Below are 57,671 nucleotides of genomic sequence, written 5' to 3' on the forward strand. Positions count from 1 at the left end.
ATCCGGCCCCTGACGACCTATTACACCCTGCAATTTCTGCCGTACGTATTGGGAGAGTATAAAAACGCCTTCGACTGGGTGCCGTTCTGGTGGGGATTTGCCATCATCGCCGTGGCCGACGACCTGACGCAGTACTGGTACCACCGGCTGCACCACGAAGTGCCGTTTTTGTGGCGGTTTCACCGGACGCACCACTCGGCCCCGTACATGGGCATGGCCATGGCCAGCCGCCAAAATGTGATTTACACCATGTTCTTCTCGCAGACCTACCTGACGGCGGTTTTAGTGTATCTGGGTCTGGGCTACCCAGCTTTGTTCGTACGCGGTATTAAGTCGCTGATTACCACGCTGGCGCATTCGAGCATTCCCTGGGACAAACCGTTCTATGACAACAAATGGCTGCATCCGGTGGCCTGGGTTTTGGAGCGGTTCATCTCGACCCCGGCGACGCACCACGCCCACCACGCCGATTCGACCGATGACGGCGTCGGGCACTACAAAGGCAATTTCGGTAATATGTTTTTCCTGTGGGACGTCATTTTCGGTACCGGTTTGATTACCCGGCAGTACCCGAAATCGTATGGAATTGCGCATTATCAGCAGGAAGAATGGTACGCCCAGTTTATGTGGCCAATTCTGAAATCGAAAAAAGAAGGCAGCGAACTGGCCCGGGGCGGCCCGATGGTGAAAGAAGACGAGAAAGCATCGCTACCGGTTTCCGCACCGGTGATTACTTCGGGTCCGCTCTATGGTGAGCCACCTGGCCGACAACCCGGCTTTTCGCCTGAAAAAGCAGCAGTTGGAAACCCGGCTGGTCAGCGAGATGAAAACGTACCACGATTTTCTGGATTTTGGTAAACCCAACTGGGGCAAGCAGCCCTGACGGAACGATCATGAAAAAAACAGTCCTTACGGTTACGCTTGCGCTGCTCGGCCTGACGCGGTCGACCCAAGCGCAGCATACGCCCGCCCAACCGTATAAAGGCACGCTCGGCAAAACCGTCGAGCAGACCAAACAATGGTGGCCCGAACCCAAAAAAGCCGCTCCGGGTGCGCCGAACATTGTCTGGATTCTGCTGGATGATATCGGTTTTGGCACCATCAGTTCCTTCGGCGGCATGGTGCAAACGCCCAATCTGGACGCGCTGGCCTTCAACGGGTTGCGATACACCAACTTTCATACCACGGCCATCTGCGCCCCGACGCGGGCGGCTCTGCTGACGGGCCGCAACCAGCATTCGGCGCACATGGGCCTTTTCCCCGAAACCGCCATCGGTACACCGGGCTACGACGCCCAGATTCCGTTTGAAAAAGGCACCATTGCCGAAATCCTGAAGGAAAACGGCTACAACACGTTTGCGCTGGGCAAATGGCACATCACCCCGCTGACCGACCTGACCCCCGCCGGACCGTTCAACCGCTGGCCGACGGGCCGGGGTTTCGAGCAGTTCTACGGTTTTCCGTCGCGGGGCAGCACCGACCAGTGGCACCCCGAACTGTGGGAAGGCATTTACCGGGTCAAGGACCAGCAGGACGGCAAACACCTGAACGAACTGCTGGCGAACCGCGCCATCCAGTACATCGCCGGGCAGAAATCATCGGCCCCCGACAAACCGTTTTTCCTCTACCTCGCCACCGGGGCCGGTCACGCTCCGCATCAGGTCGCTAAAGAATGGTCGGATCAGTACAAGGGGAAATTTGACGGTGGCTGGGATCAGTACCGCGAACAGGTGCTGGCGAACCAGATCAAGCTGGGCGTGGTGCCGAAAAATACCGTCCTGCCCCCACGCAACCCCGGAATCAAGGCGTGGGAGAGTTTGTCGGCGGATGAAAAGAAACTGTTTACCCGCTTCATGGAGGTGTATGCCGGTTTTATCTCTTACACCGACTACGAAATCGGCCGGGTGATCAAGTACCTGAAGGAGATCAATCAACTGGATAACACCCTGATTTTCGTGTCGGTGGGCGACAACGGCGCCAGCAAGGAAGGCTCTTTCGTGGGGACGATTCACAACAACGGCACGGAATTTCCGGACGAGCTGCGACTGAAGAAAAATCTGGAAAACATCGACCTGATCGGGACGGAATTTGCGAAAGCCAATTATCCGCTAGGCTGGGCTGCCGCCACCAACACGCCCTTCCGGCAGTGGAAACAGGATGCAAATGCAGAGGGCGGCACACGCAATCCGCTGATTGTTCACTACCCGAAAGGTATCCAGGAAAAAGGCGGCATCCGGACCCAGTACGGCCACGTCATCGACATCCTGCCGACCACGCTGGAGCTGGTCAAAGCCCGGATTCCGGAAAGCATCAACGGGTATAAACAGGCCGCCGTGGAAGGCTCCAGCCTGGCGTACAGTCTCAACGATGCCTCGGCCAAAAGCCGCCATACGGTTCAGTACTACGAGATCAAAGGAAGCCGGTCCATTTACAAGGACGGCTGGAAAGCCGGCACGCTCCACGTTAAAGGTCAGCCGTTTGAGCAGGACGTCTGGGAGTTGTACAACCTCAACGAGGACTTCAACGAACGGACCAACCTGGCCGCCCAGCATCCGGCCAAACTGAAAGAACTGCAAGCCCTGTTCGATAGCGAAGCGGCTAAATACAACATCTATCCGCTCAAAGACGAAACGACGCCGTTTGAGTTGCCCAACGCTTACAAAGGACAGCGCAAGGTGGTGCTGTACCCCGGCCAGTCGACGATTCCGGATATTGCCAGTCCGTTTGCGATTAAAAAATCATTCGGTCTGACGGCAGACGTGGTGATTCAGGCCGAGGGAGCCGAAGGCGTTTTGCTCTCGCGGGGTGGCCGCGCGGGCGGGCTCAGCTTTTTCCTGAAAAACAAGAAACTGCACCTGGCCTATACGGTGAACGACGGCACGACGTACACGGTCAGTTCGGATAACACCGCCCTGCCGACGGGTACCGTGCAGCTCCGGGCCGATGTGACGTACCGGGAAAACGGCACGGGCCAGTTGACCTTATACGCCAATAACGCCAAAATCGGCGATCGAACGATCGGGCGGACGCTGGGCAATCTGTATTCGCACGAAGGCGTCAACGTGGGCTTCGATGACCTAACGCCGGTGAGTAACGAGTACAAAGTTCCCTTTGCGTTTACCGGCACGATCCACAAGGTTACCATTGATTTTGAATCGCGCCAGCAATCGTACCTGCAAACCGACAAATAACGTGCGTACCCACGGGCTTTAGCCCATGGGTACATGATACTAAAATGAAAAAAAACGGATTGCTATTCCTGCTGCTGGGCCTTGGGCAACTCGCCAGGGCCCAGGCCGACGGTTCGTACAAACTGAGTGCGGGCGAAAAGGCCACCATCAACCAGGTGCTCGATGACTACCTGGGAACGTTCAACGCCAAAGACCTGAAAGGCTGGGAAAACACGTACCACTTTCCGCATTACCGGCTCGCCAGCGGCAAAATGTCGGTGCTGGAACGGGCCGGGCTGCGGGATTCCGCCAGTGTGTTTGGCCCCCTGCAAAAAGCAGGCTGGGATTACAGCAAGTGGGACCACCGGAACATCGTTCAGGCCTCTCCCGAAAAAGTCCACATCGACACCCGGTTTACGCGCTACCGAAAAGATGGCCGCAAGGTGGCCTCGTACGAATCGCTGTACGTGCTGACCAAAGAAAACGGTAAATGGGGCATCAAACTGCGGTCCAGCTTTGCCGAGTAAAAAACCGATTAGCAACGAAACGTGCATAAAATGATGAATCCGTTTAGAAAAACCGTCGTTGCGCTGCTCGGCGGGATCCTTCTCTACGCCCAGGCTGACGCCCAGAACATTACCCAGCAACAGCAACCCTTTAAAGGCGTTGTTGGCAAAACCCTGGCCGAATCGAAGGAAGCCTGGACGAACCCGATCAAAGCCCCGGCCGGTGCCCCCAACGTTGTCTGGATCTTGCTGGACGACGTCGGCTTCGGTGCTACCAGCACCTTCGGCGGGGTAATTCGTACGCCGACGTTCGATAGCCTGGCCAACAACGGACTGCGCTATACCAACTTCCACACGGCGGCCATTTGCGCCCCAACCCGGGCCGCGCTCCTCACAGGGCGTAATTCCCACTCGGTCCATGAAGGCGGTTTTTCGCATGTATGGTCTTCGTTCGGATTTCCGGGCTGGGATGGGCGGATTCCGTCAGACAAAGGAACCATTGCCGAGATTCTGCGGGAAACGGGCTACAACACCTTTGCCGTGGGGAAATACGGCCTGACGCCGGATCAGGATGCGACCGATGCCGGGCCGTTCGACCGCTGGCCTTCCGGCAAGGGATTCGATCATTTCTTTGGCTTTCTGGGATCACAAACCGACCAGTATAAACCGGATCTGGTGGAAGATAACGCCCACGTAGAGCCCGACGGCCGGCACCTGAACGACCAGATTACGGACAAAGCCATTAGCTTCATTGGGCGTCAGAAAAAAGCCGCGCCCGGCAAACCGTTCTTCCTGTATTATTCGCCGGGTGCTACCCACGCGCCCCATCAGGTGGCCAAAAAATGGAGCGATGCGTACAAAGGCAAATTCGATGCGGGCTGGGATGCTTTCCGGGAGCAGGTTTTCGCCAACCAGAAGAAACAGGGAATCATTCCGGCCACTGCCGTTCTGCCCGAGCGCAACCCGAACATCAAAGCCTGGAACAGTCTGCCAGCGGACGAGAAAAAGCTCTACGCCCGTTTCATGGAAGTCTACGCGGGGTACCTGACCTATACCGATCACGAAGTGGGTCGGCTGGTTACGTACCTGAAGCAAATCAATCAGTTGGACAACACCCTGATTTTTGTGGTGATTGGGGATAACGGTGCCAGCAAAGAGGGCGACCTCAGTGGCGTCATTGCCCGCTCGTCGGCCGCAGCCCTTATTCAGCCGCTTTCGGAGGCCGAAAAACTCAGGAACAACCTGGTCGAGATCGACAAGATCGGCGAGCCGGAGGGCACCAACGCCAACTACCCGCTGGGCTGGGCGCAGGCGGCCAACACGCCGTTTAAATACTGGAAACAGGATGCCCATTCGGAAGGCGGCACGCGCAATCCGTTGATCGTTTTTTATCCGAAAGGGATCAAAGAGAAAGGGGGTATTCGCCACCAGTACGGGCACGTGATCGATCTGTTGCCCACCACGCTGGAGTTTTTGGGGATTCCGGCACCGGAGCAGATTCGGGGCATCAAACAGGACGCCATTCAGGGCACGTCGCTGGCGTATTCGTTTGATAACGCCAAGGCTCCTTCCCGGCATACTGTGCAGCACTACTACATTTTTGGCTCCCGCTCGATTTACAAGGATGGCTGGAAAGCGGCTTTTGCCTTTAAACCGTCGGCGGCCCCGACGAGCAGTTTTGCCAGTACGATCAGCGTGGCCAACCCGGAGCAAAATGACTGGCAGTTGTACAACCTGAACGACGATTTCAACGAACGCATCGACCTGGCGAAGAAGCATCCGCAAAAACTGGAAGAACTCAAAGCGTTGTTCGAAGAGCAGGCCCAAAAATACAACCTCTACCCCTATATCACCTGGGACGATGTGCTGAAACGACGGGTTCTGCCCCTGATTAAACAGGACCCCGCGAAGGCCGAAAGCAAAGGCGAAAAATAGCGGATGAGGAAATTGTTAAACTAGTATAATCCGCAACCCGATGATAATCAGAGTATTTGTTGTGATCCTGTGGCTGATAGCGTGGAGTTTTCCAACCCGGCTTTTTGCGCAATCGAAAAGCAGGCAGCCCACCAACATCATCTTCATTTTGTCCGATGACCACAGCGCGCCGTTCCTGAGCAGTTACGGGTATCCGAGCATCAAAACGCCGAACATTGACCGGCTGGCGCAGGAAGGCATTCGCTATACGCGGGCGTACACGACCGCTCCGCAGTGCGTGCTTTCCCGCGCGGCCCTGATGACCGGCCGGTCTACCCTCGACATCGGGATGACCCGGTTTTCGGCGCCCTTGCCCGCTGATATTGTGACGTATCCCGAACTGCTTCGCAAGGCGGGCTACTATACCGGGATTTGCGGCCGAAATTTTCACCTCAACGGCAATCGCGCCATCCCGGAATCGGCGGAGGTGTATGACAAATACGGCCTGGAAACCTTCAAAAACCGGGTGGATTACCTGAAAGTGTCGGCCAACAGCGACACCATTTTCCGGCAGTACGCGGAGTTTCTGGACAAGACGCCCAAAGGCAAACCGTTCTTCCTGCAAGTGGGCTACAGCGACCCGCACCGGGTTTTTACGGCCAAAACGTCCGAACCCGACCCGGCTACTTTGAAACTCCCGGAAGGCTGGCCGGACACCAGGCTGGTGCGCGAAGATTTTGTGGCTTACCTGGGCGAAATTCAACGGCTCGACGGCGACGTGGGCCGCTTGCTGGACGAGATCAAAAAACGCGGATTGGAACAAAACACGCTCGTGGTGTTCATGGGCGACAACGGGGGCGCTTTACTGCGGGGCAAAGGAACGCTCTACAACCTCGGCATTAACGTCCCGCTCATTGCCCGGCATCCCGGTTTGATCAAAGCCGGTCAGGTCAGCAACGCGATCATTTCGGGCGAAGACCTGGCACCGACGTTTTTGCAGGTTGCGGGCGTGGCCATTCCCCCAATCCTAACCGGCAAAAGCCTGGTGCCGTCTTTTCAGCAGGCGGCCTACGAACCCCACGATTACGTCTTTTCGGTGCGGGGTGCCCACGGCCACGGCTTGCCCACCAGCACCGTGCATTTCGATCTGGGCCGAACGGTGATCAGCAACAAGTACAAGCTGATTTACAACGCCTTGTGGCAATTGCCGTACACGCCCGTCGATTTTGCGGCCCAACCGTTCTGGCTTGACCTGACGCAGTTGCATGCCGAAGGAAAACTGGACAAAAAGATCGACCAGCGGTTTTTTGCGGCCCGCCGGGAGCTATTCGAACTGTTCGACCTGGAAAAAGATCCGAATGAATTCAACAACCTGATCGGTGACGAGCAGTACAAAGACATTGAACACCAGCTCAAGGCCCGCTTGCAGGAATGGATGATTCTGAACCGGGATTATCTGCCGTTACCCATTCCGCCCGCCAACCGGTATTGAACGTAAGAAATGCCTATGATTCGACTTAAAAACCATCTTCTTAGCCTGCTGCTGCTGGGCTTTTTTCAGGGAAAGGCACAAACCCCCGCCGACCGGCCCAATATTCTCTGGATCGTCAGCGAGGACAACAACACGTCGCTGATCGGCTGTTACGGCAATTCGTATGCCACCACGCCGAACATCGACCGGTTTGCGACCGCAAGCATTCTGTACAAAAATGCGTTTTCGACCGCGCCGGTTTGTGCGCCTTCGCGCAACACGCTGATTACGGGAATGTATCCGCCTTCGCTGGGTACCGAGCACATGCGGAGCACGAATCCGGTGCCCTCGTTCGTCAAATTCTTCCCGAAGTATTTGCGGGAAGCGGGCTATTACACAACGAATAATGCCAAAAAAGATTACAATACCGTCGATCAGCCAGATGCATGGGACGAGTCGAGCGATTCGGCGACGTATAAAAAACGCAAACCAGGCCAGCCGTTCTTTGCGGTCTTCAACCTGTTTGTGTCGCACGAAAGCTCCCTGCATCAGCCGCTTCCGGCCCTGCACCACGATCCGGAAAAAGCACCGATTCCGCCGTATCACCCGGAAACCGCCGAGTTTAAACACGACTGGGCGCAGTATTACGACAAAGTGGAAACGATGGACCAGCAGTTTGGCAAGCTCCTCAACGACTTGAAAGCCGCCGGTCTGGCCGAGAACACCATCGTTTTTTATTACGCCGACAACGGGGGCGTGTTGGGACGCAGCAAGCGGTTTATGTACGAATCCGGGCTGCACGTGCCGCTGATCGTTCATTTGCCGAAGAAATACGCGCATCTGGCCACGGCCAAAGCCGGTGCGAAAACTGACCAGTTGGTCACGTTTCTGGATTTTGCGCCCACAGTTTTGAGTCTGGTTGGCATTAAAGTCCCGGATTACATGCAGGGTCAGGCGTTTCTGGGAACGCAACAAAAACCAGAACGCCAGTACGCCTACAATTTTCGGGGGCGGATGGACGAAGCCATCGACCTGTCGCGGTCGGTGCGGGACAAAAAATACCGCTATATCCGGAATTACCTGCCGCACCGGATTTACGGTCAGCACCTCGATTATTTGTGGAGAACACCGTCGATTCCGGCCTGGGAAGCCGAGTTCAAAGCCGGACGACTGAACGAGACACAGGCCCGGTTCTGGCAACCCAAACCCGCCGAAGAGTTGTACGACGTGGACGCTGACCCCAACAATGTTCACAACCTGGCCACCGATCCGCGCTACGCAAAAGAACTGATCCGGCTGCGAAAAGCCAATGAGCAGTGGCTCCAGCAGAGCCGGGATGTGGGTTTCATTCCCGAAGCACTGCTGGCCCGGATCGCCGAAAAAACACCGTTGTACGACTACGCCCGAAAAAGCAACTACCCCCTGAACCGGGTGATCGAAACCGCCACGCTGGCCTCATCACGCAACCCGGCCGACGGCCAGGAACTGATCCAACGCCTGACCGATCCCGATCCCACTGTCCGGTATTGGGCGGCTACTGGCGGCACAGTGTTGAAACTGGCGTTGGCGAAACCGGCCCTACAGAAGCTCCTTCAGGATTCGGAAGAAACCGTGCAGGTAGCGGCTGCGGAAGCCTTGTACCAACTCGGTGAAACGAACGAAGCCGTTACGGCTCTTAAAAAAGCCTTGGCCAGTCCCAGCCGTCCGGTGCGGCTTCAGGCACTGAATGCGTTGCTAACGTTGGGTCCGGCTGCGGCCCCAGCGCAGGAAGCGGCCCTGGCCTTAATTCCCACTAATCCGTCACCCAATGCCGTCAATGAGGCCTATGACGTTCGGGCGGCCCAAAATCTTCTGGAATCTTTAAAAAAGTAAAACTCAATAAATCATGAAAAAATCGCTGCTGTTTCTGTTCACGTTTTTTTTAACCCTTTCCGCTTTTGCCCAGGAATCACAAGACAAACTGAGCGACACCCACAAATCACCGGAAACCATTCTGGCCGAAATCAAAACCGGGAAAGCTTATCTGGTGGATGTCCGCACCCCCGAAGAATACGGGGAAGGCCATTTAGCTCATTCGAAAAACATTGATTTCCGGGCGGCCAATTTCAAGGACCAAATTAGTAAACTGGATAAAAACAAACCGGTTTACCTCTATTGCCGGTCGGGCAACCGCAGCGGAAGAGCCGCCGATACCTTGCAGACCTTAGGTTTTAAGTCGCCTTTCAACATCGGTGGATTCGTGGACCTGACAACCGCCGGTTTGCCTGCCGAACCCAAACCATGATTCGGAAACGGGTTTTGTGGGCCTGGATCGCAATAGGGATCGTGTGTCTGAAAACCGCCGTCGTCCTGGCCCAGAGCACGACGGTCTGGCCCGCACACGCCGTTGACAACTCGCTGCTGGGCGCCGACGGGGTGCGGTTTGCGGATGCCAACGGCGATAACCGGCCCGACATTGCCACCGGCTGGGAACAGAGCGGGCTGGTTCGGATTTATTTTAATCCGGGGTACGAACACGTGCGGGAAAGGTGGAAATACGTAACGGTGGGTTCGGCACCCAATGTCGAAGATGCCGTTCTGGTCGATCTAGACGGCGATGGGGCCAAAGACGTCATCAGCAGTTCGGAGGGAAAAACCATGCGCGTGCAGGTCCACTGGGCACCCGGTCCCGGGAAAGACTATGCCGACTCGACCTTGTGGAAAACCGAGGTTTTTCCGGCTACGAAAGGCCTTTTTCAGTGGATGTTTGCCGAACCGTTTCAGGTCGATGGTCGCCATGGCGTCGATCTGGTGCTGGGGGGCAAAAAAGACAACGACACGTACCCCCAACCGTATATCGGCTGGCTCAAAGCACCCGCCAATCCGCGGAATCTGGCGGCCTGGGAATGGATTCCGCTGGCCAAAGTAAGCTGGGTGATGTCCATCCTGATGTCGGATGTGAACGGCGACCAGCTGCCGGACATCGTCTATTCCGATCGCAAGGTAATTCCGCGGGGGTGCCGCTGGCTCGAAAATCCGGGACGGGATAAAACGACGGGTTCCTGGACGAATCATAGCATTGGCGACACGACGCAGGAGGTGGTTTTCATGGACATCGCGGATCTGGACGGCGACGGCCGGCAGGATGTGATGGTGGCCACGAAAGAAGACCAGATCCATTTTATCCAAAAACTGTCGGCGGATGGGTTACAGTGGAAAACCCATAAAATCAACTATCCCAAAGACATTGGTCGCGGCAAAGCCGTAACTGTTGCCGACGTAGACGGCGACAACCGGAAAGATCTCGTGATTTCGTGCGAGGGCGCGGGCGAAACCCGGTCTGGCGTGGTGTATCTACGCTACCGGAATTCCGTGTTCGACCCGGATTGGCAGCGCAACGAAATCAGTGGAACCGTGGGCCGGAAATACGACCTCATTCCGGCAATCGACCTGGACGGCGACGGTGATCTGGATGTCATTTCCACCGAAGAAAACAATAATTCGCAGGGCGGAAAGCCGGGTCTGGGCATTGTATGGTATGAAAACCCGGTCAGAAGCCCTCTGAAACCCGGGCGAAAGAACCCTTAAACCGATAACAAAGGTGTATGGATTTACTTAACCCGGATTTCAGGAAATCATAAAGCTGTATGAAAGCAATCGCATTTTTGGCATTTTTAGTAAGTCCATTTATTCTACGGGCCCAGCAGGTGCCTGATTTCGATTACGACCCCAAAATCGATCATCCGGTCTATGCGGCTGGCAAGGGACCGCTGGTTTTCATTGACGAAGCTCACCACAACTTTCATACCATCGCGGGCCGCTACAACGCCTTTGCCAAGGTGCTCCAACGTGACGGGTATGTGGTCAGGCCCAATACGCAGCCGTTCACGAAAACTGGTTTACAGCATGTGGCCATTCTGGTGGTCGCCAACGCGTTGAACGAACGCAATGTCACCGACTGGGCCAAACCCAATCCGTCGGCCTTCGCGCCGGACGAAATCCAAGTGCTGAATGAATGGGTTAAAAACGGCGGTTCATTGTTTCTGATCGCCGACCACATGCCCATTGCTGGGGCCAACGAAGACCTCGCCAAATCCTTCGGGTTTACGTTCTACAACGGCTTTGCTACCGACACGACGGCCGGTCTTTTTCCGGGGGCAAAAAAAGAACTGGATCTTTTCCGGAAAGCCGCCGGAACCCTGGCTGAGCATCCGGTCACGAAAGGCATCACCTCCATTGCCACTTTCACCGGGCAAGCCTTTACGATGCCACCCAAAGCCGTTTCTTTGCTGACGTTCGACGAAAAATACCAGGTGTTATTACCCGATACCGCCTGGAAGTTCCACCAGACAACGCCACGAATCCCGATTAAAGGATTTTCGCAGGGAGCCGTATCCGGGTACGGCAAGGGGCGACTGGCGATCTTCGGCGAAGCGGCCATGTTTTCCTCCCAACTCAAAGGCAGGGACAAAATACCGTTTGGCCTGAAATCGCCGGATGCCGGTCAGAATCAGGCTTTTCTGCTCAATCTTATTCACTGGCTCGACCAGCGACAACCGCGTTTATAACCAACTTCTATGAAACAAATTCTGCTGAGTTTCACCTTCGTAACGCTGAGTCTGAGCCTGTCGCTGGGCCAGTCCAAAAACCGTCAGCCAGCTGGTAAACCAAACATTATCCTGGTGATGGTCGATGATCTGGGGTACTCGGATTTCGGCGCGTACGGGTCGGAAATCCAAACGCCGACCATCGACAAACTAGCCGCCGAGGGCCTGCGGTTGAGGGAATTTTACAACAATTCCATCTGTGCGCCCACGCGGGCGTCGCTCATCACCGGCCAATACCACCACAAGGCCGGGGTCGGCTATTTCAACGTCAATCTGGGCGTGCCGGCTTACCAGGGCTGGCTCAACAAAGAATCGCTGACGTTTGGCGAAGTGCTGAAACAGGCGGGTTACAACACGTATCTGTCCGGCAAATGGCACGTCGGAAACGACAGTCTGTACTGGCCCAACCAGCGCGGTTTCGACCGGTTTTACGGGTTCATCGGCGGAGCCAGCAACTTCTACGACATCAGCCCGTACAAGGACAAGGTGCCACCCGTCGAACTGGTCGAAAACAACCGGCGCATCAACCTGGAACCCGGCAAATACCTGACCGACGAGATCACCAGCCACGCCATTTCATACATCAACGAGTCGAAAAACAAACCGTTTTTTCTGTATCTGGCCTACAACGCTCCCCACTGGCCGTTGCAGGCCCCCGCTGAAGACATTGCCAAATACAAAAACCGGTACGCCATCGGCTGGGATTCGCTGCGGAAAGAACGGCTGGCGAAGCAAGTTAAACTCGGCATTGCCAATCCGAAACAGACCATTGCTGCCCATGACCCCGAAGTGGTTGAGTGGCAGAGTTTAACCTACGACGAACAGCAACTCTGGCAGCGCAAAATGGAAGTCTATGCCGCGATGGTAGACCGCGTTGATCAGAATCTGGCGCGGTTGCTGGCCGAGTTGAAACGGCTCAAAAAAGACGATAACACGTTCATCGTGCTGATTTCGGACAACGGCGCGCAGGGCGGTTTGATCCCAACCGGTCGGAAACGCCCCCGCAGTTCGGGGCCCATCGGCTCGGCGGGCTCATACGACTACCAGGAACAGAACTGGGCCTATGTTTCCAACACACCGTTCCGCAACTACAAAGCCACGCCCTACGAAGGCGGCATCAGTTCGCCGTTTGTTGCCTGGTTTCCGAAGAAAATCAAGGCCGGAACCCTGGCCAAAGGAACCGGTCACCTCATCGATCTGGCTCCGACTTTTTATGAGCTGGCGGGTGCTGCGTATCCGGCCACCTTCAACGGCCTGAAAACCAATCCGCTGCCCGGCCTTAGTCTGGTCAACCTGCTCTTTCAGGGAACCGAATTACCAGCCGACCGGGCTCTTTTCTGGGAGCGGGCGGGCAACCGGGCGGTGCGGAAAGGCCCCTGGAAACTGGTGTCGATTTACCCGCAGAATCGCTGGCAGCTCTACAACCTCGAAACCGACCGAGGGGAAACCACTGATCTGGCGGCTCAGCACCCCGACGTGGTCAAAGCGCTGAACGCCGACTATGAAGCCTGGGCCAAACGCACGGACGTCGAACCGTACGAAAAACTGCGGCCCTTGGTGCAGGGCCGCAACCCGATTAACAACCCGAACGCGCCAACGCAAAACCGCCCGGCTTCCCGGATCGAGTAATCCCCGAAATTCCATGAAAACGAATCTGTTACAAAAAATAGCCGTCCTTGCGCTAGCCGCCAGTATGCTTGCGCCCTCCGGACAAGCCCAAAGCCCCCAGCCCGCTGCTCCCAGCCGTCCCAACATCATCCTGATCATGGTCGATGACATGGGCTATTCCGATCTGGGTTCGTACGGGTCCGAAATCCAGACGCCGAACCTCGACCGACTGGCCAGCGAAGGCCTGCGGCTGCGCGAGTTTTACAACAACGCCATCTGCGCCCCAACCCGCGCGTCGCTCATTACCGGGCAGTATCCGCACAAAGCCGGGATCGGTTATTTCAACGTCAATCTGGGCATACCGGCGTATCAGGGCTTCCTGAACAAACCCTCGCTGACGTTCGGTGAAGTGCTGAAACAGGCAGGCTACAGCACCTTGCTGTCGGGCAAATGGCACGTTGGGAATGACAGTCTGGTATGGCCAAAGCAACGCGGGTTCGACCGGTTTTACGGCATTCTAGGGGGCGGATCGAACTACTTCGACGCGGGGCCGATGCCGACGGGCCGCAATTCGCCGGTGGTGATTCTGGAAGACAACCAGCGCCAATACCCGAAACCTAACTCCTATTACTTCACCGACGAAATTACGAACCACGCCCTGACGTATCTGGACGAGCAGAATCGGGAAACCAAACCGTTCTTTTTGTACCTGGCCTACACGGCTCCGCACTGGCCGCTGCAAGCCTTGCCGGAAGACATTGCCAAATACCGGGGCAAATACGACGCCGGTTGGGATGAAATTCGGAAAGAACGGCTGGCCCGGCAGGTGAAATTGGGCATCATCACCCAGAAACAGGCCGAAATCGCAGCCGTCCGTGATGCCGAGATTCCGGATTGGGACGCCCTGACCTACGAGGAAAAGCAAGTCTGGAAGGCCAAAATGGAGGTCTATGCCGCCATGCTCGACCGGGCCGATCAGGGTGTCGGGAAGCTATTGGCAAAGCTGAAGGAACTCAAAAAAGACGATAACACGCTGATTCTCTTCATTTCCGACAACGGTGCACCCGCCGAGGACGTGGCCCACTGGGGCCCGAAAGCCGGGCGGAACAGCGGGCCGGTCGGCACGGCGGGTTCGTTCGAGTCGCAGGGCAAACCCTGGTCGTACGTGTCCAACACGCCCTTCCGCTCGTTCAAGGCGTTTTCCTACGAAGGCGGTATCAGTTCGCCCTTCATCGCCTGGTTTCCGGGAAAAATCAAACCCGGTCGGCTCGAAAAAGGAACGGGCCACCTGATCGACATTGCGCCCACGCTGTACGACGTGGCCCAGGCGAATTACCCAACTTCTTACAACGGAACCGCGACCAACCCGCTGCCCGGGGTGAGTCTGGCGAATCTGCTATTCAATGAAAAACCGCTTGACCCGCAGCGCCCGCGCCCGATTTTCTGGGAATGGGCCGGCAACCGGGCGGTTCGGCAAGGGAAGTGGAAACTGGTTTCCATCTATCCGAGCTACCAGTGGGAACTCTACGACCTCGAAGCCGACCGGGGCGAAACCCAGAATGTGGCCGCCCGGAATCCGAATCGGGTCGATGCGCTTTCCGTGCTGTATTTCGACTGGGCCAAACGCAATGATGTCGTCGATTTCGACACGATCAAACCGCTGCAACCGTTGTTGCCCACGCCCAGAAAACCGTCGGTGGGAAACCGGAATTTTTAACGCTTTATCTCGCTATGAAACGCTTTTGGCCACTTGGGCTGATTTTGATGATTTTGTTCAAAACGCCCCTCCTGTACGCTCAGGACCTTACACTCGAACGGTTTGCCACCAATCCGATCGTTCACGCCGACCTATTGCCGGGTCAGGACGGCGACGACATCAACGGGCCGTCGCTCATTCGCGTGCCCGACTGGCTGCCGAATAAACTCGGTAAGTATTACCTGTATTTCGCCCATCACAAGGGCAAGTACATTCGGCTGGCCTACGCCGATGACCTGAAAGGCCCGTGGAAAATCTACCAGCCCGGCACGCTCCAGATCACCGACTGCATCTGCAACGACGCGCCGTTCCCGGCTACCGAAACCGCCCGGCACGAAGGCGCCGAAACGGCCGACGACGGCATTACGCACGTGGCTTCGCCGGACGTCCACATTGACGAGAAGAACAAAGAACTGATCCTGTATTTCCACTGTCCGCTGGAACACGAGCGGAAAAAGGGCCAGTATACGCTCCGGGCGACCTCGAAAGACGGCATTCATTTCAAAGCCGAAACCAACGTCCTGGGCGAGTCGTATTTCCGGGTTTTTCAGTGGAAAGGACGGTTTTACGCCATTGGCCGGTCGAGTTCGGTTTACCGCTCGAAAGACGGCAAGGCCAATTTTGAAAAAGGCCCGAACCCGTTTGCCAAAATCCAGAAACCCAATTCACTGCGGCATTCGGCGGTAAAAGTCGTGGGCGATACGCTCTGGGTGTTCTACTCCCGGGTCGGCGATACGCCCGAACGGATTCTGCTGACCAAAATCCGGCTTTCCGACGACTGGCACACCTGGACGCCGACGCCCCCGCAGGAAGTGGCCGAACCCCAAACCGAGTATGAGGGCGGCAACCTGCCGCTCACGACCTCGAAAATCGGCCTGTATTACGGCAAAGTGCGCGAACTGCGCGATCCGTTTGTCTTCGAGGAAAATAACCGGTGGTACCTGCTTTACTCGGCCGCCGGTGAAAATTCCATTGCCATCGGCGAATTGAAGAAAAAGTGAGACCTCTTTCGTCAGAGGCTAATCGGATGTGCTCCAATTGCTGATTTTTTTATTGAATTCATTTTTTATCCCATTCAACTTTAACAATAAACAACTATGAAAACCGTTCGCATTGTGTTCCTGTTTGGTTTGTTCCTGCTGGTGCAAACCCGTTTACACGCTCAAACCGCCGAATCGTCTCTGCTGTCATTCGATGCCTTCGAAGCCAAACTGGCGCAGGCCGGTCAACGCGCCCAGATTCTGGATGCCCGTTCGGAAGAAGAATTCCAGCAAAACCACCTGAAAGGGGCCTCCAGCTTTAACGTAGCCGACGAAGCCGATTTTCAGAAGAAGATAAAAAATCTGAACCGGGAGAACCCGGTTTTTATCTACTCGATTGCCAACGGACGCAGCGGGCAGCTCGCCAGACGGTTGCGCGAAGTCGGTTTTAAAGATGTGACCGAACTGCCCGGTGGTTTGAGCAAGTGGATCGGCTCGGGCCGGGCGGTCGAATCCACCGTCGGGCAGGGACTGACGCTGGCAGCTTATCAGGCACAACTTAAGTCCGACAAACTGGTGCTAGTCGATTTTGGTTCTCGGTATTGCGGCTCGTGCAAAAAACTGGCCCCGACGGTCGATGAAATTGAAAAAGAACAGGCCGCCAATGTGAAAGTAATCCGGATTGAAGCCTACGAAAACAAAGGGCTGGTGAAAGAATTGGGCATTACGTCGCTCCCGACTTTGGTGCTGTACAAAAGTGATCAAGCGGTTTGGAAAAAGGCCGGGGTGACGCCGAAAGGTGAAATTCAAGCCAGTATTTCTGAATCCCTCTAGGTATTCCGCTGTCGCGTGTCATAAGGGCTATGGAGCCTTGTGACACGCGGTAGATCCGTATAGACTGTATTCTCCCACACTACTGCCCCTTTGGCAGCACTTCCTGTAATTTCAGGGCAAGCTTTTCGGGCTGTTCGCGCATGGAGTAATGCCCGCCTTCAAATTCATAAATCTTCCAGCGTCGCTCCCGTGCTTTGTTTAAGCCCATTTGGTCGTTCAGGCGGTTGCTTTTTCCGTTCTTTGTCATCACGATAAACGCGGTTGGGATTTTTTTGACCAGGGGATTACTAATTTTCAGCGGCTCGGTGTACGTTTTTAGCGACTGGGGAACGTCACCGGGTGGTGTCGCCGAAGTGGGGCCAAATGGGTAAAAAACCAGACTATCCTTTACATAAGGTGCTATCAATCCATTCCATAGTTCACCGCACACGTCACGCGCACTTTCACCGTCGTTTGGCACCATCGCATCCAGGTAAATAAGTTGACTAATTCTTTCAGGCACTTGTTCGGCCACCCCCGAAATCACCATTCCGCCGAAACTATGACCCACCAAAATGACATTGTGCAGGTTTTCATACTTGATAACATTTACAATATCGGTAATGAACGTGCTCAGATTTATACTTGCATTGGACAAATGAACCCTTTCTCCAAGTCCGGTCAGTGTGGGACGATATACAATGTCACCTTTCGACCGCAGCTTAGCATCTACCCGGGCAAAGTCCCACCCGCCCGACCAGGCTCCGTGTACCAACAGGAACGTGCGGGATTTGTGTGTTTGCCCCAAGCTGGTCATACTAACCAGCATCGTTAAAATAAGGAAGAATTTATTCATGATGTACTCAATCTATGTTGATAATGAGGCAAATTTATCGATATTCACTTACCAAAATATAGTTGTTACCTATTGGTAAGTAGTTACCACTGGGTAACCAGCATTGAACTTGATTCTTATGAAGAGCACAGAACCGGCCTGCCAATACGAACTCAAAGCAGCCAGAGACGCAATGGAAGTGATTCAGGGCAAGTGGCGTATCCCCATTTTGATATCGCTTACCTACGGGAAGAAACGCTTTGGAGAGATCCATAGAGACATTCCGGACGTATCGCCCAAAATGTTATCACAGGAATTGAAGGCCCTAGAAGAGAACAAACTGATCACCCGCACGCTTTATGACAGCATGCCCGTTACCGTAGAATATGCTTTGACTCCCCTTGGCATGTCCTTGCGCGAGTTGTTGAACGAACTGCGAAACTGGGGCAAGTATTTCAGAAGCGAGATTATTGGACACTTGTAAAAGCGCGGTTGACCTTCGCAATATGACTCCAACAACTCCGCAAGATTAATCTATTTAATATATAGACATTGTAAATTAGTTTTTTGTAGTTTGAGGGTTAAACCATTGATAACGCAACTTTTTCCGTGTCTAGGCTGACCTTGCTAAACTCAAAAATGCTTTATGGGATAGTCTTTCTCATTCTGATCATTAGAACTGGTGACCTCTTAGCGCAATCGTCAGATACCGTGCGCCGGGAGTTGACCATCGACTTTGAAGTAAGACCCCAAGCCGAATACCGGAATAATTTTAAGTGGACTGCCGCAGATTCGGTTATGCCTGAGCTCTTTGCCACGCAGCGAAACCGGTTCAGCATTACATATCGATCCACTAAACTGCGCTTGCATGCATCCCCTCAGGAAATCCATGTCTGGGGAAAATCGGGGCAGTTTTCCCACGTAGGTAATGTGAATTTTTTTGAACTGTATGCCGAGCCTACTATCGGCAATTACCTTTCTGTCAGAATTGGCAGACAAGCGTTGTCGCTCGACAATGGCAGGATATTCTCGGCTGCACCGTGGGGCCAGCAAAGCCGCGCGCACGAGGGTATTCGACTCTTTTACAGGAAAAAACTGGAAACGGATCTAACCCTTTTTTTCACCAGACCCTATGGCAAACATTTTGATCCCGCCTATTCGCCAGTGGCTGCCCATACCTACAAATTTCTTGTCGTCCATCATCTCAAATACAAACTCAGTAATCTGATTATGTTGACGACTATCAATGCGCTGGACGTGTTCCGGAGAACGACCGGAAGCAGGCCATACTACCAGCGAATAACCAATGGCGGACGGCTGGAATTTACCCGGAACTGGCTTTACGGCACGGTGAATGCCTATTATCAGTACGGGCAAAATGCTGCTTCGAAGGCAATTCGTGCGTATTATATTCAACCTGAAATCAGTGCCAATACCGGCAGAACACTGTTTCGGCTGGGTGCCGAAATCCTGAGTGGTGACAAGAATGCGGTCTCAAAAAATGTATCCAATTCCTTCGTACCGCTCTATGGCGTAGCCTGGAAGTTTATGGGCAACATGAATTTATTCACTCGGTTCCCGGCGGATGTGAATGACAAAGGGCTGGTTAATCCGTATCTGTTCATGATTTACCAGGCTGGTAAAAAGCTTTTTCTGCGAAGCGATGCCCACCTTTTTTATTCAAAATATCCCTTGTTGAGTGAAGGCCGTGAAATCAGAGGCAAATACCTGGGCTTTGAAAGTGACTTGTCTTTGAACTATAAACCTGTTAAAGTCCTGGAAATCATCTACGGATTTTCGTTCACTTTTGCTAACAAACGTATGGAGTTACTCAACAAGGTCAAAGATTCAGGAGAAATACCCGTATGGAGCTATTTGATGGTTTCCTATGCCCCCCGTTTAATGAGTCGGAAGTGGTTGAAGGTTTAATTAGTGAAGTTGTTTAGACTAATGTAAAAGATTCCCAACAGAGTTTGAATTTTGTGGTGTCGAATCATAAAATAGCAAACCAGTGGGAATCTTAAGTAAACATACCATCCAGACGTGGATTTTACCGCATCTGAGTGTGGGGAAACGTGGTTTTGAAAGTAAAGTACCTCTTGGGGAAGCGGTTGAAGCCATTCTTCATCGATTGAAAACAGGATGTCAATGGCGAGAGTTACCCGTTAAACAATTCTTTTCCGGTCAGTTATTGACTTGGCAGGGCGTGTTCTACTATTTTAATAAATGGACCAAGCAGGGCTGCTGGCAACGGATGTGGATCGAACTGTTAAAAGCGAACCGACGGTATTTAGACCTTTCCTGCATGCAATAGGATGGCAGTCATACGCCCGCTAAAAATGGCGGACAATCGATTGGTTATCAGGCCAGAAAGTCAGCCAATACTACGAATTGCTTATTTTTGTCTGATAACCAAGGTGTTATGATGGCTATATCGTCACCCCAGGAGGGTAATCACCACGACCTGTTTGAAATACAAAGCTTGTTTGATGAACTGTGCCAAGTCTTAACAGCCGCTGGCATTCCTTTGAAAGGGCTTTTTCTCAATGCAGACCCTGGATTTGATTCGCAAGATTTGCGTCAAAAATGCGCTGACTACGAGATAGAAACTAACATTAAACCCAATACTCGGAATGCAAAAAAGCAGCCGCAGCAAGATCCCTACTTTGATGAAATGCTATATCGACATAGAACGGTTATTGAACGGGCGAATGCTTGGTTAGATAGTTTTAAGGCACTTTTGGTTCGATTTGAATGCAAAGCGGCCAATTGAGCAGCCTTCCATTGGATCGCCTTTGCGGTCTCATTTTTACGCAAAATCAACAAAAAAGAAAAAGTCTAAACAGCTTCTCTAATTTCCTCCGCTCAATAACGCTTTTCAACACTGCCCAAGCAATAAAAAACCTCCGGCGTAAAATCCGGAGGTCGTATTTCTATTTCTTAAAAGTCTATACCCGTTATTTTTTGGCATAAATCAATTGAACCGTGTAATTGACCGTCACCGTATCTTTTTTCGCATTCAGAAACCGGCCGCTCCGGGCAAGCACTTCACCCAGTAACTGATTGGGAGTCGTCGTGTTGTCATATGTATACTTGAATTCATCCCCGGCTTCTTCCTTCAAAACCAAGTCATTGTTGGTTAACGTCCAGGTTCCTTTGTAGTCAAAAACACTTCCATTCGACCTTTCTGTTCCGGAAAACGTATTATCACTTTTAATATCAATATCGTCACGATAACCGGTCACGGTTGGGTTCGACAAATCTTCGTCACCATTGAGCGATGCAAAATCACCAGTAAAGCCCGCATAGCGCGCCCGGTCAACAGACCACTGCCCTACGACTGGTGCCGGTGCCGGATCATCATCTTTGTTACACGAACTCAGGCCAGCCGCAAACACCACCACGCAGATCAAATAAAGTAATCGCTTCATAATTTTCAGGTTTTTGTGAAATAATAGTTTAGTGTGACTGGATGAGATGACCGTTGGAAACGAAATCTACAAAAAAAAATGTCAGGTTGTAAATTTCCGGATAAAAAGCCCGTGTTTTCTCTTTCCTCTACGCAAAAACCGGTCAAAGCGTTGCGTCAGGGCGTAAAAGTTCAGAATTAATTATCGCAAACCCGGGCGGGGAATCACCGGTAAACTCTCGTTTCCATCCTCACTAACGGCCTGAACGGCAAAGAAATAATTGTCTTTAGAATAGGGCAACGTCAGCCCGACTTTTTCCGTATAAAACTTCTTTTGCCAGAATGGCCAGTGGGTTTCGCGCATCAGCACATAATACCCTTTTATTTTCCGATTGGCCGAATTCCCGGCTTTGGGTGCCTGCCAGAACAGGCTCGTGGAGTTGGTCAGGCTGCGGGCCTCCACCGTAACATTCTGCGGCATCGACGGCGCTTTGGCCAGATTGGCCAGCACCGCCAGGTTCATGGCGGTATTTTTCCGCAGGTAATCAAAATCCATAAACTTTACGTAATCGCCGTATTCCACACCGTCCTGCGTGCGCAGATCCTGGTGCTGGTGGGCAAAATTCTCGTTCATTTCCGTAATGCGAACCGCCGGAAAACCGCGCGTGACAAACGGCGTGTGGTCGCCCCCGCGCAAAAACCGGTCGTTGCGGTACACCATCACCACCTCCAGTTGATCGACATACCGCTCACCCACTTCTTTGGTATAACGGGCCAGTTGCCGCGATTTTCCGTCGTTTTCCAGGCCATACTGCCGGATGTTGGCCGCCAGCGAATCCGTCTGATAACCGGGCAAGCCCTCGCTGAATACCCGGACACGCGTGTTGTCGGTGATGTGCGTATCGGGGCTGTGGTTCGACCCCATAATGTCGTTGTTCAGCAACGCTTCGAGGTTCCATTTTTCGTCTTTCGCCCGTTGCGCCAGGTGGTTGGCGCCCAGCAGTCCCTGCTCCTCCCCACAAACCGCCACAAAAATGATGGTGGCCGGAAACGGCACTTTGCTCATCACGCGGCAGAGTTCGATCACGGCGGCCGTTCCCGAACCGTCGTCGTTGGCCCCCGGCGCATCGGCAGTGCGGTTCATGACGTCACTAACGCGGCTGTCGATGTGACCGCTCACCAGAAAAATCCGGTCGTCGTTCGGGTCGGTGCCTTTGAGCGTCGCCATCACGTTGCCCATTTGCGTCACGGCATCGATCCGCCGTCCGTCCGGTTGCAGGGTCCAGCTATCGATCTGGGCCGTCAGCCGTCCGCCCGACTGTTTGGCGTAGTGTTGAAACTTGCCCAATGTCCACTGCCGGGCCGCGCTCAACCCGCGTTTAGGCGTCGCGCTGCTCATCGTGTGCCGCGTTCCGAAACTGACCAGATTGGTAACGTGTGACCGCAAACTATCCGCCGACACGTCGGCCACGAGTTGGGCAATGGCAGGATCGCGGTTGACGGTGGTCTGGGCTTGTAAACCAAGCGAAAAAAGAAGGAGAATACCCGAAAGTGTACAGTTTTTCATTCAGTAAGTCGATGAGTTTAGTAAACGGGAATACAAACGAAGATACACCACCGCGTCGATTTTACGGCGTTTTACGGGATCTAAAAATGATTTTTTGCCGGAACGTGGAACCGCCTTTTGACGCAGAACCGGGCGACTGCGTTCGTTCAGCGAAGAAAACACCAACGCCCCCGCCAGCAAAAAAGACAAGCCCAGCGACCAGAACGCAATTTGGCGCGTCGGCAATTGCCGCACCGGCTGATAGAATTCCCGGGTTTCGTCTTCCGAAAACAATTCCCGAAAGGAAAAACCGGTGTCCTCGTCGTCTGAAGGCCTGTTTTTCATAATCGTCGGGCCAGGCTCACGCCAAAGGCGGTTTGGGTGGTGCCGGGGAGGGGTTGCGCCGAAAACCCGAAGCGGGCAGCGGCCAACGCCCGGTTGTATTGCGTCACCGCCTTGCGAGCCTGGGAATTGCCAATGATGCTTAACCCCAGCGTGGCACCGATCGAGCCAAAATACACAGCCCAGTAGTCGCCCGAACGTGTGTAGGTGCCCCGGTTACGCGTCAAAACGTAGACCAGCGGAACCAGCGCAACGACCTGACCGGCCAGCACAAACGTCCGGTAGGTTCGGAAATGGCGGTTGACGATGGGATCATTCAATTCGTTAAAGGGAATCTCCAGCGAATTCGGCGACCGCAACCGCTTGCCCCCGTAAAAATACGATCCATACGACCGCTCGATGGGTTTCAGATGGGCCGGAACCGCAGCAGCGGTCCGGTAAAAGGTGGAATCGGCAGGGCGTTGCGCACAGGCAACCCCTACTACAAGCGTGCAGAACAGGAGTACGTAAAAGAATCGCATAGTGAATTAACGCACAAATTCGGGATACAACTCAATTTTTAGGCCAACGACAGAAAATTTTTCAACCGCGCCTTGATTTCGCATTGAAATACCATTACTTTTGTACTGTAATAAAATTTATTACAGAATGAACAACAGCCGGTTTTCGATCGCCATCCACATCATGACCCTTCTGACGAGGGCCAATGGGGAGCTGCTATCGTCTGACTTTATGGCTGGCAGCGTCAATATCAACCCGGTATTGGTTCGGAAAGAGATCAGCAATTTACGAAAGAAGGGGCTCATTATCAGCAAGGAAGGCAAAAACGGTGGCAGCAGTTTAGCCAAACCCGCGGAGAAAATCCTGCTGTCGGCAATTTACGAGGCTGTTCGACAAACGCCACTACTGGGGCAAAACCGAAACAGCCCGAACCCCGATTGCGCGGTGGGTCGTCAGATCAATACCCACCTGGACACCCTTTTTCTGGATGCGGAGAAGGCCCTGATTGCGCGGCTTAACCAAACGACCCTGGCTGATTTTACCAACCAGTTTGACTAAATTTTTCTGAACCAAACTGTAATAATATTAATTACAGTTAAAATCTACCAATTAACTAATTCTAAAAATCATGAAAATTGCCTTGATTGGAGCCACGGGCTTCGTAGGTTCAGCCCTGTTAAAAGAAGCACTGCACCGCGGATATGCCGTAACGGCGATTGTCCGCCATCCGGAGAAAATGACGGTAGAAAACCCACAGCTAACGGCCGTAAAAGGCGACGTGCTGAATGAAGTGGAGGTAGCCGGGCTCGTGGCCGGCCATGATGCGGTCGTGAGTGCCTACAATGCGGGCTGGCAAAACCCTAACCTCTACAACGAGTACCTGGCCGGTTCGCAGGCCATTCAGAACGGCACGAAAAAAGCCGGTGTGAAACGGTTGCTGGTGGTGGGTGGAGCCGGTAGTCTGGAAATTGCGCCGGGCGTTCAACTGATCGACACGCCACAGTTTCCGGCCGAATGGAAACCGGGGGCGCTGGCCGCCCGTGACTACCTGAACACGTTGAAAAAGGAAGAAGACCTGGACTGGACATTTATCAGCCCGGCCATTTTGCTCGAACCCGGCGAGCGCACCGGGCAATTCCGCCGGGGAACCAACCAGCCGGTGTTTGACGAAAACGGGGTGAGTAAAATTTCCGTCGAAGACCTGGCCGTTGCGATACACGACGAACTGGACAAGCCCGCACACGTTCGTCAGCGGTTTACCGTGGGGTACTGAGTCTGATAATCACCCGAAACCGTGTTGATTAAGCCGCTTTGCCAATCAGCACGGTTTCGGGTAAACCTACCAAAGGCAAAGACAGGTAAAACGTGGTTCCCATCCCCGGTTCGCTTTCAAACCAAAGCTTTCCCTGCTGAACTTCCGCGTATTCTTTACAGAGAAAAAGACCCAGTCCTACGCCTTTTTCATTGTTGGTGCCAAAGGTTGCCCGGGACTTAAGCGAAAATAAATTTGCTTTATCTTCCGGTTTTATACCTCCCCCATTGTCTTTCACAACAATCAAACAATTCGATTGCGATTCCAGGACTTCAACCACAATCGAACCTCCAGAGGGCGTGAATTTTATCGCGTTTCCCACTAAATTCCGAACAATAAGTTGCAACATATTGCTGTCGGCAACGACCTCGAAAGGCGTGTGAATTGAATACGTTAACTGGATTTCTTTTTTTAAAGCCAGCGGTCTATAAATTTCAATGATGGGTTTTAAAACGGTCGAAATGTTGACGTGCGTAAGCTCCACTTTGGTTCCGTTCATCTGCGTAGTCGACCACGACAGGAGGTTGAAAAGCATCTCCTGGGTGTGGTTGATCACATCCAGCAAATCCGATTCGATCCGTTTCTTTTGCGCATCGTCCAGATCGGTTTCTCTCAGTATTTCGATGTATTGCTGAACAGAAGCCAACGGCGAACGCAAATCATGCGAAATGATGGAGAAAAGCTTGCTTTTTTCGGCGTTGAGACGTTCCAGCACCACGGATTTTTCTTCGACCAGCCGCTGTTCGGCCCGGTAGGCTTTCTTGAAAAAATAGGTCGCCAGGTAAATCAGCACCGCCCCGACCAAATACGTCGACCCCACGTCCAGGATATGATTCATCCGACTCGAATAGCCGGCAACCACACTGGCAGGATAAACATATTCGACCGCCAGAAGACCAAATACCACAACGACATTAAAACAAAACCAGAAGACGTGTTGCCGGGACGGCGCAACAATCGCTAATAAGAAATAAACATACATGAACAGGAGAATGGAAGGCCCAATAACACCTGCATTAAAAAAATAATTTCCCGCCAGAAGCAGCGTAATAAACACACCACCCAGTGACACGCTGATGTAGAATTTATTTTTTATCCGGGATAGATAATAGAGAAATGAAAAGGCAATAAAGAGCAGCAAAGAAACCAGCGAAGCTTCGGTCAGGCCGATGAAATAGTTGAAAGGAATGTTGTAAAGCATCGCCACAATGCCCACCACACAGATAGAATTAAAGATCCGGCTTTCCAGCGTAGTTTCCCCCGGCACGCCAACCAGTGCCGTAAAGGAGCGCTGAATGGATTTGAAAAGAAGCGATTTTCCCAACGTCGTTTTCTGTGAGTAGCTGAAAAAATAGGTGATTAAACCCGTAGTCTAACCACCTATTCACAAAAATACTTAAAATTCTTCTACTTATTTCACCACTTTCATCACACCCTGCATGAGTGCTGCATGTCCGGGAAAGGTGCAGACGAACTGGTAGTCGCCGGGTGTGGCCGGCGCTACAAAGTAGAGTGATTCCGAGCTTTCGGGTTGCATCAGGTTGGTATGAAACAACACGTTTGGCGATACCGGGACATACTGCATCCGGGAACCGTTCAGGTTCAGTTTCAAAGCCGCATCGCCGACGGCGTTGGCCGTGGCCGGTTTTACAATCACGCAATTGTGCAGCATGTCGTCGTTGTTGTTGAACACCCACCGGATGCGGCTACCCGCTTTCACTTCGACCTGCGTCTTGTCAAATTTCAGACCCGGCACCGTGCCAATCGTAATCACCTGATCAGGGCCGTTGGTCCAGTCGGCGGGTTGTTCGGTCACGCGTTTGGCACTCGCAGCCGCCGGTTTTCCTTTCCCCCCTGCAACCGCCGGTGTGGTTTTAGTGGAAGCCATCGCCATATCGGCGTGGTTGTGTTTGGCGGGGGCGGCAATGGTCAGCTTCGTTCCGGGCGCAATGTGATTGAGGGTATAATATCCGGTATTGTGCAGCAACGCCAGCCCTTTGTCCGACCTGATGCCCTCGGCTTTCACCTCATGAACATACCCTTCGCGCAGGAGCGTGTCGGCCACAATCCGCACTTTCAGGCCATTGTCCGACACCACAACGCCCCGGATGGGCACGGGCCGCGGATCTTCAACCGGGCTGCCGTAGATTTTGTGGTACTTATAGGTAAAGCTGCTCAGGCTGTAGGAAGCCAGATCTTCGGCGGTTTTTTTGTCGACCGGCTGTGTGAATTCCACCTCAAAACCGTCGGGCATCGAGCGGATCGCTTTCATTTCAAACGGCGTCAGGCCCGTCCACACCAGCCGCTGAACCCCAAACGGATCTTTGCCGGTGGCCGACCAGCCCCGGCTGGTTTGCCCCACAAACATGGAACCGTCGAGCCCCCAGGCCATCCGCAAAATGCCGGACTGAAAACCCGACCGGAACGGAAAACAGGCTCCCTGGTACTTCCCATCCACTTTTTCCAGAAAAACCCGCATCACCTTGCTGTGGCCCTGATCGCCCACGAACAACTGCCCGTCGAACGGACCAAACCGGTTGGCGGTGGTGTCTTCCAGAATATCGGAGGTTGAAATCCCCATCATCGTGTGTGGAAACCAGATTGCCGGTTCTTTCAGATGCGGAATCGACTTCACCATTTCGTGCATCGGTTTTCCCGTACTCGGCACATCTTCCAGCTTCAATTTCAGCGGAGAATTCGGTTCGGAGGTCCACTTCAGCCCCTCGGGGTTCCCGGCAAAATCGCCCAGTTCGAGGTGCGTCATCCGGCCTGAACCCACCCAGTCGCCCTGGTTTTCGGTGTAAAAAATGCTGCCATCGCGCAAGGCCCGGTAGCTGGAAGGCGACCGCAAGCCGGTGGCAAACGGTTTTATCTCGCCTTTTTCATTGACTTTCAGCATCCATCCCCGCCATTTGGCCAGGCTGGCTCCCTTTCCAATCCAGCCGAGGTTGAGCGTAATGAGCATATCGCCATCCGGCAGAAAAACCGGCCCGTACGAATATTCGTGATAGTTGCCGGACAATGGCCACTTCACAATCGACTGGTATTCGTTGGCTTCATCGTCGCCATCCGTATCGATCATTTTGGTGAGTTCACCGCGTTGTGTGGCGTAAATGGCACCCTTGTGATACGCCAGTCCGAGCGGTTCGTGCAGGCCATAGGCAAACCGTTTGAACTGTGGCTGGCGGCTGCCTTTCATATACGGATTGCTGATGAACCAGACTTCGCCCCGGCGCGTCGAAACGCCCAGCCGACCGTCGGGCAGCACGGCCATGCCACCCACTTCCAGTTGCACCCCTTCGGGCATGGGAATGGTGATAAGCCGGTAATAATCGTCTTCCGTCAACGGGCGCTGGGCCACGGCGAACGAGGAAATAAATAGAGCGAGAAAGAGAAACGAGAGTCTGTTTTTCATGATCTTTATAACTAGGCAATTCGGGAGCCGTTTTCAGTTTTGCGTTCGGTTTGCAGTAAAGTCACTTCCCCGTCGGGGCCAATGGCACCCAAAACCAGGCATTCACTTTTGAAGGTCGCGATCTGTTTGGGCGGAAAGTTGATGACCGCAACGACCTGCATACCAGGCAAATCCTCGGCTTTATACAATTGGGTTAACTGCGCAGAGGAGCGTTTGATGCCTTTTGCGCCGAAGTCAATGGTGAGTTTGTAGGCCGGTTTTCGGGCTTCCGGAAAGGCGTCAGCGGCCACGATGGTTCCGGTTACGATCTCCACCTTTTCGAAGTCGGCCCAGGTGATGCGGTTTTCCATAACGAATCACCACAAGAGCGAATACTGAACCGTTGCCGAACCGCCCTTCATGGGAACCGGCATCAGCAATTCCTGCCGCCCGGAACTGGTTCGCATCGTCGGTTTAAGCTTCGGATCGATCCGGATGTAATATTTTCCATCGACCGAATACAACCCCTTCGCCACTTCGTCCAGCGACGCCCCAACCGCCAGCCGGCAGTAGAGCGACTCGTTGTCCGGCCCTTTCACGCTCAGCGTCCGTGTGATGGATTTGCCATCAGCATCGGGCAAAACCGCATCGGTGACGTCCAGATCCCGCATACGATACCGGGGAATGGGATTACCCTGTTTATCCATTGACAAGCCGGTGTATTTCCACTCGTTGTCGGACAAACTATCGGGCCAGTACTGGTTGGCATTGGCCATCAGCGCCAGCGGGCTTTGTGCCGACAAAACCGCTACCGTTCCCAGCGGTTTCAGCAATTGCGGTTCTCCGCGTTCATACCACATGTCGGTTACGTCGGCAAACTGCCCGCGCCAGACCTGCAACAACGCGCCCTGGTTCAGATCAACGGTGTAGTTCAGCCCCGACGGGCTGCCTACGGAGAGGCAATGGGTTTTCTTTTTGGAACCAAAATTGACGAAGGAACGGATCACCGCAGGTTTGGTGCCGGGTTCCACCGCAATTTCGCCAACAGGATCGGGTTCGGGCAGCGAGGCCCGGGGGTGCAGCGCCTGAAACTTGGTGTCGGGAGCCGAGATGAAAAAGCCCAGACCCGGCCGGGGCCACGAGCGGCCGAAAAACAGCGTGAAGGGATGTTTCCCCGCCGTCAGGTTGATTTTGGCCGTGTTCATGTAGCCCAGATCAAGCCGCTTGTTGGCAATAATTTCCTTGCCGTCGATTTGCAGGGAAGCAAAACCGCCCTGCTGCAAGGCGATGGTGTAGGGGCCGGTTTTGTCGACCACCAGATCACCCGTGTAAACAATACCGTGCCAGCGCGGCTGACCGTAGGAAACTTCGTAGGTCAGGGCCGAAACCGTATCTTCCTTGACCAGTTTCAGATTGGCTAGCTCGGCCTGCGAAACCGTTTCCGTTTTGTTCTCGTATAGTTTGTAGCGAATGTTGGTCAGCTTTGCCACCGGACGATCCGTAATTAGCTGATAACCAATATTCCGAACCGCCACCGTACCGTTTGTAACGTTCAAACTCACCGTGCCGGGTTTTCCGCCGGTGGCCTTCGGCAACACCAGACTTTCCTGAACCAGTGTGCCGTTGATCGTCATTTTTTCCAGCGTGGCCGGGCCTTTGCCTTCGCCCTGAAGCAGAATTTCAAGCTGCTGCCACAAACCCGGCGCTTTTCCGGCATTCTGTAAAGGCAATAGGGTGCTGCCTTCAATGGCACCAAAGGTTGTGGTGTTGACTTCCGGTTTTCCCCAATGGTCGGCCAGGTGAATGCCCGTGCCGCCAAACGACAGGGTGGCCTCCGCACCCGGCGAAAGCATCACGTCCATCACCAGCCGAACGTCGTTGGCATTGGTCAGCAAGGTGAGCGGCTGACCGGGCGTTCCGACCAGAACACCCGTTCCGGCCTTCGTCTTCTGATCCGGTCGGAGGGGATTTACCAGAATGGAAGCCGCCGGTTTCCAGTTGGCAGGCACAGCCGATAATCGGTCGGTGGGAAGCAGCGTCAGGGATTCGTCAACGGATTGGGCCCAAACCGGTAGCGTTCCTGCCAGCAGCAGGAGGGCGGTTCCACGGTTGAACCATCGTAGAATGGGATTCATCGAATAGGTAAAGTTTCAGTGGTTAAAGCAATTGACTGCTTACATTGCAAAAGGGAAAGTAACGTCTTTTTTACCCTAAACCAAACTTGAACAGTCCAGTCTGGCAACGGGTTGGGAAGCAAAAATAGTGTATTCCGATTGGATATTCAGCAATTCCTTCCGCAGACCTTAAATCCCTTATTTCCATGAAAAAAGAACGTTTCCCAATACGTGACTCATTCCGTTGATTGCGGGACAGAGTCACCCCGTCACTCGTATAACGCCTTCACGTCAAGGTTCGCCAGTTCGACCAGAAAACCGCTCAGTTTTTGGATGACGTCCTCAAAATACCGTTTCCCTTTTTCCGCCGTGGCCTGTTTCGGATTGCCAATCCCGGTGTCTTCCGTCACCTGCGACCATTTGCGTTCCGCCCATGCCCAACCTTCGCGCAGCGCCTGAACCTTCCATTTTTTGGCCGCACCGTCGCCTGCTTCATCCAGCGGCAAGACCAGATCCGGGCGGAGGTGCAGCAACAGACTCGTCTCCATTTCGTCGGCATGGTCGCCGTTGGGTTCATCGAAATACTTCGATTTATCGAGGGCATTGAACCACGAACAGGTGCTCAGAAACATGTTGGGATACTGAACGCCCAGTTCGCGCAGCATGGTTTTGAAATCATTCCCGCCGTGGCTGTTCAGAATCAGGAGCTTGTGAATTCCCTGTCGGTTCAGCACTTCGATGATGTCGTTCAGAATCGCTTTCTGGGTGCTCGGATACAGGTTGATATCGAGTAAAATATCGGTCTGACCGGTGTTGACCCCAAACGGAATGGTGGGCAACACCATCACTTTCGCGCCCTGCTCCCACGCCAGCCGTGCCGACTCAGCCGCAATCGTGTCGGCTTCAATCACGTCCGTCGCATACGGCAAGTGGTAGTTGTGGGCTTCCGTAGCCCCCCACGGCAGAATGACCAGGTCGATCGGTTGGTCGTGAATGTGTTTCCAGTTGGCTTCAGCAAGAATGTAGGGACGCATATTTTAAGGGGTTATTTCACAGACGAGTTATTTCGCAGAGTTAAGCGGAGGAAATCAGAGTTTATCAGAGGGAAAAAATAAAAAAACTCTGCTTAACTCTGATTTCCTCCGCTTAACTCTGCGAAATAACTCTTTTTATCACACACTCGAAAATCTTGTTCAAAACCATTATTTCGTGTCCCGTTCCGTAGTAACTTGCCCCCATTCCCATCTCCACCGGCTATGGACCATGTTGAAATTCTTTCCCGCATCCAGTTCGCCTTCACGATTGCTTTCCATTACATTTATCCGCCCCTGAGCATCGGCCTTGGCGTGTGCCTGGTTTTCATGGAAGGGCTATATTTAAAGACCAAAGACAAGGTGTATGAAGAACTGACCCGGTTTTGGGTCCGGATTTTCGCCCTCATTTTTGGCATCGGTGTTGCCACCGGCATTGTGATGGAGTTCGAATTCGGCACCAACTGGGCGGTTTACTCCCGTTATGTCGGCGACATTTTTGGCAGTGCCCTGGCCGCCGAGGGCATTTTTGCCTTTGCCCTCGAATCCGCCTTTTTGGGCATTCTGATTTTTGGCTGGAACCGCGTCAGCCCGCGGGTTCACTTTCTGTCGACGGTTTTGGTGGCCCTGGGCTCCATGTTTTCCGCACTCTGGATTGTAGTCGCCAACTCGTGGCAGCAAACGCCGACGGGCTACCGCATTGAAGGCGAAGGCCTGAAAGCCCGCGCCGTAGTGACCGACTTCTGGGAGATGGTTTTCAATCCGTCGTCCATCGAACGGTATTCGCACGTTCTGATCGGTGCTTTTCTGGCCGGGTCGTTTCTGGTGCTGAGCGTTAGTGCATGGTATATTCTGAAACGCAAGTACGTGGTACACTCCCAAAAAGCCTTCACCATTGCGTTGTGGGTAGCCGCCGTGTCGTCGCTGGGGCAACTGTTTACGGGTCACAAATCGGCGGAAGTGATTACGAAATACCAGCCCGCGAAACTGGCCGCGGTCGAAGGGCATTTTGAAACCGCCCCTGCCGACATGTACCTCCTAGGCTGGGTTGATGCCAAAAAACAAACCGTGACGGGTCTGAAAATACCCGGCGGTTTGTCGTTTCTGGTTCACCAGGATTTCAAAAAGCCCATTCCCGGCCTGAACAGTTTCAAACCCGAAAACCGCCCGGGAGCCATCAACTTTGTGTTCCAGACCTATCACCTGATGGTCGCCATCGGCATGACGTTGATCGGGTTGTGCTGGCTGGCGATTTTTCTGCTTTATCGAAAAAAACTATTCCAGAACCGCTGGCTGATGGGCGTTTTCGTCGGCTCGGTTTTGCTGCCCCAGATCGCCAACCAGGTGGGCTGGTACACCGCCGAAGTCGGCCGGCAGCCGTGGGTGGTTTATGGTCTGCTCCGAACCTCCGACGCGCTTTCGCAGGCCGTCAAAGCCGAGCACGTCCTGATTTCCCTCATCCTGTTCACCTTGGTATACGTCATCCTGTTCGTTTTATTCATTTACCTTTTGAACAAAAAAATTCAGCACGGCCCTGACATCAGCCCGGAAGACCAAGAAACACCAACCTCGAAACTCAACCCATCACCTATTTAATTTTGAATGAGTGAATGATAGAATGAGTGAATAATCTGCCGGATGCTTAGCACTCTATTCACTCAATCACTCATTCGCTCATTCACTCATTGCTTATGGACACTATCCTCGGTCTCGACCTTCCCACCTGGTGGTTTTTGCTGATCGGTGCGCTCATCAGCGGGTACGGTATTCTCGACGGTTTCGATCTAGGTGCGGGGGCCTTGCACCTGTTTTTTCGGAAAGAGCAAAGCCGACGGATTGCCCTGAACGCCATCGGTCCGGTTTGGGATGGCAACGAAGTCTGGCTTGTGATTGGCGCGGGCGCGCTGTTTGCGGCCTTTCCGCTGGTGTATGGAACACTCCTGTCGGTTTTTTACCTGCCGTTTATCCTGCTGCTGGTCGCCATTATTTTCCGCGCCATTTCGATTGAGTTTCGGAGCAAGGAAGAAATGAAATGGTGGCGCGCGCTGTGGGATGTGTGCTATTGTCTGTCGAGCAGCACCATCGCCCTGCTGTTCGGGCTGATTCTGGGCAACCTGATTCAGGGCATCCCGCTCGACAAAGACTACCAGTTTGTCGGACGCTTGCGGGACTTCTTCAACCCCTATGCCCTGCTGATTTCGGTGACGGTTTTGTCGTTGTTCATGCTACACGGGGCGATGTATCTCGCCATGAAAACCGAAGACCGGCTGTACGCCAAAATGACGATTCTGATCAACCAGACCAGTAAATTTTTCATTCTCTGCTTCATCACGGCGTCCATGGCTACGCTTATTTACGTACCGCACATGGCCGCCATTTTTCACAAATACCCCATTTTGTTCGCCTTGCCGGTCAGTGCGGTGCTGATTGTGTTGAACATGCGCCGGATGATCGAAAAACGGCGGTATTTGCGGGGATTCATTTCGTCGGCCGTCACGACGGCTCTGCTGCTGGTGCTGTTTGCATCCGGTTTGTATCCCAATCTGGTACTGTCCAACTACGACGTGCGGGGTAACATCAGCATCTACGAAGCCGCTTCGACGGACAGTTCTTTGCGGACAATGCTGCTTTTTGCCGTCATCGGCATGCCCCTCGTGCTGACTTATACGGTTTTCGTTTTCTGGACGTTTCGGGGGAAAGTGAAATTGGAGGATACGAGTTATTGATTTTGAGTTGTTACACAGAGTTGATCAGAGGAAATCAGAGTTGATCGGAGAAAAATAAACTCTGTGTGACTCTGATGTTCTCTGATCAACTCTGTGTAACAACTTAAAACCGCCCCAAAGCCGCTTCCATCACCTTGTCTTTCCCGGCGGCAAGGTCTTCTTTGGTATTGACAACCGTGATTTTGGGTGCAATTCCGATGCCCTCGTAGTTTTTGCCATCAGCCGCCCGGAAGTCGCCCGGTGTGACGCTGTAAATCCAGCCATTTGGCAGTTCCCGCTTCGGATTGTCGGAGAAAACGCCGTACGTCTTGTCGCCCAGTTGCGTAACGTTGCGGTTTTGATTCATGGCCAGTGTCAACGTTTCGCCCGCGCTTTGGGTGATCCGGTTCGTCAGCAGCACAACGGGTTTCGTATACTGACTTTTGCCGCCCGGCTCCACATACCACTCGGTGGGGGCCGTGAAATCGCTGTGTTTGGGGCCGTTGCGAAACCGGGTGGTCATGAAAAGTTTCCGTTCCGAAGCAAACCGACCGGCGATCCGCTGGCTTGAACGGTCGAGGCCACCGGGAACATTTCGGGCGTCCACCACCAGTCCTTTCGTATCAGTCAGAGCCGCCAGCGCATCATCCAGAGCCTGGTCGTAGAAATCCGGAGCCAGTCCCAGATCAGTAAAGAGAATGTACCCAACATTCCCAGCCAGCTTTCCGTATAGCACCTTGACCCCATCTTCCGCCCGGACTTCCTTCACGTCCTGGACGTATTTTTTCACCACGTCGATGCTGAATTCGTCCAGCGGATACGTCGGGCCGCTATCGTAGCGCCGGTAGTTCGGGCCTTGTTTCAGTAGCCAGAGGTGACCGTTGTTCAACTCGCCCAGCATCGCCGACAAAAGGTCAAAAAGCTGGTCGTCCGACATCCCCGGTTTTACCTGAGAACGGTATTTCTGCTTCATCGTGTTCCAATCTATTTTCTGAACGTCAAACAGGCCATACATCCGGTCAAATTCCTGCCAGAGTACATCGAAATTGGATTCGGGGGTGTTGGCCGGTTCGGGGCCAACCGCCAAGTCGTTGCAGGAAACCAGCAACAGGGCCGAAATGCCCAGCAAAAAGTACTTTAAAGGCTTGATTCTCATGATAGTAACTTAATAATGGTGTTGTTTACCGGAATTGGTATTGAAATTTATAAACCAGGGATACTGAAGCTGCGTGAGCGACCGTCTGAATGACGCGCGGTTCGGTGTAGCGCATCCAACTGTAGCGATAATCGGCCCGTAAAGCGATGCGGGGCGTGGCATCGAAGCGGTAACCAATACCCACTTGCGGATTCAAAAACCGGTTGAACGCAGCGAGTTGCGTTCCGCTGAAAAAGGTCTTGGTGTCCGAACTGTTCGGCTTTGAAACGACGTTGCTGTAGGGCATCCGGCTAACAGCCGCCAACACCGGCAGCGAGACGTTGACGTTAAACGCATTTTTCTTCCCAAGCCGTAGCTGCGTCTGATAAAGCGCGCTGACAGCCGCTGTATTCATCACCCAGGTGTTCAACGCCAACCCGTCTGCGTAGCCAAATGTATCGTGCAGACCGACACCAAGCCGGGTGGTTCGGTTGGCCGTCTGGTGAATCAAACGCCGGTATTCCAGGTCAAGGGTTCCGCGGTAGAGGGTTGGCACCAGATACATGGGTTGCTCCTGTTCCGGCGAAAATTTGATCCCGCGAATCCCCAGTTTAGGTGAAATGAAATCGGCGAAACCGGCTTGCAGACCAAACCGCCATTGATTTTTAGCCGTTTGCCGGGTGTAGGCCAGCCGTCCCCCGTTCAGATTGGCCACGTAACGCATCGGCGATGCCTGCAAATCACGCAGGGTAAATTTTTCCCGAACGTAGCCAATTTGCAGTTCAGAAACGGTTTGGAACGGTTGCGCAACGGCAACAAGTCCCCCGAGCGACAGCAGAACTGTCGAAAAAACGGTTTTCATAAATCGGTCGTATTTGTTGTAAATTAATGGGAACTGCTGCTCCTGGTGGCTGGTGCGGGCGTATTCTGAATGAGTTGAAGTGCCTGTTTCATCGCCCGGTCGTTGTTCGTTAACACATCATCGATGGTCGGCACAACGGTGTGATCCGGGATGATTCCCTGTCCTGGTTTGAGGTCGTTCGGCAAGTTCGCCATGCGGTAGCCGAACATACCGATGCCGAGATCGATTTTGGAATTTGGGAGTTGGGTGACGGTAAAAATTCCGCTGTTATCTCCCGCGTAGCCGCCCCCGGTTTCCTGTCCGACAAAAACCGCTCGTTTGTCGGCGTGCATCCGAGCCGCCAACTCCGTGGTTACCGAAAAGCTTAAGCCATTGACCAGTACCAGCAGCTTGCCGTGAAAAGCATCGCGCTTCGGCTTCTGAACTTTCAGACCGGGCTGTTTGGTAAAGACATACCCATCGCCCCGCTTTCGGACGACGAGCCACTTGAATTTCCGGTAAATCGCTGGCGTCCAGGCCGGAAACGAGTAGCTTTTCTTTTGCCGAACGCGGATGTGATCGTAATAGCGGAACGGTTTTTCGGCCAGGTATCGGTACAGATTAACGCCGTATTTCTCTTCTCCGCCTTCGTTGTTTCGCAAATCGAGCACCAGATTTTGCACCTGCTTTTCTTTCATTTCCCGGAACGATTCTTTCAGAAACTCCCGGTAGTCCTGCTCTTTTTTGTCGTCCCAAAACCGCTCGATGGTCATCACCGCCGTGGTCTGGTTATCAGTAAAAATCAGACGGAAAGGCCGCTGTCTGGCGGGTTTGTATTTTTCGTTGTATGCTTTGATTTGCTCAAGTGTTACGGATGAAAGTAATGCCGTTTTTTCCTCATTTCCAGCCCGATACCGAACCTCGTGAATATCCGGCGATGCAATAAACGTAGCATAATAACCGGCAAAAAACTGATTCAGGTCTTCGTATTTCCCGTTGACGGTATGGCCATCCGCAAAGGTCATGTTGGGCAACAGTTCCTGAATAATGTCCGCAACGGATTTCCCATTGATCCGGGTGAGTTCAACCCCGTTCGGGACGGTTTCGGTTCCGTAACTTCCCACCACCCAGGCTCTGTTTTCCACCACGTACAGTTTCAGCGGAAACAACTTATCGGTATGAAACGGATAGTGTTCATCCTGACCCGCCGGAATCCATTTGACGTGACCATCTTTCAGCGCCACCAGCAGAGGAACCATCGTTTTGTAAAACGCCTGCTGCGTCATCGGACGATTTAGCTGAGCTTCCGTAGCCGTAAAAAGGGAGTCGAACATGGCTTTGGACGTATATTGGTACGGGGCCGGATGGGCTTCATTTAAGGCCGTCCGGAAGCGGATAAAGTCGGTGCGTAGTTGTTCCGGCGTAAGCGTTTGGGCCGTCGCCACTGAACATTGAATCAGGAAAAACAAAATCAGTAACAGGCTGGTTTTCATCGTATTTGTTGTTCGTTTTAGCGACACAAAACTGCCTGAAAAAAGCCGCTGACCCAACGCTGTGTCCACCGAATTGTTGAGTTTTGCCTCCGAAACGTCGGATTTCACTCCCCTAACCAAATCCGGAACTCTCCGGCTTTTTCCCGGCTGACGATCACTTCCTCTTCAAAAACCGGGCGCAGGCTCACTTTGAGTTTTCCGTTAAAATAGAGATTCACTTTGTCGATGGCCCGCAGTTCGGCAATGACCTGGCGGTTCAGCCGAAAAAACCGGTTGGGATCGAGCAGGGTCGAGAGCTCGTCCATCGTATAATCGATCATCCATTCGTGTTCGTCGCGGGTTTTGAGGAACGACAATTTATTGCGGGTAAACAGGTACGCTACATCCGACAGGGGAACCGAAAAAAGCCGTTGTCCCTGCTTGACCAAAAACCGGTCGCGATACACGGGTTCGGCCGACGCGGGCGGCTCTTCCGTAGACGACGAGGCTGCCAACTTCCGCAGCAGCGTCGCCAGCGAGGTTTTCAGGCCGTCAGGCTGTTCGAGAAAAGCTTCTTTCATCCTGCGCAGTTTCGTCAGGGCGCTCCGCAGTTCGTCTTCCTTGACGGGTTTCAGCAGGTAATCGATGCTGTTGACTTTGAAGGCTTTAATGGCGTATTCGTCGTAGGCCGTCACAAAAATAACCGGACTCGTGACCGACACCCGGTTAAAGATTTCGAAACTCTGGCCGTCGGCCAGCTCAATATCCATCAGGATCAGATCCGGTTTGGGGTGGGTTTGCAGCCACTCCACCGACTCGTCTACACTAACTGTGATACCGGCAATGATCGCGTCGGGTTCCACTTCCTGCACCAGCCGACGGAGTTTCCGGGCCGTTGCTTCTTCGTCTTCAACGATGAGAATAGTCATATGCAGTCACTTCAATCAAAGGAATCATCACCTGAAAACAGTCCCCGGTTTGCCGGACCACCACTTCGGGTTGTTTCAGGAGCCGGTATTTGGCCGTTATGTTTGACAGTCCGGTACGGTTCGAGGGAATTACATTCTGTTTTTTTTGTAAGCTATTGACCACAAACAGATTATGAGCCTCATCCGTATAAATCCGGATGAGCAGCGGTTTGGTGGGCAAGGCGACGTTGTGCTTCACGGCGTTCTCCACCAGCAGTTGCAGCGTCAGCGGTGGCACCAGAAAATCCTCATACCGTTCATCGACGGTTATTTCAAGCTCCACACTGCGTCCAAAGCGCATTTGAAGCAAGTTGAAATACGCCCGGACAAAGGTTAATTCGTGGTCTAAGCTCGTCAGCAGTTGCTCGTTGGTGTGCAGCACGTAGCGATACACCGACGCCAGTTCTTCAATAAACCGCTCGGCCTGTTTGGCATCTTCGGTCACCAGCGACGAGAGCGTACTGAGGCTATTGAACAGAAAATGCGGGTTGATCTGCGCCTTGAGCGAATCGAGCTGGCTTTGCAGGTTTTCTTTTTTGAGTTGCTCGGCTTCATAATAGGTTGTCCACCACTGGCGATAGAGGTGTTGCCCCTCGTAGATGGCGGCAATGGGCAGGGTGAATAAAAACGAGACGAGGGTCGTCACCCAGTAGGTTCCGCCCGGCAAGGGATAGCCCCAGAATTGGGTCACGTCGTAGATATACGTCACCGTCACCCGCTGAATAATCGTGGCCCCTACGAACCAGCTCAGTTCCAGCAGAATCCGGTTCCGGGTCTGGTTCAGCCGCGGAAATTTCCGGCGGGCGAGCAGGATTCCTTGCCGGTTCACTTCGAGCAAAACCGTCCACTCAATCAGGCTAATGAACAGTCCATGGAACCAGGTGATGTCCTCGGGCCCATTGTCGGGCAAATAAAAAACAAACGTAGCAACCACCGCCACCACCAGGATGCCGAGCAGGCGCAACCATTTGTCGTTCAGTTTTTCCATCGTTTGGTAAAGATGCTATAAAAGCCGCTGAACCGAAAGGCAGGGTTGCTGAAGTGTCGGAAAGAGACGCTTGGGTGTTGGAATTGCAGATCTAAAATGAAACATGCAGTATTTACCTAACTTTTTGGTGACGATTTGAAAGGATCAACGTCTAACTACCATGCCAGATGTCGTTTAGAGATATGTCGAATTCAAAGGCGTATTATACAAGTTGGTTACTGCATCTTGAAGCCGAACAACTGGAACTAATTGGTTTGGTATTGCAAGTCGAACTGGCCCTTTATGAGATACAGAGATTTCTGTATCTGACGAGAGAAAAAAGTGATTTTGAGAGTTATATTTACAATGAGATCATTGCAAGCCAAGTCCGCCTTAAAAATAGCATTAAACGGTATCACCGTGAATTGGAAGAAATAGAAATAGATATTTCACACTGCCGATTCATGCTGGAACGCATAACAAATACCGATTATGATGAATCCTCAGGAAAAGACGAAACAAATTGAAATTGCTTATTCGGATGTTGATCGGGCGAATGATCTTCTTACTAAAATCGCCTTGAAGACTGCTCAATTAGATCGTGATGTCAAAAAGCTCAAAAATGTACTATCTGAGCGCCTGGCCAAGCAAGAAGATCAGCAGCAAAAATAGGGTTGTAATCCGGTTTTCCGATCCGGCAGAAAACCATTCACCGAAAAACGCCCGATCGTTCCAGTGAACAATCGGGCGTTTTTCGGTGAATGACAGGTTTTCTTACAATTTGATCCCCATTTTTTTTGCCATATCGGCGAACATTTCCGGATCAATTTCGTCGTCACCGGGTGCGTTGAGTTGGGGTTCTGCTTCCAGGTCAGGTGCCGGAAACCCTTCGGGACTTCCGAATACAACCTCCACTTCCTGCCCATCGTCGGGGTGCGTTCCGTTCCAGATCAGCCCGGCAGTTTGGTAATCTTCCTTGCTAAACGTATATAGTTTCAGGTGCAGTTTATTTTCCATAAACTTCTTCGCTTCCGGAAAGGCGTTGTTGCTCAGGTTCGGAATCGGCAGCAGCTTGGTTACTTCCACCCCCGTCAGTTTTTCGAGCGCTTTGGCATAGGCCACCACGTGTAAACCGCCCCGCACCAGCAGATAGCCGATCATGGTCCGCGCCGTTGGGTCGCTTACCATCTCGTATACCCGCATTTTATTGGCACGAGCCCCGCATTCCAGAAAGAAATTGTGCAACAAATCCAGCTTCAGATTACCGCTGCTGAACACATTGTCGCCCGTCCAGAAATGACCCATCGAATCCATCGGCAGGGCGGCCTGACCGCTGGCAATAAAATGGTGGGTATTGCGGGCATTGACCGCGTCGGCCAGGGGCGCCGTGGTGGGGTCGAAACCCCGTTTGCTTGCCCCCGTCAAAAGCAGGTTGACGGTATAGGCGACGACTTCAATATGACCGTATTCTTCGCCCGCGATGCTGCTGATGACATCGTAGAACGGACGGATTTTCTTGCGGCCTCTGAAATTAAAGGATTGATAGGTGTAATTCATCAGGGTCGACATTTCCCCAAATTTTCCACCGAGGAGTTCCTGAACCGCAGCCGCATCATTCGGCGACGGATTACTGGGTGTAGGTAGCTCAATTGGCAACCGATCCATTTTCAAAATCATAACTGGAGCGAATTAGAGTGAGAATAACTTGTGTACTCTATTCCAACAGCCCCCCTGCCCGATGGTTGTTCTTTTCATTTTCTAAAAAAACCGCTATCCGCTAACTCGCTAAGCAGAAGACCTTTTTGCAAAACCGCCATCCGGGTTGTTATCCAACGGCCCGGCAGCGGACACCAGAAACCGTTTACGAAGACCACTGATTGTCAGTCCGGATGGCGCTCCCCGCGTCGCAGGGCGTTGACGAGGTTGTGCGTCAGGCGGGTGGGTTCGGGAATCCGGTAGCCATAGCCCCGGCGGGCGCCGTCACACTGCAACGTCAGCGCCATGGCGGTTTCCAGATCGATTAGATGACCGGGCGACACGTAGACCGGATTTACCTTGTTTTTGGTTCGCAAAGCCGCCCCGATGGTTTCGCCGTAGTGTTTCATCGGCGACCACGCGCCCCGCTCCGGGGCGGGTTCGTCGTATCGGCCAACCAGAACCGACTTCGCACAGCCAAACGTGGGGCGGTTGAGAAACAAGCCGCCGTGCGAGGCAATACCAATCCGACGCGGATGGGCAATGCCCTGTCCATCGAACATCACGACATCGGGCTCCGTTTTCAGTTTCGACCAGGCTTCGAGCAGCGACGGTATTTCCCGAAACGACAGCAATCCGGGAATGTAGGGAAACGTGGCCGAACTGATCACGCCCACTTCTTCAACCACTTCCAGCGTATCCAGTCGCAACACGACAATACCAGCATACACCGTCTCCTCGAATTTGTTGAAAGAAATATCACAACCGGCAATCGTTTCCACGGGTTTACTGAGCGGTTGAATCCGGATTTCGTGCCGCAGTTGCTGTTGCAGGGCGACGGCTTCGGCGGGGGGTACGGTCCAGTCGTGGAGAAGTTGGTAGGTAGCCATGAATTTGGTTTTGTTGCGTATCCCTAACTCTGATTCCCTATCCGAAGTTTAAAGTCCACATCGGTACTGGTATTTCTGCTTGACTATCTGCTTTTTTCCGTTAGTTTTGACGCCAAACCTTCTTCCTGAAATCATGAAAAAAGTAATTCTTACTTTCCTCCTGCTGCCTGCTCTCTCCTTTTGGGCCACTGCACAAACCACGCCCACAGCCGATGAAATTATTGCGAAATATCTGACAGCCGTGGGTGGAAAGGATTTCCTATCCAAAATCGACAACCTCGTCGTTGAGTTATCGACGGAAATGCAGGGCAATCCGATGGTAATCACATTCAAACAAAAAGCGCCCAACAAGTTTTCCCGGGTGATGATTGCCGGTGGTATGGAAGTTTTCAAGATGACCAGCGACGGCACCAAAGTCGCGATGGGCGGAATGCGCGGAAATGGTCAGGTACTGGAAGGCAAAGACGCCCAGCCAATCATTATCCAGAGCGCGCTCTGTCCAGAACTGCATTTTGCTGAATCAGGCGTAAAAAGCACCGTGGAAGGAACCCAGAAAGTGGGCGGAAAAGAGGCCTACAAAGTCAAGCATTCGGCTGCCGACGGAACGGTTTTGTGGACGGATTACTATGACGTAGCTTCCGGTCTGAAAACCCAGGCGGAATCGATCCAGAAGTCACCGCGCGGAGAAATGCAACAAGTCACCCAATACCTTGACTACAAAGACTTTAAAGGACTGAAATACCCAACCACGATGGTTCAGGGAAATGGTCAGTTTCAGATGCAGATGACGGTTGATAAAGTCAAAATCAACGACGGCGTCAAAGATTCGGAGTTTGTCGTAAAATGACACCCTGTCAGTGTCCCTCACCCTGTCAGCGGTCGCAGACTCTGACAGGGTGGTGATGATCGAATCCTTTCACCGCTGTCAGGGTCTGCGACCGCTGACAGGGTGATCAGGTTCCACTTCTACCACTTTTACGTAAAACCGGGTTTCGTCGACTTCAAAGTCATCGGCGGTCAGGTTGGGGAGTGTCATCGTTTGCCAGATGGTCGTGGGCGTGATGAAATCGTAGTGGTTTTCGGTTTTTGTCACCCGAATGGGCATCCGGAAATTGGGTACGTCGGCTCTCCAGCGATACTTCACGACTAAATCCTGCGTCTTTTCCATCAATTGAACTTCCAGCGTTGGAATCGTCGTATACTTCAGGTACTGATCAAAAAACCAGGTGTAATCTGTCCCGGTTTTTTCGTTGATATACCCGACAATATCCTTTGTCGTCACGGTTTGAAACCGAAACCGTTGCTGGATGCCTTTCAGGATCTCAGCCCAAAGCCGGTCGTTGTTGAGCATGTGCCGAAAGGTATACAACATCAGGCTGCCTTTGGAATACATATCACCAATGTCGTAGTGAATGTGGTTCACATCCCGAACGCCGATAATCGGCTCTTTACCAATGACCTGCGGTGACAGCGATGCGATGTAGCCCAACTCCCCATCTTCCGGAACCGCCAAGTCCAGGTAAAACCCCTCCGAATAGGTGGCAAATGCTTCGTGAATCCACATATCGGCCAGATCGCGGCAACTGACGTTGTTGCCCCACCACTCGTGCGAAACTTCATGCCAGGCCAATTGCATAATTCGCAAGGAATCCCCCAAAGTCAGCGAATCGGCGCGTTCAGCGGGCAATTTCCCAAACGAAACCGCACTCTGGTGCTCCATCGGATAGAGCGATTCCATCAACGTAAATCCGTCGCGCGGAAACGGATACGGGCCGTAGTGTTTCTCCAGCGTCGCCAACATCGGTTTAACCCCGTCGAAAACCCAGCGGAATTTCTCCTGGTTGTAGGGCATGCAATAGTAATCCAGTGTCAGCGAATCCGGGCCGTAAGTTTCGCGCCGGTGGGCATATTTTCCGATGTTCAGCGTTACGTTGTAGTTGTTGATCGGATAACTTACATACCACTCATAATTCGTCCAGTGGTCCGGCAAGGCGGTTTTTCGCAACAGCCGACCGTTGGAAATGTTCATCAAACCGTCCGGCACGGTCACGCTGATGCGCATGCTGTCGGGTTCGTCGGAGAGGTGGTCTTTGTTGGGCCACCACAAACTGGCACCCGACCCCTGACAAACCACCTGCACCCACGGATGACCTGTCTGATCTTTATCCCACAAAAAACCGCCCATCATCGGCACCGACCAATCCGGAACCTGCGGTGTGCCAGAATACGCGATTTCCAGTTCCGGCTCGCTGCCCGCCTTGAGCTGTTCGGGAAACTGCACAAAAACCGCATCGAATTCTCGGGTGTAGGCCAGCGGTTTTCCAGCGTACGAAATCCCGTGAATCGCCATATTGGCATATAGGTCTATCTGTAGTTTGTCCAGCGGATTCAAAACCTTGAACCGCATCCGGTTTTTGCCGCTAATCGCCTTGTTTTCAAGATCTACTTTGACTGCCAGATCGTAGAACGTCACGTCATAATTACTGCGCAAAGGCGTGAGTTTGCCGCGCAGGGTGTCGGCCCGGGTAAAACCGTTCAGCCGGTTTCCAACCCGGTTTTTCAACGCGCTCGAAACCGGCGTTTGCTCCAAAACCGAATCGGCCGAAACCGCCTTTTGAATGTTGTAGTTTTCCCAGAAATTCGGGTCGTTCTGTTCGCCGATCAGCGTGTTCATCGAGTTGCGGTTATCGGCAATGTCGCCTTCAGCAAATGGCTGAAGGCCTTTTGCCACCACGTCCGTGACCGTAAAACTGGTCGCTACTTTCCAGATTTTATCGACGATTTTCCGGGATGGGCTGTTGATGCGGGCTTCATAGCGTCGTTCCACATTGTTCAGGTGCCAGGTGCTCCCATGCTTTGTATACGTAATAACTTCCTTAAAATCAGAGAGCTTAAAATTCTGTTTATACACGATGGAGGCTATTTTTTTCATCAGCCAGTCGTTGCGGTTTTCCTTGTCAAGCCCAGCCTGGCTGATCTGCAGTTCGGAGCGAACAAACGCCATCGTCTCGGCATCGATGTAAAATTTGCCCGTAGCATACGATTTCCGCTTCGGTTTCCCCGGCCGGATTTCAATGACATAGGTCGTCCGGTCGGCCATCAGCGTACTCAGTCTGAAATCGTAATTTTTGAAATTCCGCTCGTTGAGAATGCTGTTCTTGTGAATGGGCTGCTTGATGAAATCGGCCATCAGCGAATTTCGCGCGCCGTTGCTCAGGTTGATAATCGGCGGCAGGTTGTACTTGGTTAGTTTGTAATTCTTCTTGCGGCCTTTTAGCAACTTCATCTGATCTTTCAGATCCGACTGGTTATAAGCCGCTTTGTAGACTGACAATACGGCTTCATTGAACGTCATCGGCTCGTTGTCAAACCGGGCGTCTTCCCGGTAAAAAGCCGTCATCTGCACCGAGGTGGTGTCATAATTACGCGGAATAGCGGCAATGGCTTCCCGCAGCATATCGACAGCGGTTTTCCGCCGGGTCTGCACCCGCACTTCGTCCAGCGTAATGGCAGCGGTTTTTAACCGGATGACCAGATTTTGGTTTTTTGCCAGTATAATCGGTTGCGTAAAGGATTGATAGCCTACACTGGAAACTTTCAGACTGTCCCTTTCAAACTCGTTCGGCACCTTCAACAGAAAGGCACCCACTACGTTGGAGACCGTCCCGATGCTCCGTCCCACCACCGAAATCCCCGCAAACGGAATGGGTTCGCCGGTCTCCTGATTGATGACTTTCCCGGAAAGTGTCAGAAAATCGGACTGTGCATTGGCAATTGATGTCAAGAGGGTAAAAAGGAATGGCAGGAGGAAATTTGCTGAATAGGTCATTTGGCTTGTTGTTTGCATCAAAACAAGCCAAAAGCCAAGGTTCGGTCTGCTCAAATCCGGATTTGAGAGGTAATATTCCTCGAACAGGCCGTATACACCACCCTGAAAGGGTGAAATCATTAACCCGCGGTAAAGCCGTGGGTGCCGAATGACCGTACCCAGCGACTACAAAACACCCTGAAAGGGTAGGTTCATACAGCGCCCCCGGCTGATGATCCCACCCTTTCAGGGTGTTTTGTAGTCGCTGGGTACAGTCATTCATCCGGCTAATGATCCTACTCCTTCGGGGTATTTTGTCTTTACACCGCCTGCCGGTTCAAATATTCTTTCGGAGCAAAACCGGTCATTTGTTTGAACGTCCGCTGGAACGTGGCCTGGGAATTGAAACCGCATTCGAAGGCAATGCCGGTCAGTGTCAGGTTGGCACTGGCCGAATCATTCAGCCGCCGTTTGACGTCCTCCACCCGGTATTCATTGACAAATGTGTTGAAACTCTTGCCGAGGTGTTGATTCAAAACTGCTGAAACCGTTTTGGCCGGCAGCCGCAAATGCCGCCCGACTTTCTCGACAGTCAGTTCCGGGTCGAGATAGAGTTGATCGGTTTCCATCGCTTTGACCAAACCGTTTGTCGTTTCAAAAACCAGTTCGTCCGGCAAAATCGCCGGGCTGGTTTTCCGAATGGGTTCGGGCAAAACCGTATGACGGGCGTGGAAATACCCGCCCAATCCCAGCCAGTAGATCATCACCGCAATGGGAATATAGAGTGGATACCAGCCAAACGCATCCAGCAGGGCATTACTGGTTTGGGGAAGAATATACGGAATCAGGTGAATAAACCAGATCGTTTGAAAGGCCGCAAAAACCATCAGAAACTGCCGCAGCCAGCGCACGCTCGCCCGCTGTTGCGCCGTCAGGTCGACATTCGTTTTTTGAAACCGGGCCAGCCAGCGGTAGGACAGCAGGCCATAAAGAGTCACTGCAATCCAGCGCGGAATGTCAGCGTACTTATCGTAGTCATCCATCAGGGAGCCCACCTTCCGGTTGTCGCTGTGTTCAAAAAAACCGAACAGCAAGCCGAACAGGAAAATCCAGGCCATCAATTTGCTCCCAAAGTCGATAATAACCGGCCAGAAATGCTGCCATTCGCGTTTGCCCAGCCGAAAGTCGGGGTCCAGCAACGAACGGGTATAAAAAAACATCAGCGGCCCCAGCGGCATGATTATGATCAGCGGAACGAAATCGATAAACAGATTGATCCACGGGTTCATAATCGGAATTCCAACCGCCAGACTGGCCGATGCCAGCAAGCCCACCAAAACCGCCAGCAAGCGGTTCGCGAGCCGGATGCCTTTGCGGTTAAACCACAACAAAGCCGCCAGGATGAAACCCTGCGCCGTACCCAGCAAAAGAATTAAATCCAGTGGAGGTATAGTCATATGGCAAATTACCGAAAAGATTGGCACCGCTCAAGGTTCCCGAACCGACTTTTCTCACAAAAAATAAAACCCGCCTTCTCCTGGCAGAAGGCGGGTTTGAGATCGTAATCAGGGCGGTTAACGACGGCCATATACCGGACCACGATTGGATCGGTTGGATTGTTGAAAGGCAATCCATTTTTGAAGCTGCGATTTGTTCAGGACATCCAGCATTTCATTCTGCTTTTGGGCCTGCAGACGTTGGTACATCTTCGGATTGCGACGTTGCAGGCTGATATTCTCGCGGCTATCGTAGCGATCTTCGATGCGTTTCAGTTCTTTTTCCTGTTTCCGCGACAAGTTGACGATGGCGTCCAGCCGGTCGATCTTGATGTCTTCCTTCACATCGTCGTAACGCGAGCCGGGGTTGGTGTTGCTATACGGGGCCTGATTGCGGTTTGCGCTGGGGTTGTATGTGCGTTGAGCCATTGAAACGCCGGTACTTAAAAGGGCTACAGTTGCGAGGGCAATGATGGTCTTTTTCATGTTCGTGATTGTTTATTTGTTCGTTACTGAAGGTTAGAAGCCCAATCGGGGGCTGCGTTTAACCCGCTTTTTGCCCATTCGACCGGGAGCCGGTTTTTCCCGATCAGCCGGGCGGTTTCACCGATGAGCATCCTGTGAAATGTACCCCGTGGACGGGAGTTGTTTCCGAAACCCGACCACTTACCAGATGCCGCTGGCGGTTGCGGCCGACATCCCCCAACTTTAGGTTGCAAAGGTTTGTCAAGGGCGATCACTTCGCGTATATTGGAATCGCTTTTTACCCTGCGCTCAACTGCCTAAAAAACTGATTACGACGACATAAGCTCCACCGAAACCACCCTATGGAAGCGTTCTTACTGGTTATTGTCATTGTTCTCATCCTGGTTGCCTTCAGCCGGTTTGCGGACGTCAAGCAACTGATTTTGCGGCAAAGCGATGAGATCAATCAATTGCGCGCCGATTTCAAAGCTTTTCAGAACGTCGTTGGCTCAACTGACCAGCCGGTGAAACCCACGATGCTGGACGAACGGGGGGCGGTGATTGACGTCGTGGAACCCCTGGCTCCTCCCGTAACGATTCGGCCCGAGCCCATACCGACACCGGAACCAGCGCCCGTGGTCGAACAACCGGCATTTCGGATCGAAAGCACCCTTCCTCCGCCGATTCCCAAGGACATCAGCGAGTCACCCCTTCCGGTTCTACCTCCACCCCCACCGGTTCCGGCCGAACCGCAGCTATCGTTTTTTCAACGTTTTCTGCGCGACAATCCCGATCTGGAAAAATTCATTGGCGAAAACCTCATCAACAAAATCGGGATCGGCATTCTGGTGTTGGGCATCGGCTACTTTGTCAAATACGCCATCGATCAGGAGTGGATTAACGAGATTGGGCGGGTCTTCATCGGTGTGCTGGCGGGTGGAGCCCTCATCGGCATTGCCCACCGTTTGCGGAAATCGTTCGGGGCCTTCAGTTCCGTACTGGTCGGGGGCGGTTTAGCGGTTCTGTACTTCACCATTGCCATTGCCTTCCACGATTACCACATTTTCAACCAGACGACGGCTTTTGTGCTGATGGTCGTCATCACCGGTTTTTCCATTCTGCTAGCCATTTCCTACGACCGCGTCGAACTGGCCGTCGTGTCGCTGGTCGGCGGTTTTGCCACCCCGTTTATGGTCAGTTCCGGCGAGGGCAACTACGTGGTTTTATTGACCTACATTCTGATTCTGGACGTGGGCATGCTGGTGCTGGCCTATTTCAAGAAATGGAATCTGGTGCACATCGTCGCCTACGGGTTCACAGTTCTGCTCTTCGGGGCCTGGCTGTCCGACAGCATTCTCGAAAACAAACCGCATTATCAAGGGGCCTTCATTTTCGCAGCCTTGTTTTACGTCGTCTTCATGGCGATGAATCTGATCAACAATCTGAAAGAAAAAGCCCGGTTTTCGGCTGTGGAAATTAGTTTGTTGCTGAGCAGTACAGCTTTCTTCTTCGCAGCCGGGATGGTGATTCTGCTCAATAGCGGCCATCAGAACTACCAGGGTTTGTTCACGGTAGCGCTGGCGGTCGTCAACTTTGGGCTGGCGGTTTTCCTCTATCGCCGGGAGGCCGTGGACCGCACGCTGATTTACCTGTTGATCGGTCTCGTGATAACGTTCGTGAGTCTGGCGATTCCGGTGCAGCTCGATGGCAATTTCATTACGATGTTCTGGGCGCTGGAAGCCGTCTTGCTGTTGTGGTTAGCCCAAAAATCCGGCCTGACACTGGTTTCAACCGCTTCGGTGCTGGTTTTGGGCCTGATGCTCGTGAGTCTGGGCATGGACTGGGCAGATTTGTACGGAGGTATTTTGCCCTCGCCCCTGCCCGTTCTTCTTAACAAAGCCTTCATTACCAGCCTGGTTGCCATCGTTGGTCTCCTTGGTGTCAACCGGTTATTGAACACACAGACCGAGCCTTTCCGGTTCTGGATTGGTCAACTGGAGGTGGAAAGCTACCGCCGGTTTCTGCGGTTCATCACGGTCGTGGTGCTCTACCTGAGTGGGTTGTTCGAACTGGATTATCAGTCGGCACTACGGATCGGGTTTGGTCCCAACCAGACCATTTTGCTCGGTTGCTACAACCTGTTTTTCGGGGCCGGTTTGCTGTTCAATGCCCAGCGTTCCGGCAAACGCGGATCGCTCTGGATCGCCGTCGGTCTCGGCCTCCTCGGCATCATCGCCTACCTGTCGACCTACAGCCCGGCGACGATGACGTTGCTGAACGATTATTTTTTAGGCGACGAACCAAGCCTGATTGGCTTCCCGGTCCATTATGTCAGTCTGCTTTTTACCATCGCGATTCTGTGGCTCATCGACCGCAACAAAGCCCAACTGACGCCCCTGCCGCCGGTTCTGCTGCGAATCTGGCCCTGGTTTATCGGCTACGTCATCGTGTATCTGGCCACCTCGGAATTGTTCGCGCACGTCATTTATTTCAGTTTTGCAGGATCAAAAACCGGTGGTTTGGCAGGCCAGCCGGCGCTGGTGCGTTTCGATGAACTGCTGATTCAGACCAATAAAGTCGGCCTGCCGATTCTCTGGGGCGTCTGCGCCTTCGTGTTCATGTGGATTGGATTGAATCGCAAAAACCGCCAGCTCCGGATTCTGTCGCTCAGCCTGTTTGCCCTGACCATCCTGAAGTTGTTTATTTACGACATCGAGGGCATTTCGGAAGGCGGAAAAATTGCGGCCTTTATTTCGCTGGGCGTGCTGTTGCTGGTCATTTCGTTCATGTACCAGAAAATCAGAAAGTTAATCCTCATCGACGACGCCAATGCGACGCATGAACCGACTGCTTAGCCTGACAACGGTTTTTGTATTGATCTGGGGAATAGGCCGGACGCAATCCTTTGACTTCCGGGCGGGGATTCCTCCGGTGACGCAACCCGGTTATTACCGGATTCTGTTGCCCCCCGCCGTGGTTGGGCGACTGAATGCCGCTAAAACCGACATTCGGCTGTACGATGACCAAAACCGGGAAATACCGTATCTGCTGACGCAAAAACAACCCGGCGAACACGTTCAATTTAGGGAATATGAGCTGGTTGGTAAAACCACCACTTCGGTATCGACCCAATTGGTGCTGCGGAATGGCAATAAAACGCCGATCAATTCCCTGGGCCTGATCCTGAAAAATACGAACCTCCGCAAAAAAGCCCGGCTGAGTGGCAGCAACGACGGCAAAACGTGGTACGGTATTGAGGATGATTATTTACTCGAACCGGTTTCCAACAGCCAGGCGACGTCGGAGGCCAAAATCCTCGGTTTTCCACTGAGCGATTACGAATATTACCAACTGGAAATCAACGACTCGCTCAGCGCCCCGCTGAATATTCTCAAAGTCGGGTATTACACTACGACCTCCGAAGCGGGTAATTATTCCGACATTCCCGGTATTTCTTTTACGCAACGCGACAGCAGCGATCACAAAAGTTACGTCCACATCACTTTCCCGACGCCATCGCGCCCGGACAAACTGATTATTTCAGTCCAATCGCCAGACCAATACCGCCGAAGCGCGAAGTTGGGGCAGTTCCGGATTCAAAAGCAGAAGAGGAATCGCCGGCACCGTTTTTTCGAAACCTTGAGGAGTTTCGAACTCAACTCGATGGACAGTCTGCATACCGTCCTGCTACCGAACCAACCCACGAGCGACCTGTTCCTGATCATTGAAAATCAGAATAATGTTCCGCTGACGCTGGGTAGCATCAAGGCCCAGCAGTTAACCACCTATTTACTCGCCAAACTAAAACCGGGCGAATCCTATCACCTGGCTTTTTCCAACCCCACGGTGGGCGCTCCAGCATATGATCTGGTGTTTTTCAAAGATAAAATACCGGCAAATCTCCCTGTAATTCAGACGAGTCACATTGGTCCGCTTGTAGAAGTACAAGTTGTCTCCAACTCTTTTTTTACAGAAAACAACTGGCTCATCTGGCTGGCGATTGGGCTGGTTGTAGCTTTTCTCAGCTATTTCTCCTACCAAATGGTAACAGATCTGAAAAACCGTTAGCCGGTTTCCAGACCAATTCAGACTCTCCATCCCTCCGTCCCCGGATTGCATCCGGGGTTATCCACCTCTTGCCCTGCGAGCTGCTTTACACAGATTCTAAGTAAAAACCTTTCAATAATTCAATAATATTGAATTATTGAAAGGTTTTTACGTTACCAGAACCGGAAGTTACTTCGGAAACCCCTTTCCTAATTTTCCTTTTTTAGCCAATTTTGGTGTTTTAATTAGAAAATATCAGAAATAATTTTGAAAAAACCGCTAAATTTTATAGCCTTGCAATGAAATTATTCCTAATTCATAATTCAATTATATTGAATATTATGAGATCCTTAACAATTTACTACAAAAAAATAGTTCTCCTCTTTTTGGTCACCGTCTGGCCACTCCTGAGCTGGGGGCAGGTAACCATTTCGGGTAAAGTCACCGAAGAAGGGGGACAGGCCCTACCCGGCGTAACGATCATCGAGAAAGGCAGTACCTCCGGCACAACCACCCAAACGGATGGCACCTACAGCCTGAAAGCAACGTCTGCCCAATCCGTACTGGTTTTTTCATTCGTAGGCTATACGTCCGAAGAAAAGGCCATCGGTAACCGATCCACCATCAATGTGGTTCTTCTGCCCGACACCAAGCAACTGGGCGAGGTCGTCGTGGTCGGCTACGGAACCCAGCAGAAAAAGGACCTGACCGGCTCCGTAGCGTCGATTTCGGCCAAAGAGCTGCAACGCATCCCGGTTTCGGGACTTGATCAGGCGTTGCAAGGACAGGTGCCCGGTTTGCAGATTTCCACCACCTCGGGCGCGCCGGGCGGTAACACGAACATTCTGGTACGCGGGATTGGCTCGGTCTCCGGTGGAGTCGAACCGTTGTTTGTGGTTGATGGGTTTCCGATTAACAACTCCGGGGTCGGCAATCCGCTCAACACCATCAACCCGGCCGATATCGAATCCATTGAAATCCTGAAAGACGCGTCGGCGACGGCCATTTACGGTTCGCGGGGTTCCAACGGTGTAATCATCGTCACCACCAAACGCGGAAAAACCGGTCAGGCCCAGATCACCGTCGATGCCTACGTCGGCATGCAGGAACCGGCCCGGCTGCTCAAAATGATGAATACCCGGCAGTTTGCCGAATTTGTCATTGAAGGACACAACAACGGCTGGCTCGATAACGGCGGCCCCAATGCCAAAATCACCGACCCGAACAGTGTCCGCTCCGCGTCGTACCGGATTCCCGAAGCGTGGCAGGATTTGAACAACCTGCCCAAGGTCGACACCGACTGGCAGGATGTCATTTTTCGCAATGCGCCCATCCAGAATTACCAGGTTTCGGCCACCGGCGGCACCGAAAAGTTGCGGTATGCAATCTCGGGGGGGTATTTTAACCAGAAAGGAATTTTGATCAGCTCCGGTTTCGAGCGGTATTCGGCCCGGCTGAACCTGGACGGCCAACTGACCAAACGGCTCAAAGTGAGCATGAACCTGGCTCCGACCTATACCAGCACCGATAACGTTCCGTCCGCCGGTCACTACGGTGAATACAACATCGTTGCGATGGCGCTATCCATGCCGCCGATGATTCCAGTTTATAACCCCGACGGTTCCTACGGCAACACCTTCGACCTGACGAACGTGGGCATGGGCGCGATTGCGAATCCGCTCAAAACCGCCAATGAATACAAAAGCACCAATGCCCAATTCCGGATGCTCGGCAATGTTTTTGGCGAATACGAACTGGCGACCGGTTTGAAATTGAAGGTCAGCGTGGGAACCGATTTTAATTATTACAACACCAATACCTTTAAACCCTCGACCCTGTCAGGCAGTGCTTCGCTGTCGCCCGCGACCTCCAACATCGTCAACACCTCGGATGTCAACTGGCTGAATGAGAACACGATCAACTACCGGCGCAGCTTTGGCAACCATTCCTTCGACGCCCTGGCCGGGTTCACCATTCAAAAATCGACCACCACGGCTACTACTACCTCCGCGACCAATTTTGCCGACGACCTGCTCGAAAACATCAACGGCGGTCAGATTACGGGCGGAAGTTACACTGTCGGGCAATGGTCGCTGCTCTCCTACCTGGGCCGCGTCAATTATTCGTACAACGACCGGTATTTGCTGACAGCCACCATCCGGACCGACGGCTCCTCCCGCTTCGGATCGGCCAATCGCTGGGGGACCTTTCCGTCGTTCTCGGCGGGCTGGCGGCTGTCGGAAGAACCGTTCCTCAAAAACCTCAACCTGTTCGACGACTTCAAAATCCGGGCGGGCTACGGTTTTTCGGGCAACAACGCCATCGGAAACTACCGCTATTTGGGCCTGCTTTCTGCGACCAATTACGTATTGGGCAACACCCAGGTTCCGGGGCTCGCACAGGGCAGTTTCACCAACAACCAACTCGGCTGGGAAACCAGCAAACAAATCGACATTGGTCTGGATCTGGCCTTTTTCAACAGCCGACTCCAATTCACGGGTGATTATTACAACCGCCGGAATACCGATATGCTGCTCAACAAGGCCATTCCGGCCGTCACGGGCTACACCACAGCCTGGGTCAACATTGGTGAACTGGAAAACAAGGGCGTCGAGCTGGCCCTGTCCGGCAAACCCATCGCCACCCGGGATTTTCAGTGGACGAGCAGTTTTAATGTGACGTTCAACCGGAATAAAGTGCTGCGACTCGGTTCGGAGGGCGAACAGCTCTTTTCCGACGGCGGACGTGGGGATGTCAGCATCACGCAGGTGGGCCAGCCCATCGGGAGTTTCTTCGGCCACGTAGCGGAAGGGGTTTTTCTGACGCAGGAACAGCTTTCGACACATGCCAAACAGAACGGAGCCAAGCTGGGGGATTTAATGTACAAGGATGTGGACGGCAACGGCACCATCACCGACGCCGACCGGACCATCATTGGCAACCCGCAACCTCGCGCATTCTACGGTTTTAACAACACGTTCAGCTACAAAAACTGGTCGCTGAGCGTGCTGCTCAATGGCGTTCAGGGCCGTGATGTGTTCTGGGCCGGGGCGGTTTTTGTGCGCGGGTATCACGGGGTGCAGAATAACCTCAGTGAAGTCATCGACAACTACTGGAAATCGCCCACGGACCCGGGCGACGGCAAATCACCCCGCATCATCCGGGGTGCCCTCAACAACAACCTGCGCTACAGTTCCTTCTTCAATTTCGACGGTTCGTACCTTCGGGTTCGTAACGTCACTCTGAACTACAACCTTCCACAAGGGCTGGCGAAACGGCTGGGGATGCAAACCGGCCGGGTTTACCTGACGAGTAACAACCTCTTCACGTTCACGAAATATCCCGGCTACGACCCCGAAATCAGCAACTCCGGCGACAACATGCTGGCGGCCGGGATCGACTACCTCGGCTATCCGCCCGCCCGCACCTTCACCCTTGGTTTAAGTCTCACCTTCTGACCAAACCCGACCTCATGAAAGCCAAAAGCCTTTTTCTTTCGCTGTTCAGCCTGCTCCTTCTGGCCGGTTGCCAGGATGATTTTCTGGCCCTTTCGCCCGAAACCGACCGCAACACGGTTAATTTTTACAAAACAGCTGCCGATTTCAACAATGCCGTGGTGGGAACGTATGCTTCGCTCAAACTGGGTGGCACCTACAACACGTCCTTGTACTGGATGGGCGAAGTATCGACCGATAACACCAATTACGGCGTAACGACCCGGCAAGCCATCAACGTCGACAATTTTCAGTTCATCGATCATTCCTACACCTCGCTCAACGACATCATCTACGCGGCCTGGCGCGATCATTACCGGGGCATCAGCCGCGCCAACGCCATCCTGAGCCGCATCGAAACCGCCAGCATTGCCGATAACCTGAAAGCGCAGTACCGGGGAGAAGCCCAGTTTCTGCGGGCGTTGTTGTATTTTAACCTCGTCCGCCTATACGGCGATGTGCCGCTGGTGACAACCGAAATCACCGACGCCGACGGTGCCAGCAACCTCACCCGAACCCCAACCGCTGAAGTCTACAACCTGATCATCAGCGATTTGCAAAGTGCCGAACAGGTTTTACCCATCACCTACGGTTCAACGGATGTCGGACGGGCACCGCAGGGCGCGGCCAAAGCTCTGCTTGGCAAGGTGTACCTGACCCGCAAGGAATGGGACAAAGCCGCTACTAAACTCAAGGAAGTCATTACATCGGGCCGGTTTCAGTTGCTGCCCAAATACGCCGATGTCTTCAGCTTTGCCACACCGACCAATGCCGAAATCCTTTTCAATGTTCAGTATAAATCGGGGAACACAGGTCAGGGAAGCGGTTTCGGGCCGGTTCAGGCCAGCGAAGGCGCACGCATAACGGGCGGGAGCATGCGGTATGTGACGGCAGACATGGAAACCGCTTACGAGACCGGCGACCTCCGCAAGTCTTTTTCGATGAAATCATCCTATCTTGACGCCACAGGGCAACTGGTGACGCAGCGGTATGTCAGTAAATACGTGCAATTCGGAGCACTCGCCGGGGATTCGGACATCGACTTTCCCGTCATCCGCTATGCCGATGTGCTGCTGATGTACGCCGAAGCACTCAACGAAGTGGGTTTCAACCCCGAAGCCGTGACGTATCTGAATCAGGTGCGCCAGCGGGCAGGACTGGCGGCCACTACGGCTACCAACCAGAGCAGCTTTCGGCTGGACATTGAACAGGAACGGCGGGTGGAATTTGCGTTTGAAAACCACCGCTGGTTTGATCTGGTCCGGACGGGACGGTATACGACGGTCATGAACGGCAAAGGGCTGACGGTGCAGGAGTTTCACACGCTTTACCTGATTCCGCAACGGGAAATGGACCTGAATCGGTCGCTGACCCAAAACCCTGGTTATTAAGCACCCATGAATCGGCGGGAATTTACTCAACGGACCCTTTTTTACGCCATGGCGGTTTCCATTCCTCGCGGGATAGAACAGAACCCCTATTGGGTAGCCAGTGACGTGAAAGCGCCTGAGCTGAAACTTCCCGCCGGAAAACGATTGCCTTTTGGCTGGCCGGCCTTTGCGGTTCCGTCTCCCGAATCCGGCGAATCAGTGGTCCTGCATTTTCCGAAACCGATTCCCCAAAAACCGCTGCGCCTGCGGCTGACCGTCGCCATCGACACCCGGGAAGCGAAAAAAGTGGAAGTTCGGTCGGCTCAAACGAATCAATGGCTGGGGGAACTGGATTTGCGGTTTTCGTACGCAACTGAACTGTACGAGGTTTTACTTTCTACTGAAAAAGCCGCCATCCTGCAGCAGGAAGGCATTCGGCTCCAGATGGTCAGCGGCACCTCCCCCATCTGGTTTCTGGCACCGGCTAAAAATCCGGAATACGCCGGATTGCAACCGCACGTCCTGGCCGATACGGCCCCCGACAATCCGGAAACCGCTTTTTGGTCAAATCTCGGTTCGCTCCGGTCGATTCAACAATTTAGCTGGATGGAGGGCTGCGTGACCGACGGCCTGCTGGACTGGTGGCTTCAAAGCCGCTCACCCGAAGCAAAACACGCACTGGAAGCGCACTTTGCCTTGTTTTTTGATCCGCAACAACGGCTGGTGTACGAAAACGCCCGCAGCGAACCCGCCGACGGAACGATTTACGGCATCGAATGTCCGCTGCCGCTGGCGGCTTTGGCGCACCTGCAACCGAATCACCCCGCACTCGATCTGCTGGTGTCGTTTGCCCGGCAAAAAAGCCAGCCCAACGGACTCGTTCAGGATCAGAGTTTGACGACCGAAGGCTGTTATACACTCGCGTATCCACTGGCGGTGCTGGCCCGGCAACGCAAGGATCTCGCTCTGGCGCGGCTAGCGTTGGCCAATCTACAGCACCGTCAGGAAGCACTGGTTACGTCCGATGTGG

At 53.1% G+C, this 57,671-nt stretch carries 47 protein-coding genes and 1 pseudogene (2 of these 48 running past the window's edge); 28 read left to right on the forward strand and 20 right to left on the reverse strand.

Annotation, left to right across the window (positions count from 1 at the left end; translation table 11 throughout):
* From ACS5NO_RS15320 to ACS5NO_RS15380, 13 genes are all read left to right on the forward strand, one after another.
* On the forward strand, positions 1–858 hold the 3' portion of the coding sequence (locus ACS5NO_RS15320) for a sterol desaturase family protein (RefSeq protein WP_439415968.1). Its footprint begins 168 nt before the window's first position; the window shows 858 of its 1,026 coding nt (coding positions 169–1,026); its start codon lies off the left edge, out of view; the stop codon is at positions 856–858.
* Between the two features lie 35 nt (positions 859–893).
* Entirely contained in the window at positions 894–3,191 is a 2,298-nt protein-coding gene (locus ACS5NO_RS15325; RefSeq protein WP_439415969.1) for an arylsulfatase, read from the forward strand.
* A 44-nt stretch (positions 3,192–3,235) separates the two neighbouring features.
* On the forward strand, positions 3,236–3,697 hold the full coding sequence (locus ACS5NO_RS15330; protein ID WP_439415970.1) for a DUF6841 family protein: 462 nt from the start codon (positions 3,236–3,238) through the stop codon (positions 3,695–3,697).
* A 33-nt stretch (positions 3,698–3,730) separates the two neighbouring features.
* Complete coding sequence (locus tag ACS5NO_RS15335) at positions 3,731–5,611, forward strand: arylsulfatase (RefSeq protein WP_439415971.1); 1,881 nt, start codon at positions 3,731–3,733, stop codon at positions 5,609–5,611.
* A gap of 40 nt (positions 5,612–5,651) precedes the next feature.
* Positions 5,652–7,082 (forward strand): sulfatase family protein, encoded by a 1,431-nt coding sequence (locus ACS5NO_RS15340; protein WP_439415972.1) that lies wholly within the window; start codon positions 5,652–5,654, stop codon positions 7,080–7,082.
* A 15-nt stretch (positions 7,083–7,097) separates the two neighbouring features.
* The gene (locus ACS5NO_RS15345; protein ID WP_439415973.1) at positions 7,098–8,933 is read left to right on the forward strand and encodes a sulfatase-like hydrolase/transferase; all 1,836 of its coding nucleotides are present in this window, start codon (positions 7,098–7,100) and stop codon (positions 8,931–8,933) included.
* A gap of 13 nt (positions 8,934–8,946) precedes the next feature.
* The gene (locus ACS5NO_RS15350) at positions 8,947–9,345 is read left to right on the forward strand and encodes a rhodanese-like domain-containing protein (protein ID WP_439415974.1); all 399 of its coding nucleotides are present in this window, start codon (positions 8,947–8,949) and stop codon (positions 9,343–9,345) included.
* Positions 9,342–10,628: an FG-GAP repeat domain-containing protein gene (locus ACS5NO_RS15355; protein WP_439415975.1), complete on the forward strand. Its 1,287-nt coding sequence runs from the start codon at positions 9,342–9,344 to the stop codon at positions 10,626–10,628. Before ACS5NO_RS15350 ends, ACS5NO_RS15355 begins: the two co-directional genes overlap by 4 nt.
* A 59-nt stretch (positions 10,629–10,687) precedes the next feature.
* Positions 10,688–11,608 carry a DUF4350 domain-containing protein gene (locus ACS5NO_RS15360; RefSeq protein ID WP_439415976.1) on the forward strand — a complete coding sequence of 307 codons (921 nt, stop codon included), beginning with the start codon at positions 10,688–10,690 and terminating at the stop codon, positions 11,606–11,608.
* 9 nt (positions 11,609–11,617) lie between these two features.
* The gene (locus ACS5NO_RS15365) at positions 11,618–13,276 is read left to right on the forward strand and encodes an arylsulfatase (protein WP_439415977.1); all 1,659 of its coding nucleotides are present in this window, start codon (positions 11,618–11,620) and stop codon (positions 13,274–13,276) included.
* Between the two features lie 13 nt (positions 13,277–13,289).
* Positions 13,290–14,972 carry an arylsulfatase gene (locus ACS5NO_RS15370; protein WP_439415978.1) on the forward strand — a complete coding sequence of 561 codons (1,683 nt, stop codon included), beginning with the start codon at positions 13,290–13,292 and terminating at the stop codon, positions 14,970–14,972.
* Between the two features lie 14 nt (positions 14,973–14,986).
* Complete coding sequence (locus tag ACS5NO_RS15375; protein ID WP_439415979.1) at positions 14,987–16,012, forward strand: glycoside hydrolase family protein; 1,026 nt, start codon at positions 14,987–14,989, stop codon at positions 16,010–16,012.
* 96 nt (positions 16,013–16,108) lie between these two features.
* Positions 16,109–16,825 (forward strand): thioredoxin domain-containing protein, encoded by a 717-nt coding sequence (locus ACS5NO_RS15380; RefSeq protein WP_439415980.1) that lies wholly within the window; start codon positions 16,109–16,111, stop codon positions 16,823–16,825.
* Positions 16,826–16,904: 79 nt separating this feature from the next.
* Here ACS5NO_RS15380 and ACS5NO_RS15385 read toward each other — a convergent pair whose 3' ends face one another.
* Positions 16,905–17,660, reverse strand: coding sequence for an alpha/beta fold hydrolase (locus ACS5NO_RS15385; RefSeq protein WP_439415981.1), 756 nt, complete (start codon positions 17,658–17,660; stop codon positions 16,905–16,907).
* A gap of 118 nt (positions 17,661–17,778) precedes the next feature.
* On the opposite strand from ACS5NO_RS15385, the gene ACS5NO_RS15390 reads away from it, so the two are divergent.
* From ACS5NO_RS15390 to ACS5NO_RS15405, 4 genes and pseudogenes are all read left to right on the forward strand, one after another.
* A complete protein-coding gene (locus ACS5NO_RS15390; RefSeq protein ID WP_439415982.1) occupies positions 17,779–18,123 on the forward strand; it encodes a winged helix-turn-helix transcriptional regulator in 345 nt (114 codons plus the stop codon).
* A gap of 125 nt (positions 18,124–18,248) precedes the next feature.
* A complete protein-coding gene (locus ACS5NO_RS15395; protein ID WP_439415983.1) occupies positions 18,249–19,568 on the forward strand; it encodes an alginate export family protein in 1,320 nt (439 codons plus the stop codon).
* 82 nt (positions 19,569–19,650) lie between these two features.
* Positions 19,651–19,953, forward strand: coding sequence for a transposase (locus ACS5NO_RS15400; RefSeq protein ID WP_439415984.1), 303 nt, complete (start codon positions 19,651–19,653; stop codon positions 19,951–19,953).
* Positions 19,954–19,977: 24 nt separating this feature from the next.
* Positions 19,978–20,412: pseudogene (locus tag ACS5NO_RS15405) on the forward strand (transposase family protein); the annotation flags it as partial.
* Positions 20,413–20,596: 184 nt separating this feature from the next.
* On the opposite strand, the gene ACS5NO_RS15410 reads toward ACS5NO_RS15405, so the two are convergent.
* The 4 genes from ACS5NO_RS15410 to ACS5NO_RS15425 all read right to left on the reverse strand — a co-directional run bounded on the left by ACS5NO_RS15410 (position 20,597) and on the right by ACS5NO_RS15425 (position 23,457).
* Positions 20,597–21,070: a lipocalin family protein gene (locus ACS5NO_RS15410; protein WP_439415985.1), complete on the reverse strand. Its 474-nt coding sequence runs from the start codon at positions 21,068–21,070 to the stop codon at positions 20,597–20,599.
* A gap of 180 nt (positions 21,071–21,250) precedes the next feature.
* Entirely contained in the window at positions 21,251–22,615 is a 1,365-nt protein-coding gene (locus ACS5NO_RS15415; protein ID WP_439415986.1) for a M28 family metallopeptidase, read from the reverse strand.
* Positions 22,616–22,939 carry a hypothetical protein gene (locus ACS5NO_RS15420; RefSeq protein ID WP_114405141.1) on the reverse strand — a complete coding sequence of 108 codons (324 nt, stop codon included), beginning with the start codon at positions 22,937–22,939 and terminating at the stop codon, positions 22,616–22,618.
* The gene (locus tag ACS5NO_RS15425) at positions 22,936–23,457 is read right to left on the reverse strand and encodes a hypothetical protein (protein ID WP_439415987.1); all 522 of its coding nucleotides are present in this window, start codon (positions 23,455–23,457) and stop codon (positions 22,936–22,938) included. Before ACS5NO_RS15425 ends, ACS5NO_RS15420 begins: the two co-directional genes overlap by 4 nt.
* A 127-nt stretch (positions 23,458–23,584) precedes the next feature.
* Between ACS5NO_RS15425 and ACS5NO_RS15430 the strand changes: the two genes are divergently transcribed.
* Together ACS5NO_RS15430 and ACS5NO_RS15435 are read left to right on the forward strand one after the other, a co-directional pair.
* Positions 23,585–23,995, forward strand: a complete 411-nt coding sequence (locus ACS5NO_RS15430) for an Rrf2 family transcriptional regulator (protein WP_439415988.1) — start codon at positions 23,585–23,587, stop codon at positions 23,993–23,995.
* Between the two features lie 70 nt (positions 23,996–24,065).
* Complete coding sequence (locus ACS5NO_RS15435) at positions 24,066–24,710, forward strand: NAD(P)-dependent oxidoreductase (protein ID WP_439415989.1); 645 nt, start codon at positions 24,066–24,068, stop codon at positions 24,708–24,710.
* Positions 24,711–24,738: 28 nt separating this feature from the next.
* Here ACS5NO_RS15435 and ACS5NO_RS15440 read toward each other — a convergent pair whose 3' ends face one another.
* From ACS5NO_RS15440 to ACS5NO_RS15460, 5 genes are all read right to left on the reverse strand, one after another.
* A complete protein-coding gene (locus ACS5NO_RS15440; protein ID WP_439415990.1) occupies positions 24,739–26,073 on the reverse strand; it encodes a sensor histidine kinase in 1,335 nt (444 codons plus the stop codon).
* An 87-nt stretch (positions 26,074–26,160) separates the two neighbouring features.
* The gene (locus ACS5NO_RS15445) at positions 26,161–28,164 is read right to left on the reverse strand and encodes a plastocyanin/azurin family copper-binding protein (protein ID WP_439415991.1); all 2,004 of its coding nucleotides are present in this window, start codon (positions 28,162–28,164) and stop codon (positions 26,161–26,163) included.
* 11 nt (positions 28,165–28,175) lie between these two features.
* Entirely contained in the window at positions 28,176–28,514 is a 339-nt protein-coding gene (locus ACS5NO_RS15450) for a tRNA-binding protein (protein ID WP_439415992.1), read from the reverse strand.
* A 6-nt stretch (positions 28,515–28,520) separates the two neighbouring features.
* Positions 28,521–30,278 carry a hypothetical protein gene (locus ACS5NO_RS15455; protein WP_439415993.1) on the reverse strand — a complete coding sequence of 586 codons (1,758 nt, stop codon included), beginning with the start codon at positions 30,276–30,278 and terminating at the stop codon, positions 28,521–28,523.
* A gap of 248 nt (positions 30,279–30,526) precedes the next feature.
* Positions 30,527–31,291, reverse strand: coding sequence for a creatininase family protein (locus tag ACS5NO_RS15460; RefSeq protein ID WP_439415994.1), 765 nt, complete (start codon positions 31,289–31,291; stop codon positions 30,527–30,529).
* 222 nt (positions 31,292–31,513) lie between these two features.
* Here ACS5NO_RS15460 and ACS5NO_RS15465 point away from each other — a divergent pair, with 222 nt between their 5' ends.
* Together ACS5NO_RS15465 and cydB are read left to right on the forward strand one after the other, a co-directional pair.
* Positions 31,514–32,884, forward strand: coding sequence for a cytochrome ubiquinol oxidase subunit I (locus ACS5NO_RS15465; protein WP_439415995.1), 1,371 nt, complete (start codon positions 31,514–31,516; stop codon positions 32,882–32,884).
* Positions 32,885–32,979: 95 nt separating this feature from the next.
* Positions 32,980–34,014, forward strand: coding sequence for a cytochrome d ubiquinol oxidase subunit II (cydB, locus tag ACS5NO_RS15470; protein ID WP_439415996.1), 1,035 nt, complete (start codon positions 32,980–32,982; stop codon positions 34,012–34,014).
* Between the two features lie 103 nt (positions 34,015–34,117).
* Here the strand turns inward: cydB and ACS5NO_RS15475 are convergent, their stop codons facing one another.
* The 5 genes from ACS5NO_RS15475 to ACS5NO_RS15495 form a co-directional block, all read right to left on the reverse strand.
* Positions 34,118–35,149 carry a S41 family peptidase gene (locus ACS5NO_RS15475; protein ID WP_439415997.1) on the reverse strand — a complete coding sequence of 344 codons (1,032 nt, stop codon included), beginning with the start codon at positions 35,147–35,149 and terminating at the stop codon, positions 34,118–34,120.
* A gap of 25 nt (positions 35,150–35,174) precedes the next feature.
* Complete coding sequence (locus ACS5NO_RS15480) at positions 35,175–35,990, reverse strand: hypothetical protein (RefSeq protein WP_439415998.1); 816 nt, start codon at positions 35,988–35,990, stop codon at positions 35,175–35,177.
* A gap of 23 nt (positions 35,991–36,013) precedes the next feature.
* Positions 36,014–37,462, reverse strand: coding sequence for a S41 family peptidase (locus ACS5NO_RS15485; RefSeq protein WP_439415999.1), 1,449 nt, complete (start codon positions 37,460–37,462; stop codon positions 36,014–36,016).
* Positions 37,463–37,566: 104 nt separating this feature from the next.
* Complete coding sequence (locus ACS5NO_RS15490) at positions 37,567–38,370, reverse strand: LytR/AlgR family response regulator transcription factor (protein ID WP_439416000.1); 804 nt, start codon at positions 38,368–38,370, stop codon at positions 37,567–37,569.
* Complete coding sequence (locus ACS5NO_RS15495; protein WP_150880088.1) at positions 38,351–39,397, reverse strand: sensor histidine kinase; 1,047 nt, start codon at positions 39,395–39,397, stop codon at positions 38,351–38,353. Before ACS5NO_RS15495 ends, ACS5NO_RS15490 begins: the two co-directional genes overlap by 20 nt.
* A gap of 471 nt (positions 39,398–39,868) precedes the next feature.
* Between ACS5NO_RS15495 and ACS5NO_RS15500 the strand changes: the two genes are divergently transcribed.
* A complete protein-coding gene (locus tag ACS5NO_RS15500; protein WP_439416001.1) occupies positions 39,869–40,048 on the forward strand; it encodes a hypothetical protein in 180 nt (59 codons plus the stop codon).
* 102 nt (positions 40,049–40,150) lie between these two features.
* Here ACS5NO_RS15500 and ACS5NO_RS15505 read toward each other — a convergent pair whose 3' ends face one another.
* Together ACS5NO_RS15505 and nfi are read right to left on the reverse strand one after the other, a co-directional pair.
* On the reverse strand, positions 40,151–41,041 hold the full coding sequence (locus ACS5NO_RS15505; protein ID WP_439416002.1) for a manganese catalase family protein: 891 nt from the start codon (positions 41,039–41,041) through the stop codon (positions 40,151–40,153).
* Positions 41,042–41,256: 215 nt separating this feature from the next.
* Positions 41,257–41,961, reverse strand: coding sequence for a deoxyribonuclease V (nfi, locus tag ACS5NO_RS15510; protein ID WP_439416003.1), 705 nt, complete (start codon positions 41,959–41,961; stop codon positions 41,257–41,259).
* A gap of 133 nt (positions 41,962–42,094) precedes the next feature.
* On the opposite strand from nfi, the gene ACS5NO_RS15515 reads away from it, so the two are divergent.
* Positions 42,095–42,808, forward strand: coding sequence for a hypothetical protein (locus ACS5NO_RS15515; protein WP_439416004.1), 714 nt, complete (start codon positions 42,095–42,097; stop codon positions 42,806–42,808).
* Between the two features lie 78 nt (positions 42,809–42,886).
* Here ACS5NO_RS15515 and ACS5NO_RS15520 read toward each other — a convergent pair whose 3' ends face one another.
* The 3 genes from ACS5NO_RS15520 to ACS5NO_RS15530 form a co-directional block, all read right to left on the reverse strand.
* Positions 42,887–45,790, reverse strand: coding sequence for a M1 family metallopeptidase (locus ACS5NO_RS15520; RefSeq protein WP_439416005.1), 2,904 nt, complete (start codon positions 45,788–45,790; stop codon positions 42,887–42,889).
* A gap of 299 nt (positions 45,791–46,089) precedes the next feature.
* Positions 46,090–47,226, reverse strand: coding sequence for a helix-turn-helix domain-containing protein (locus tag ACS5NO_RS15525; protein ID WP_439416006.1), 1,137 nt, complete (start codon positions 47,224–47,226; stop codon positions 46,090–46,092).
* Between the two features lie 117 nt (positions 47,227–47,343).
* Positions 47,344–47,751, reverse strand: a complete 408-nt coding sequence (locus tag ACS5NO_RS15530) for a hypothetical protein (protein ID WP_439416007.1) — start codon at positions 47,749–47,751, stop codon at positions 47,344–47,346.
* A 341-nt stretch (positions 47,752–48,092) separates the two neighbouring features.
* On the opposite strand from ACS5NO_RS15530, the gene ACS5NO_RS15535 reads away from it, so the two are divergent.
* The 5 genes from ACS5NO_RS15535 to ACS5NO_RS15555 form a co-directional block, all read left to right on the forward strand.
* Positions 48,093–50,585: a DUF2339 domain-containing protein gene (locus tag ACS5NO_RS15535; protein ID WP_439416008.1), complete on the forward strand. Its 2,493-nt coding sequence runs from the start codon at positions 48,093–48,095 to the stop codon at positions 50,583–50,585.
* Positions 50,569–51,798, forward strand: a complete 1,230-nt coding sequence (locus ACS5NO_RS15540) for a hypothetical protein (protein ID WP_439416009.1) — start codon at positions 50,569–50,571, stop codon at positions 51,796–51,798. The genes ACS5NO_RS15535 and ACS5NO_RS15540 overlap by 17 nt, the downstream gene beginning before the upstream one ends.
* A 320-nt stretch (positions 51,799–52,118) precedes the next feature.
* A complete protein-coding gene (locus tag ACS5NO_RS15545; RefSeq protein WP_439416010.1) occupies positions 52,119–55,235 on the forward strand; it encodes a SusC/RagA family TonB-linked outer membrane protein in 3,117 nt (1,038 codons plus the stop codon).
* Positions 55,236–55,249: 14 nt separating this feature from the next.
* On the forward strand, positions 55,250–56,662 hold the full coding sequence (locus tag ACS5NO_RS15550) for a RagB/SusD family nutrient uptake outer membrane protein (RefSeq protein WP_439416011.1): 1,413 nt from the start codon (positions 55,250–55,252) through the stop codon (positions 56,660–56,662).
* Between the two features lie 6 nt (positions 56,663–56,668).
* On the forward strand, positions 56,669–57,671 hold the 5' portion of the coding sequence (locus ACS5NO_RS15555) for a glycoside hydrolase family 88 protein (RefSeq protein WP_439416012.1). It continues 500 nt past the right edge of the window; the window shows 1,003 of its 1,503 coding nt (coding positions 1–1,003); the start codon lies at positions 56,669–56,671; its stop codon lies beyond the right edge, outside the window.

Source organism: Larkinella fluvii, from assembly GCF_051857545.1.
Taxonomy (GTDB): domain Bacteria; phylum Bacteroidota; class Bacteroidia; order Cytophagales; family Spirosomataceae; genus Larkinella.

What these genes read in the sequence shown, in the direction of transcription:
- ACS5NO_RS15335 (WP_439415971.1), top strand. Translation starts at nt 3,731, where the DNA reads ATGAATCCGTTTAGAAAAACCGTCGTTGCGCTGCTCGGCGGGATCCTT.
- ACS5NO_RS15415 (WP_439415986.1), bottom strand. Translation starts at nt 22,615, where the DNA reads ATGAAAAACTGTACACTTTCGGGTATTCTCCTTCTTTTTTCGCTTGGT.
- ACS5NO_RS15430 (WP_439415988.1), top strand. Translation starts at nt 23,585, where the DNA reads ATGAACAACAGCCGGTTTTCGATCGCCATCCACATCATGACCCTTCTG.
- ACS5NO_RS15530 (WP_439416007.1), bottom strand. Translation starts at nt 47,751, where the DNA reads ATGAAAAAGACCATCATTGCCCTCGCAACTGTAGCCCTTTTAAGTACC.
- ACS5NO_RS15520 (WP_439416005.1), bottom strand. Translation starts at nt 45,790, where the DNA reads ATGACCTATTCAGCAAATTTCCTCCTGCCATTCCTTTTTACCCTCTTG.
- ACS5NO_RS15350 (WP_439415974.1), top strand. Translation starts at nt 8,947, where the DNA reads ATGAAAAAATCGCTGCTGTTTCTGTTCACGTTTTTTTTAACCCTTTCC.
- ACS5NO_RS15370 (WP_439415978.1), top strand. Translation starts at nt 13,290, where the DNA reads ATGAAAACGAATCTGTTACAAAAAATAGCCGTCCTTGCGCTAGCCGCC.
- ACS5NO_RS15375 (WP_439415979.1), top strand. Translation starts at nt 14,987, where the DNA reads ATGAAACGCTTTTGGCCACTTGGGCTGATTTTGATGATTTTGTTCAAA.
- ACS5NO_RS15465 (WP_439415995.1), top strand. Translation starts at nt 31,514, where the DNA reads ATGGACCATGTTGAAATTCTTTCCCGCATCCAGTTCGCCTTCACGATT.
- ACS5NO_RS15545 (WP_439416010.1), top strand. Translation starts at nt 52,119, where the DNA reads ATGAGATCCTTAACAATTTACTACAAAAAAATAGTTCTCCTCTTTTTG.
- ACS5NO_RS15540 (WP_439416009.1), top strand. Translation starts at nt 50,569, where the DNA reads ATGAACCGACTGCTTAGCCTGACAACGGTTTTTGTATTGATCTGGGGA.
- ACS5NO_RS15515 (WP_439416004.1), top strand. Translation starts at nt 42,095, where the DNA reads ATGAAAAAAGTAATTCTTACTTTCCTCCTGCTGCCTGCTCTCTCCTTT.
- ACS5NO_RS15325 (WP_439415969.1), top strand. Translation starts at nt 894, where the DNA reads ATGAAAAAAACAGTCCTTACGGTTACGCTTGCGCTGCTCGGCCTGACG.
- ACS5NO_RS15505 (WP_439416002.1), bottom strand. Translation starts at nt 41,041, where the DNA reads ATGGATCGGTTGCCAATTGAGCTACCTACACCCAGTAATCCGTCGCCG.
- ACS5NO_RS15475 (WP_439415997.1), bottom strand. Translation starts at nt 35,149, where the DNA reads ATGAGAATCAAGCCTTTAAAGTACTTTTTGCTGGGCATTTCGGCCCTG.
- ACS5NO_RS15435 (WP_439415989.1), top strand. Translation starts at nt 24,066, where the DNA reads ATGAAAATTGCCTTGATTGGAGCCACGGGCTTCGTAGGTTCAGCCCTG.
- cydB (WP_439415996.1), top strand. Translation starts at nt 32,980, where the DNA reads ATGGACACTATCCTCGGTCTCGACCTTCCCACCTGGTGGTTTTTGCTG.
- ACS5NO_RS15460 (WP_439415994.1), bottom strand. Translation starts at nt 31,291, where the DNA reads ATGCGTCCCTACATTCTTGCTGAAGCCAACTGGAAACACATTCACGAC.
- ACS5NO_RS15355 (WP_439415975.1), top strand. Translation starts at nt 9,342, where the DNA reads ATGATTCGGAAACGGGTTTTGTGGGCCTGGATCGCAATAGGGATCGTG.
- ACS5NO_RS15495 (WP_150880088.1), bottom strand. Translation starts at nt 39,397, where the DNA reads ATGGAAAAACTGAACGACAAATGGTTGCGCCTGCTCGGCATCCTGGTG.
- ACS5NO_RS15360 (WP_439415976.1), top strand. Translation starts at nt 10,688, where the DNA reads ATGAAAGCAATCGCATTTTTGGCATTTTTAGTAAGTCCATTTATTCTA.
- ACS5NO_RS15500 (WP_439416001.1), top strand. Translation starts at nt 39,869, where the DNA reads ATGATGAATCCTCAGGAAAAGACGAAACAAATTGAAATTGCTTATTCG.
- ACS5NO_RS15420 (WP_114405141.1), bottom strand. Translation starts at nt 22,939, where the DNA reads ATGAAAAACAGGCCTTCAGACGACGAGGACACCGGTTTTTCCTTTCGG.
- ACS5NO_RS15480 (WP_439415998.1), bottom strand. Translation starts at nt 35,990, where the DNA reads ATGAAAACCGTTTTTTCGACAGTTCTGCTGTCGCTCGGGGGACTTGTT.
- ACS5NO_RS15450 (WP_439415992.1), bottom strand. Translation starts at nt 28,514, where the DNA reads ATGGAAAACCGCATCACCTGGGCCGACTTCGAAAAGGTGGAGATCGTA.
- nfi (WP_439416003.1), bottom strand. Translation starts at nt 41,961, where the DNA reads ATGGCTACCTACCAACTTCTCCACGACTGGACCGTACCCCCCGCCGAA.
- ACS5NO_RS15550 (WP_439416011.1), top strand. Translation starts at nt 55,250, where the DNA reads ATGAAAGCCAAAAGCCTTTTTCTTTCGCTGTTCAGCCTGCTCCTTCTG.
- ACS5NO_RS15390 (WP_439415982.1), top strand. Translation starts at nt 17,779, where the DNA reads ATGAAGAGCACAGAACCGGCCTGCCAATACGAACTCAAAGCAGCCAGA.
- ACS5NO_RS15445 (WP_439415991.1), bottom strand. Translation starts at nt 28,164, where the DNA reads ATGAAAAACAGACTCTCGTTTCTCTTTCTCGCTCTATTTATTTCCTCG.
- ACS5NO_RS15385 (WP_439415981.1), bottom strand. Translation starts at nt 17,660, where the DNA reads ATGAATAAATTCTTCCTTATTTTAACGATGCTGGTTAGTATGACCAGC.
- ACS5NO_RS15425 (WP_439415987.1), bottom strand. Translation starts at nt 23,457, where the DNA reads ATGCGATTCTTTTACGTACTCCTGTTCTGCACGCTTGTAGTAGGGGTT.
- ACS5NO_RS15380 (WP_439415980.1), top strand. Translation starts at nt 16,109, where the DNA reads ATGAAAACCGTTCGCATTGTGTTCCTGTTTGGTTTGTTCCTGCTGGTG.
- ACS5NO_RS15535 (WP_439416008.1), top strand. Translation starts at nt 48,093, where the DNA reads ATGGAAGCGTTCTTACTGGTTATTGTCATTGTTCTCATCCTGGTTGCC.
- ACS5NO_RS15485 (WP_439415999.1), bottom strand. Translation starts at nt 37,462, where the DNA reads ATGAAAACCAGCCTGTTACTGATTTTGTTTTTCCTGATTCAATGTTCA.
- ACS5NO_RS15345 (WP_439415973.1), top strand. Translation starts at nt 7,098, where the DNA reads ATGATTCGACTTAAAAACCATCTTCTTAGCCTGCTGCTGCTGGGCTTT.
- ACS5NO_RS15340 (WP_439415972.1), top strand. Translation starts at nt 5,652, where the DNA reads ATGATAATCAGAGTATTTGTTGTGATCCTGTGGCTGATAGCGTGGAGT.
- ACS5NO_RS15330 (WP_439415970.1), top strand. Translation starts at nt 3,236, where the DNA reads ATGAAAAAAAACGGATTGCTATTCCTGCTGCTGGGCCTTGGGCAACTC.
- ACS5NO_RS15490 (WP_439416000.1), bottom strand. Translation starts at nt 38,370, where the DNA reads ATGACTATTCTCATCGTTGAAGACGAAGAAGCAACGGCCCGGAAACTC.
- ACS5NO_RS15365 (WP_439415977.1), top strand. Translation starts at nt 11,618, where the DNA reads ATGAAACAAATTCTGCTGAGTTTCACCTTCGTAACGCTGAGTCTGAGC.
- ACS5NO_RS15410 (WP_439415985.1), bottom strand. Translation starts at nt 21,070, where the DNA reads ATGAAGCGATTACTTTATTTGATCTGCGTGGTGGTGTTTGCGGCTGGC.
- ACS5NO_RS15525 (WP_439416006.1), bottom strand. Translation starts at nt 47,226, where the DNA reads ATGACTATACCTCCACTGGATTTAATTCTTTTGCTGGGTACGGCGCAG.
- ACS5NO_RS15455 (WP_439415993.1), bottom strand. Translation starts at nt 30,278, where the DNA reads ATGAATCCCATTCTACGATGGTTCAACCGTGGAACCGCCCTCCTGCTG.